We start from the raw sequence: 53,189 nt of genomic DNA, 5'->3' as shown, positions 1-53,189 counted from the left end.
GAATACGAGGGATTATCAGCCATTGAAGTTTACTCTTTACTCACAGGTAAAGACGTAAGCCATTGCCCGAAATGTAAAAAAGGCAGAATTTTATGCAGAGCTTTGCCAAAACCAGAAACCTGATCGATTGGGTGATCAAAAAGTTCTTTGAATTTTAAAAAGTAAATTTAATAGCATAAGCTAAAAGGGTAAACTATGCATTATTCAAAGCAAAAAATCCTTATGAAACACTCTGGTTTCCTAACTTACACATCAAACAGAAGGTCCGAAACCTCTTGCGAAAAAACAAAACAATTAAATACCCATAGCTCCGGCGGCATTGTCCAACTATGTTTTATCCTTTATTTGGAACTATTCTGAGAAGTAAAAATCAGTGTTCTAAATAATGTTTTGTTAATTTTAAAAAACGAAAGGATAAAACACTTTTACGTTGTGTTTCATGCAAAGAGAGACCGTGCAACTAAAGCCAACGCACATTTGGCACATTTGCAAGCCCAAACCCACATGCTGACGCTTCAGCTTGCAAAAGACCCAAATTGAAGCCGACGCACAAATTGAGAATGATATGCTAAAGACAATTAAATTAACAGGAGAACAAAAGAATGTTTTATTCTTACCAGTGACAAATCCGATACAGATAAAAGGAGTCGCTGGAAGTGGAAAAACAACAGTTGCATTATATAGGGCAAAACATTTGCTTGACACTCAATCAAATTTATTTAATGAAGCAAAAGTTGCAATATTTACTTACAATAAAACATTGTCTGCATATATCACACAAGTAAGCCATAAAATTGAAGGAGGTTATCAGCAGGATTCAGAAGAACTTAATCCAACAACAGAACCAGGAATAAATGTAACGATTACCAATTTCCATAAATGGGCATATCGCTTCCTTGAACAAAACGGAATATCACTATCAGTACAAACTATTGAAAACGGATACGTAAATCGTGATTGGAAAACAATTAGCGGGAAAGCTCAAACAGACCTAGTTGAAACCGTTAAATCCAGATTTAGTAATCATTCAATTGCAGGAAAAACGACAGAGTTTTTTAGAGAAGAGATATCTTGGATGAAAGGAAAATTGTTTCAATCGGAGCAAGAATATGTTGATGCTAAAAGGGTTGGTCGTGGTACTACAGACAGAGTTGTAAAAGAAGACAAACAAGTAATTTGGAAAATATATCAAACATATCAAGAAGAACTAAAGGTAAGAGGTAAATATGATTTCGATGATTATGCAATTTTATCGTTAAAAATAATTGATGAAAATGCATCTTTTGAACCTCCTTTTAGTCATTTGATTGTTGATGAAGCACAGGATTTAAACAAAGCTCAAATATTAGTTTTATCCAAACTTGTTTCTCCAGAAACAAATAGCATTTCAATTATTGCAGATGCGGCACAACGTATTTTTAAAAGTGGTTTTTCTTGGTCAGAAGTTGGATTAAATGTACGTGGTGGACGTACTATTGAATTTAAGAAAAACTATAGAAATACTGTCCACATTGCAAGAGCAGCTTTATCGTTGTTGGAAAAAGAAACTGACAAAAGCGAATTCACTCAAGTTGAAACAGCTCTAAAAGGAGAAAAGAAACCTGAAATTGGTTATTTTAAGGATTACGAAAGTCAATTTGCGTATGTAAAAAAGGAGTTAAATAATCTTATCACTAATAACAAGATTAATAGTACAGTAATTTTACATCGAAATACATCAGGTCTTGATTCAATAGCTCGCAGATTAGAAAATGATGGCTTTGAAATTGAATATGTGAAGAAAAGTAAAAATCAAGCTGTTGATTATGAAAGTAACTCAATAAAGGTATGTACTTTGTCTTCAATAAAAGGCTTAGAATTTACCAATGTCTTCATTGTTGACTTAAACGATGATATTATTCCATATCCTCCTGGTTTCAATGATGAAAATGACGAATTTCATGTATCAACAGAAAGGCGATTACTTTATACAGCAATGACAAGAGCTAGACTGAATCTATATATGTTCAGTAGTGGTAATCCATCAAGATATCTTTCTGAAATAAGTGAGGAGCTAGTTGATGTTTGTTCAAAGGAAATAAATGTTCAACTTGACGATACTGATGATTTACCATTTTAGAATCAATTATGCTAAACTTTAAACAAGATTCCGACAATTTCAAACAATTCATTTCCGAACGAGAAATTGAATTCTTAGTACACTTTACAGCTACGAAAAATCTGTATAGTATTCTAGAGAATGGTAAATTGATGAGTAGAGCCAAGCTCGAATCATTAGACATTGAGCAATTTGATATTCTCGATTATGCTCAATTTACCGATGCTGTTAGATATGATGACACGAATTATATTAACCTATCAATATCATCAACAAATTCATTTTTGTTTTCAAAATTTCAAGAAAGAACTAAAGAGGATTTTACAATTACATGGTGTGTTTTGAAAATAAACCCAATTTATCTTTATCAAGCAGATACACTTTTTTCTGTAACAAATGCCGCTTCAAGCTCAGCAAAAAGGCAATTTGGTATATCAGGAGATTTAGAGAAATTGAAACTATTATTTAAATCAGAATTAAGAATAAACACCTTTAATGGCGAACGTTCCCTATTAAGAAGGAATCTACCGTTGAAATACCCAACAGATGTTCAAGCTGAAGTTTTAGTGAAAGATGAAATTAATTCTGATTATATTACTGAAATATGTTTTAGAAATAATGATGAATTAGCACAAGCTAAAGCTGCAATGAATTCTTTCGATACATCAAAATTTGTTGTTGATTCATCTATTTTTGAAAGCTCAAGATTATGAAAGCAGAAACAAAATATAAAGGTGCACTCAAGCTGGCAGCAATTGGCGATGCATTGGGTTGGATGACGGAATTTGAGTATTCAAATGATAATCTACAAACCAAATTTGGTCAAAGTTCAATTGATAAATTTCACAATTGGGAAAAAACTGTTGGTGGACGCTTTAATGGGTATATTGATTATTTAAAAGCGGGCTCATATTCTGACGACACGCAATTGTTATTGAGTGTGGCACGTTCTATTAAGCCAAATGGTAATGTTGACCATGATTATTTCTCAAAAGCTGAATTACCTTCTTGGCTTTTATATTCAAGAGGTGCAGGAAGAACGATAAAAAATGCCGCACAAAAAATAGAACGAAAATCCGCTAAATGGAATCATAACTTTTTCACCTTTAAAGCAGGCAATAATACAATAGATTACAGGGAAAGTGGAGCTAATGGTGCAGCAATGAGAATTTTACCAATTGCCCTTGCGAATTTTAGAGATATAGAAACAATTAAGGAAGAAGTCTTTGCAAACAGCATTGTTACTCATGGTCATTCAAGAGCTATTTTAGGAGCAATTCTGTATGCATATGCGGTTGACTTAATTATTCCAATTAATCACAATGACTTTAATGCAGAATCATATATTGTTCAAATCGGACAAGATTTCCAACAGAAGTTTTCTCTGCCCTTTTTAAATAAAGTTGAATATTCCAGTTGGATTCATGAATGGAACAAGAAATCAAAAACCACTTTTATTGAGCAATACAATCAGACATTAAATGAAACTCAGGAGCAGTTAAGGTTAATTTATAAAGGACTGACAGGAAATTATTCTCCTGAAAAAATTCTTAACGAACTTGGCTGTGTTGCCAAAGAAACTAAAGGTTCAGGGATTGCAACAGTTCTTGCAGGTATTTATTTAACCTGTAAGTTTTATAACAAACCAATTGACGGGATTGTCTATGCTGTTAATTATCTTGGTTCAGACACTGACAGTATTGCAGCATTTACAGGCGGATTATTGGGAGCTTTACACGGACAGTCTGTTATTCCTGAAAAATGGAAAACTGTACAAGATTTTGATTACTTAGATATAACAGCAAAGAGATTGTTAGCAATTTCTGAGGATAATTATATTTCTGAAACTGATAAAGAAATAATTAAAAGCATACGTGATTTCAAATTAGATAAAGATGATTACAAATTAGATGATAAAGTTAATTATCATCCCTTAGGCTCTGGGAAAATTATCAAGATTGATAGACAACAGCCACTAACAAAAGGAAAATATAATCTGATAGTTGATATTGAATTTGAAATTGGTCAAACATGTAGATTTAGCAAACTACTCAATGGCGTAATTCCTAAATCTAATAACCAAAAGGATGTTATTGAATTAATTAAAGCAAAAGTAGATTCTTCAAAACAAGCCGATTTGATTGAAAATATAAATAGGATGAACAATGAAGAAGTAAATGATTTGATAATTAAAGTACTAAAATCGCTCGCATAGAGCCATGCACATTAAGCAAACGCACATATCAACCGCACGACCAAATTTGCTTAAAGAGCATGTCTCCCCAACACACAGGTTGACTGCGAGAATAAAGCACGAAAACACAACAATATGTATAGTGCATGCGGGTTTTAGCGGTTTTCGGGCGTTTGTGGCTCGTAAAAAAAGTTGGTGTAAACTGACAGGTAATCGCTTCGTAATCCCGCACGACACCATACACGTAACGTTAGCAACAAGGCAAAATACACATACATAACATACAATCACAAGAATGATAAGTGAAAATAATATCAAGGGAGCAGAATGGAGAAAATGGGATTTACATTTCCATACACAATCATCATACGACTATAAAGATAAGAGTATCTCGGATCAGACAATTATAGATACGTTAATACAAAATAATATTGAAGTAGTTGCAATTACTGACCACCATATTATTGATACAGTACGAATTAGGAATTTGCAAAAACTTGGTAAAGGAAAAGTTACAGTTTTACCAGGTATTGAATTTAGGGCTGAACTTGGAGGAAGTGAGTCAATTCATTTTATTGGTATCTTTTCAGAAAAGTCCAATATTGAAGATATTTGGATAAAATTACAATCAGGTTGTGGAATTACAGCGTCAGATATTGTTAATAAGGGTGGAGATAAGAATATCCATTGTGATTTAAAAGATACTTCTAAATTAATTCATCAATTAGGTGGATTTGTTACAGTTCATGCAGGGGACAAAACGAATACAATTGAAAATATTACAAATTCTGTTTCGTTTAAAATGGCATTGAAAACTGATTTAGTAATAAATCATATTGATATTCTTGAACTTGGAAAAGAAGAAGATCAAAACGATTATAATAAAAAAGTCTTTCCTGCTATTAAATCGGTTTTACCAATGATTATTTGTTCCGATAATCATAAAGTTACTAGTTATGAACTTAAAGCTAATTGTTGGATAAAAGCAGAACCAACTTTTGATGGCTTAAGGCAGATTTTAAATGAACCTAAAGGCAGAGTTTATATTGGAGAAAATCCTTGTGTTTTTGAAAGAGTACATACAAATAGAACTAAATACGTTAGAGAACTTAAAATTACAAGCGTAGATGGTTATGATGAAAGGTATGGTAAATGGTTTGACAATATAACCATTCCAATGAATCATGAACTTGTAGCTATTATTGGTAATAAAGGTAGTGGCAAGAGTGCAATAGCTGATATGATTGCTTTATGCTCTGACTATAATAATCAGGACGATTTTTCATTTCTGAAGAAGAGTAAATTTCGTGATGGTAAACATGCTAATAATTTTAATGCTACATTAACTTGGGAGAGTGATAAAGTTACAGAAAAGAATTTAGCTGATACTAATGTTATTGGATCTATTGAAGAAGTAAAATATCTTCCACAGGGTCAGTTTGAACGACTTACCAATGAAATTTCTAATACGAAGGAATTTCAAAATGAAATAGAGAAAGTTGTTTTCGCACATTTAGAAGAATCTGATAGGTATGGAAAATTAAATTTTAAAGAATTAATTGATTCCAAACAACAAAGTGTCGAAAAAGAAATAGACTATTTAATAAGCGAATTAAGTCAAATTAATCATAACATAATCAGTTTAGAAGAGAAAGAGAATCCCACTTTCAAAAAGGAACTTAAAAATAAAAAACAAAAAAAAGAAGATGAGCTAAAAGCGCTTGTAAAACCGCCTGTAATTACAGATCCCAATATTGATGCCGAAAAAAAGAAGGCTAACGAGGCACAAGTCGCAAAAATTGATCAACTTAAGATAGATATTGAATCGATAGAAACTCAGAAAACATCAAATGAGCTATTAAAATCGTCTTTGTTACTTAATCTTCAATTTTTAAAAGACACCAAGAGAGATATTGAACTTAAGGGTTCTGAAATTCAAAGCTATGTTGATTCAAAGAAAGAAGAATTGACAAACTTAGGAATAGACATTTTAGAAGTAATCAAATTCAAAACTGACTTTACAAAAATTGATTCGACTATTTCAGTAAAAGAAAATGAATTATCCTTAATCAAAACGAAACTTGGTGAACAAGAATCAAACACTACTACCAAAAGTATCCCTGTATTATTACAAGAAAAGAAACAATTATTAAAAGAAGAACAAGCTAAACTTGGCTCTGAACAAAGTAAATATCAACAGTATCTTTTGGACAAGAAAACATGGATTACAAAACAAAATGAAATTAAAGGTACAAGTACAATTCCAAATACTATTGAATTCTTTGCTTCTTCTATAAAGTATATCGAAAATGATCTACAAAAAGATCTTAAAGATAAATATGAACAAAGAATAAATAAAACTAAGGAAATATTTATTAAGAAATATGAAGTCGTAAATATATATAAGGCTGTAAAAGAAAAACTCGATACTGTAATTGATAAGAACAGAACTTTGTTGGATAAATATCCAATAAATATTAATGCATCAATGGTATTGAAATCGGATTTTGTAAAAAAATTCATGACTTTTATTAATAAGCAAAAAGCAGGTACGTTCAAGGGAATCATTGATGGAGAGTACCAATTAAATAATATTATATCGGAAACTGATTTTGACAATGCAGATTCTATTTTAACTTTCCTTACAGAAATTATCAATGCATTAAAAGAGGATAAGCGAGAAACTCAAGGTGGTTATAGATTTATAGGTGAACAAGTTTCAGAGATAAAGGATTTTTATAGTTACTTGTTTTCTTTAAAATTTCTAGATTATAATTATCAATTGAAACAAGGTGATAAGAATTTAGAACAACTATCTCCTGGCGAAAGGGGCGCTTTACTTTTAATCTTTTACTTACTTTTAGATAAAAATGATATTCCTCTAATTATTGATCAACCAGAAGATAATCTTGATAATTACAGTGTTGCAAATATTTTAGTTCCATTTATTAAAGAAGCTAAGAAAAAACGACAGATTATTATGGTAACCCACAATCCTAATCTAGCCGTAGTTGCAGATGCAGAGCAAATAATATATGTAGACCTTGCTAAAGAAAATGGACATGAATTCACTGTGACTTCAGGAAGTATTGAAAATTATAAAGTCAACAACTGTATTGTAAAGGTATTGGAAGGTGCAATGCCAGCATTTAATAAGAGAAAACAAAAGTATTATGGAAATTCATAAAAGAAGTACAAAGCCCAGTTGCTAACAAAATGTATATTTCATGCGGGTTTCGGTGTATGTTTGAAGCTCTATAGCTTTGTTTGAGCACCGCCAAATCTGTGATTTGAAGTTTAAAGGAAAAATGTAACTTACTAATTGCAGATTTGGCTCAGTGGAAACTTGAAACGGTAGTCCGTTGAAGTCCCGCACGAAAACATACATAGACCGTTGACAGCAAGTGAACCAAGACACATAAACATCAGGTTCATAGAGATTGGCTATTTTGCATGAAAAAATATCGATTGACTTTTAAAGTATAGAGTAAGTTAAATTTTAAAGATTGATAAATATGATAAAATATAATTCAAAAGTAGGAATTGGGATACTTCTTTTTCTTATTATCGTTTTAGGAGGAGTGTCTATTCCAATGATTTACAACAAGATTTGGATTGGACTCGCAGTTATTCTATCAGTGATTGGATTTATTGGATATATCTTCACAACGACTTATTATTTAATTACGGATAAGGATTTAATAGTAAAAAGTGGATTTATGGTTAATAAAACTATATCGATTGATTCAATTAGAGAAATATCAGAATCAAACAACCCATTAAGTTCACCAGCAAATTCGCTTGACAGATTAGAGATTAATTATAGCCGTAAAGGGACAATATTGATTTCACCAAAGAACAAAGCTGGATTTTTGAATCATTTAATTGAGATTAATCCAAAAATAGAATTGAAAATAAAAAATGAAGATTTATTGAAAAAATTAAAATAAATGACAATTGCTGAATGAAAAATCACCAGCTGCCAACACGCAATATAGCAAAAAGCGGTGAAGTGCTTAATTGGAGCGGGTTTTGCCCGTTTAAACTTCATCTCGGTTTGATAGTATATCACTCGCAATCCGCTTCATGCCATATTGCCAATCGTCAGACTGTCTAAAAAGCAAAGCTTGACAGTGATTTATATAAAGTAGTAGTCTGTAAAAATGAATAAATAGGAGAATCTAAGCAAGTTAGTTTAGGTTATTAGACAGACTGCCGTTGGCTGCCATAGTAACGACACCTACATTTTAACTAACCTTAAAAAGAATAAAATGAAACGAAGTTTTAATTTATGGAGATTCCTTATTGTTAGCATATTGGGAACGGTCGGAATTGTTTTTATCTTTCATTTTAATTCAATTGACAACATTCAATTGAACGACTTTATTCCTGTGTTCACTGTATTTATAATTTTTGGAATTAAGGACTTTCGAAAGTATCTTAAATATCAGAAATCCATTGACAATGGAATATCACTTGTACAGAATAGTTCTAATTGGCATTTTGACAACTTGATTATATCTTCCAAACCAGAGAACTCAAATCAATTAGTTGTTCGAAATGACTTATTATGGATTGAGAAATATGACAATGAAAACCAAGATAATCTTTTAAGTTCCTTAATATCTGACTTTGATGATTTAATCATGTCGCGAAATGTAAAAATGTACTTCAAAGACAAATCGGTTGAATTCAGATTGTACTCTTCTGATCTAAATGAAGAAAAAATATTGAAAACAAAAGTGAAAAACTACGGCAGCCAACACGTGGTATAAAAAAAGGCCGGTGATGTTCTACTTGCCAGCTTGTCACCCGTTTTTACGTTCTTGTATCCAGAAAGTAAATTCGCCTGCAGTCGGCAGCTTCTCATGCCACCGTTACCCACAATTAAACCTGAGATACAACTATGGGATTATTTGATAGATTAAAGAAGAAAAAAACTGATAATACTTTTCCTGAAAACGAACTTGAGAAATTATTAATGAGAGCTGCTTCAGATGCATCAATACGTAATGATTTTTACACAAAACTTCTATGGAGCGAATTGATTGTACTTACAAATGGACAGGAAGGAATTTCAGAAGGAACAAAGGTGCTGGAAAAGGATACGACAGTTCAGTTTGTAACTTTTGAAAACGGACAAATTCCATTATTCACATCGACCAACAGGATTTTTGATAAAGCGATTGTAAAGGAACAAGTCCCATTCATGGCGATTAAAGGACAAGATTTGTTTGATTTTACACGTGGTGCGACATTTATTCTTAATCCATACTCTGACTATGGTAAAGAATTGATTCCTCAGGAGATTGAGAGTTTACTTAATGGTTCAATTTTCGAGCAGAATAATGAAATGACAATTCAATCTGATACTGAAGTACAAATTGGACAGCCAGCAAATTATCCTGACAAATTAGTTAATGAATTGAAATCATTATTTAAAAATAGACCATTTGTTAAAGCTGCCTACCTCGCCGCAATCAAGATGGATAAAAACGAGAAACTTCCACATTTAGTCATTGCGATTGATTTAGATGGAGAATTGAGAGATATTTCAAAGGAAGCAGGACCATTAACAGAGAAATGTATGGATAAAAATGAGATAGTTGATTTTATGCAGATTGATAACAAGGGAGGAATCTCAGATTATTTTATCAAACAGACAAAACCATTTTATGAAAGACAATAATAACCGTGGGTAACACGCGGTATAAAATATTGGGGTTTAAGTGGTATGCCGAGTGCATCGCCCGCTGGCAAGGTTCTTATCGGTTGATAGGTTCCCTCTCCGCAATCCCCAACGTTTCATAGTGTGCCAAGAAGCTGCACATCGGCATAAAACCGTGCAGCATGCTTTATTTGAGATGGTGGAAAGCAGTTGTAAGCTTGACCCACCGATGTCGTTTTACAGGAAGTGGCAATATTCTGTCAAAAGTCGCAAAGTATGTTATGCGACGAAAGTAGAAACGTTACAAGAATAGTATTTGTCGCGCTTATGTGTGGATTAAGAGAAGAAAGAAACAGTTTCCCTATTTGTTTTATTCACTGGGAATTGAATTTTTCTATTTAACTTGTAACTCGATTTTAATGCGACAAGAGCTGTATGATGGGAGAGTATCACGTACGGTTCTGTGAGAGGCTTAGGGTGAATTGAAAATCGACGAAGTCAAACTCCCTTTGCCTACTCGACTACTCAACGTTACCATGCATTTTAATAGCGGCTCATTTTCAACTGATTTTAAGGACTTTAAATTAAATGATTACATTTTCGAACTAATGTATTTTAAAACTTTATGAGTGGGTTAGATTACAAAACTGTCCTACTCGACTGATTTTTGATTAAAAGTTCTGCAATTGTCAAAACGACTGATTTACAGATAAAAAAGCAGATAAAGCAGAGACAAAAAGAGATTATAAATAAATAATTTGGACAGATTTCTAGATAAAGCAAGTACGGAGAGAGTCAAATTTTGCGTGATGCGAGCTTGCTTGATACAGCGTTAAAATTTGACAGATTTTGCATTATTTTCATTGATTAGAAAACAATGAGTTCTAAAACAAACGATTGATAAATTGACGATTAGATTAAAATAAATTATAAATTTGTCGATATAAATCAATGACAAAATGGATAATATTTTAATACAATATCAAGAGTTAACTGAAAAGCTTAAAGAAAATCTTCCCTTAAAAACTTACCCAATTCGGGAGTTAGTGCAAATTTTCCGCAAAAATGGACATCCAATTACCTTAAAAACAGAATTGACAATCATAGATGTGATTAACAGTGGAGATATTTCTGGAATAATGTGTACGATTGAGGGACCAGATGAATATAAAATGGCATGTGGTTTGACTCATCTGATTTTTTCGAAATCATCAAAATTTTATGGTCAGATTGCTGATTATCAAAAAAAGCGAGCAAAAAGGATTAAACAATTAAATCAAACAGGACTAAACTAAAAAATGCATGGTAACTATTCCATAAGGGTTTCAGTGGTATGCCAGTGGCGGTTTTCCGCTCATTATCTCGTCCTTATGCGGACAGATAATCACACGCAAACCCTTACGTAACATACAATTTACCATTAGGTGTTATTGAAAGAAAAACCAAATACCATGAAAAATCTAATTGGAGTTTTAATTATTTTAAGCTTCATTGGCTGCAATACAAAAAATGATTGCTCCTATCAGAAACCAATTGACATAAACGATGGACTGAAGGTATCTACACTTGATTCATCTAAATTAGATACAGCCATATTCAATAAACTAAACCAAGACATTTGTAATGGTAAATATGGGAATATACATAGTTTACTGGTGATTGAAAATAACAACTTAGTGATAGAACAATATTATAATAATTGGGAAAATGGTAGACTTCATATTTTAGCATCGAATACGAAGAGTTTCAATTCTTTATTGATTGGTGTAGCAATAGAACAAGGGTGTATTAAAAGCGTTGATCAAAGAATGTTAGATTTCTTCCCTGAATATGAAAATCTTAAAAAAGACACTCTAAAAAACAAAATAACGATTAAAGATCTGTTGACTATGACATCAGGTTTTAAGTGGGATGAACATTCTTTACCCCTTACTGACCAGAACAATATGGGTAGACAAATGGATAAAACAGAAGACTGGTTGAAATCGTCATTAGAATTACCTATGGATACAATACCCGGAACAAAATATGTGTATAGTGGACCTAACAATATTATTTTGAGTGAAATTATAAAAAGATCAACGGGTAAAAATATTGCAGAATTTGCTCAAGAATACCTTTTTGAGCCACTTGGAATCAAAGAATATAACTGGATTTCTAAAAATGGCATTTATGATGGGGGTGGTGGACTATCTCTTAAATCAAGAGACATTGCGAAATATGGACTATTACATTTGAACAAGGGGAAATGGATTGATACAGAAATCGTATCTGAAAATTGGATAAAAGAGATTTTTACTCCATTTATTGAAATCAAACACCCTTTTTATAGTTGTTATCAGTGGCAAATGGTAAAAACCGAATTTGGTTTTAACGCTTGGTTTATTCCAGGAAATGGTGGACAAATTATAAATATTATTCCTGATTTGGATATGGTTATAGTAATTAATGCCGACAATAGAAATGTGCCACATAAAAAATTAGAGCCATTGGAATATATGGTTAAAGATATAGCACAACTACATCCAAAGATGAAAAATGAATAAACAACAACACCTAACATTGCATATGCTTTATGGTGGGTTACGTTATGAAAATGAATACTTTAGTTCCAAATATAAATCAGTGTGGGCAGAAAGATTTGTCTTTTGAAGTCCGCACTACTCATAGTGTGCCAAGAAGCTGCACATCGGCATAAAACCGTGCAGCATGCTTTATTTGAGATGGTGGATAGCAGTTGTAAGCTTGACCCACCGATGTTGTTTTACGGGAAGGGGCATCAATTGAAGCGAAGCGTAAATCATGAGTGCTTTTGAAATAAACAATTTACGAACTAAACCACCTAAAGGTGCTTTGGTAAAGAGCCATGGTGTATTGAGCGTTTAGGAATTGCGAAGCAATCACGAACACCCGTGATAATTTTCGGGAGTAAAATCTATACCAAGAGTATAGCAGGTTTTAATAGAAGAGATGAACCTTTCGTCAAGCTCAGGCTAAACATCCAGTGAACTACTGAAGAGGTGTCGGGAAGTGGCAATATTCTGTCAAAAGTCGCAAAGTATGTTATGCTGCGAAAGTACAAACGTTACAAGAATAGTATTTGTTGCGCTTATGCGTGGCTTAAGAGAATAAAGAAACAGTTTCTCTATTTGTTTTATCACTTGAAACTGAATTTTTCTATTTAACTTGTAACTCGATTTATATACGACAAGAGCCGTATGAAGGGAGACTTTCACGTACGGTTCTGTGAGAGGTGAGGGGAAATGTCGTTAAGTTAATCGGCAGAAATACAAACATTTGATTTTGTGTTGGAATTTATCCTCAAGTATGAAGTGACTTTGAACCTCATTTCTCATGAGCTTGGCTTATTTGTTTTTATGAAGTTATTTTTTGAATTCATAGTATCCTTAACACTCACGTGATTTTTTCATTAATCGACAATCGTGTCCGCAATTAGCTGATAATATGATCATTGCATTACACCGCACCCTTTTAGAAAGGAACATGGCTTTTCCTGTCGAAATAAAGTTAAATTTCGATAAAGCCTTTAAATTACTATGTTTTGTAATTTATTTGGGGGTTTTATATGCAGTTGGGTATATGCGCTTGCTTTTCCGGAATTTATGCGGATTTTTCCTTCCGTGCCTAACGATCTCGGTATTCGCACTAAACAATTTCCATAAGCTTGAAATATATTCACTTACCATATCTGCTGCCCGAACAAACAACAAGACTACAGAATCTTTCATTTTGCTTACTGCCTGTGTAAAATTGAGCTGGTACTCTGCTTTTCGTTTTTTAGTATTCTCTTTTATTTGTCGGTGAACAGGAAAAGCAAGGATTGCAGTTAAATTTCCCGTAAATATTTTAGCATAAAAATCCTGTCTTACCGCTAAAGGGCTTTTTCCCGTGAAGTTTTCAATCTGGATCCTGGATTTTAAATGTTTATAAGATTCTTCAACAAACCAACGCTGATGATACAAGTTTTCCAATTCTTCATATTCTATTTCATTGATAATGTCTGTCACAAGTACCTCTTTTTCACCCGTGCTAAGCTCGAAGCAAACAAAACGTAATTTTATTGGTTTATCACTCAGACCAAGTTCTTTACATTTCTTTTTACTTGCTTTGCTTGCATAAATTTCAGCCGTCATCTCTTTTTCTCCAGTCGCAGCTAGTTCCTTTGCCAGCTTCCATGAGCCAACTTTCAGGCGCGCACAAAAATGCATTCCTTTTGAAAGTAAAAGGGCAAACAACCAAAACGCAGCATAGTTCCTATCGAAAAGCAGTAAATCCCCTTTTTGTAAATAATCGATGTGCCGTTGGGCCAATTCGTGTTCTCCGACATGATAATTTGCCAAGCTTGCATCAATTATAATATGATTGAGCATGTCATAGGCCTGTGATAATTTGGACAAAATAATTGGGCTTTTTGTCTCAGATGTATCTGCGATTCCAAATTCTTCAACAATTTTTTTGCTGTATGGCAAACGGCATGTGGAACCATCGATGGCAACCAAACGGTAATTATGCCACTTCCGGTACTGGAATTTATCGTAAAAAAAATCTACCTGATCATGATTCAACTCAACAAAAACCTGATATTTAAGCTTTTGCCTTGCTTGACTAAAAGCACTTTTTGTAACTTTATTTACAGGTAGCTCTTTGTGTTGTAAAATTTTAAAAAAATTATCCAACTCGGTTTGTAATGAAGATTTCAACAAATTGGATAAAAACATAAAAACACTAACAAAGTCTAAACTTCGTTTTCTGACAAAGGATTTTACGCCAATTCTATATTTCTCTAAAAAATACTGAGAAAATAGTTTATTTTTCAGTGTTTCAATAAGTTTGGCATGGTTTTTAAGTTAAATCCGATGCCAATGCTGCTGATTCATGTTTGTTTTTTTTGACCATAATTTGATAAATATATTGGTTAATACATTGAATATAGGTGTTTTAAGAGTGAATTGCAAGCTTTGGAACCTTGTAAAATAACAAAAAACATGAGTTTAATTTCTTAACTTAACGACATTTGAGGTGAGGGGTGAGATTCCCTTCACCTACTCGACCACTAAACGTTGTAAGCAATACAGAATAAATTATGAAACTATTTGAAGATATAGAGCGAATTTCACTCGATCCAGCAAGACACAATGAAACAAATTTTGATTATTACAATAGAAGTGCAAGAAAGGATATTTCTATAATTAGGAATAAGCTAAACCAATGGTTTTTAGAGTATCCTGAGAATGAGAAAAAGGAATTCAAGGCTAGTTTTATAAAACATTTTGATGATTGTTTTTTTGAACTATTTCTTTATCAGTTATTTAATAATCTTGGATTTGAGGTTTTAATACATCCTGAATTACCTAATTCCCCAAAGAGACCTGATTTCCTTATTAAGAAAGGTAGCTTAGAAATTTATGTTGAAGCAAAAATTGTCAAAGACAAATCCCATGTTCAGGAAGCTGTTGAAAGAAAAATAAATAATTTCTATGATGACCTTAGTAAACTAAAATTGAAAGGTTTCTTGCTTAACCTTGATACTTTAAATTTTAAAACTACAAAACAACCAAGTGCTAAACCATTAATAAAATATATTTCGCAAGAAATAAATAAAATTGATCCCGATGGTTTGACACATGAGATTGAGAAATACGGTATTGATCGGATTCCAATTATCGAATTTGAAAATGAAGATGTTCACCTAATCGTTAAGCCAATACCCTTAGTTCCTTCAGCCAAAGTAAAAGAAAATACTAGACCAATTGGTATATATCCTTCTGAGATATTTTACGGTGGTTGTGAAGACGCCATAAGAGCTTCAGTTGACTTAAAAGCGAAACGTTACGGTGAGTTAGATAAACCATTTATCGTTTGCATTAATACTTTAGATTATAAATCTTCGGCTATAGATGATATCGAAAATGCAATTTGGGGTTCTGAAGCGATTTCATGGTCTGAGAATCCAAATAATAGAGATACAAAGCTGATAAGAAAAAGGAATGGAGTATTCCTACACGATAGCGGACCTAGGTTGAAAAATCTTAGTGGTGTATTTGTTACAAGGGTTTTTCCTCATATTATACCTGATGCTAACTATTGGTTATTTAATCACCCATTTGCGAAAAATGAAATTGATTTTAAGAATATTGGCTTATGTTATAGCTATGTTGAAAATGGAAATATTATAACTAATACAGGCAATGATTTCGATAAGATATTACAAATATCAAAGGATTGGTTGTCGGAATGAAGTACTGCTTACAACAACTAAGCATTCGTGTGGCAGGAACTGCCCAATAGGAACGGTAGGTTGATGGTTCCGGTCATTGAATTGCTACTATGGGTAATGGTATAATTTGAGGGACTTTTAGCAAAGGGGATATTGCAATAGGAAGCCCATTACAAGGAGTAATTTAAAAAATATTGTAAAGCTGTAGATTGATCTGCAGCTTTTTTTTGTTCATCTTAATGCAATTTTCCCCGTTATAAGTTCACGATAGCAGGAGATTGAAGGAGTAGGATGATGTTAAAGCAAAACTAGGAATTTTTAATTTCAGTTGGCTAAAGCCACACTGCAATGGGTAAAAAAGACAAAGCATTTACTGATGTAAGTAGAAAATTAGAGTGTTTATTGCTCTTGTTTAGGCAAAACAGATAATAGAAATGTAAATGATTGAAATAAAACGAATGCAAAACATCTATTGCAGTTTGGCTTTAGCCAACTGTCCCTGTCAAATTAATAAATAGGCTTTAGCCACATTTAATAATTTGCATCTCATATTTTAAAGGTGTTTTCAAGTATGCTTCTTCCCAATTAATATCCAGCAGCCTGCCCATCTTTTCTAGATTCCGAGGCGCCAAAATACACAGCTCTTTCAGCATCAAACAGAATAGCTTGGTAGCCGCCATATCCGCCCATGTCATATTTTATTTTGTGGCCTTTTTCCATCAACTCACGAATAGTTTGGTAAGGAATTTCCGATTCTAAATTTACCCATCCACCATCTGTCATTTTCCCTCCGGTTGGTTGTGACGAACCATCATGACGAATTCTTGCTGCGTCACCGGCTTCCTGCAGATTCATTTTAAAATCAATTAAATTGGCAACAATCTGTGCATGACCTTGTGGTTGCATGGCACCGCCCATTAAACCAAAACTGACGTATGGTTTGCCATTTTTGGTAATGAAAGCTGGGATAATTGTATGAAACGGACGTTTCCCGGGTTCGAACACATTGGCATGTCCTTCTTCCAGACTGAATAATTCTCCTCGATCCTGTAACACAAATCCCAAACTATCAGGAGTCATTCCTGATCCCATGCCCCGGTAGTTGCTTTGTATTAAGGATACCATATTTCCCTCTTTATCGGCCACAGTCAGGTAAATTGTATTGCCTTGTTCCAATTCGCCGGCAGGATAGCTTTTGGCTGATTTGTTGGGATCAATTAAAGCTTTTCTTTCAAGTGCATATTCTTTCGAAATCAATTTTTTTAGTGGAATTTTCGAAAAGTCAGGGTCGCAGTAGTACTTTGCTCTATCCTCAAAGGCCAGTTTTTTAGCTTCAATAAAAGTATGCAGGTAATCACTGCTTCCAAATCCCATTTGTGCGATGTCGTACTCTTCAAGAATATTTAGCATTTGAAGAGCTGCTGTGCCTTGTCCGTTGGGTGGTAGTTCCCAAACATCATAGCCCCGGTAATTTATAGATACCGGATCAACCCATTCCGATTTGTGCGAGGCCAAATCATCGTAAGAAAGAAAACCACCTTGCTCTTTCATATATTTTGCAATGGTTTTGGCAATATCACCTTTGTAGAACGCATCGCGGCCGTTTTTTGCTATTTTTTCCAATGTATTTGCTAAATATGGGTTCTTGAAGATGTCACCCTTTTTAGGCATTTTTCCATTTGGCATGTATGTTTCCGAAAATCCTTTGTATTTCATTAATCTATTGGCGCTGGTATTCATATAGTAAGCAATAAGTTCGCTTACCGGAAAGCCATTTCTGGCATATTGAATTGCTGGATTTAGAATTTGTTCCATATCCATTTTCCCAAACCTGTCATGCACGGTAAACCATCCATCGACACAACCGGGAACAGAAACGGGCAAGGCTCCAAATGATGGAATAGAAGTGTAATTGTTTTTCTTGAAATATTCAAGATTTAGCGATTTTGGGGAACGTCCACTTCCATTTAAACCATACAGTTTTTTAGTTTTTGCATCCCACAAAATGATGAAAATATCGCCTCCAATTCCATTTCCGGTAGGTTCCATTAGTCCTAAAGTGGCATTGGCAGCAATCGCAGCATCAATTGCATTTCCTCCGGCTTTTAATATGTCTAGTGCAACTTGAGTGGCTAGTGGTTGACTGGTGCAAGCCATCCCGTTTTGTGCGATAACTTCAGATCTTGTTGCAAAATTAAGTCCGGTAACCCGGTCTTGAGAAAATACTGCCAATGCGAAGAGTGATAGCAAGCAGAGGAGAAAAGATTTTTTCATTTTACAGGGATTTTTATGGATTAGTTATTGCTTGAGAATACACTTAAAGATAGGAAAGATTATCTTTGATTAAGAATTTTCGTTATGGTCAGATGGTTTACAACAGGCTTGATTATTTTATTTGCTTTTGCTGGTTCGGCATCAGCAAAGGAGTTGTGCAGTATTCGCTCATTTTCACAACAAGACACTGTCGTTTTCCTCGATACCAATTTGCATGTAAATCTCGACGAGGTTAAAATTTTACGCTACAAAAAAAAGAGAAGAAAGCACTATCAAAACACAAGGCAATACTGGCGGATGGTTCGAAATATTCGTATCGTTTATCCATATGCCGAGGCCGCCAATGAAACCATCGGGAAGCTTACCAAAGATTTAGAAGGAATTGAAAGCAAAAAAGAACGCCGTAAACTCATCCGAAAAGAATACAATGGCTTGATGAAAGATTACAAAAAACCTCTGATGAAACTCAGAATTTCGCAAGGCAAATTGTTGATGAAGTTAATTGATCGGGAAACCGGAAACACCGGCTACAATCATTTAAAAGAGTTGAAAGGATCATTTACAGCAATATTTTGGCAATCGGTGGCTGTGATGTTTGGTTCATCGCTAAAAGCAGAATACGATCCTTTGGGCAACGATTGGATGATTGAAGAAATACTCGACAGAATGAAACGAGGCGAACTGCTGCCTCCGGGAAAATTGCCTTTAAGGAGGATCAATTAAAATTAAAAACCTTCTGAAAGCCCCGGGAAGAGCGCTTACTTTTGCGAAGGGAGAATCACAGGGACGAAGGACGGTCCGCAGAACAGAAGGGTCAATAGAATGGGTATTTTTGTGTTGATTAACGTGTTTATTTCTTATAAATTGATAATCATGTTTTTGTTTATTAGAAGCAACCTTTAGTATGTTTCTGCATCAGATAGTTAAAACTTAATGTTATGAGAAAAAAAGTATTGAAGAAGTACAATAAATTAATTGCCGTTCTTTTATCCATTATGGGCATAGGTGGTACAATTTCCTTTACCGGATGCGATGGTGGTGGAAATGGTGCTGTTGAGTATGGAACACCTCATGCAACCTTCAAAATTTACGGTGCAGTAACTTCTGAGAATAAGGTGGCGATACCTAATATTAAAGTGAAAATGCAATACGATTCAACTTACACCGATGAAAAGGGAAAGTATGCTTTGCAGGTTGTTGAATTTCCTCAGGATCAAAATTTTACAGTTAGGTACGAAGATATTGATGGCAGTGATAATGGCAGTTACCTTTTAAAAGACAGTATTGTAGAGTTTAAGGATCCTCAGTTTGAAAATAGTACAGGGTCGTGGGATCGTGGCGAAACAGCAAAGGAAGTGAATGTTGAACTATCAGAGGACAAATAATGAATTCGAAACTCTCGTTGCGTAAAAAAATAGCTCTTGAACTTTTTAGAAAATACCGGGACAATGCAAAAAAGCTGCATCAGCTCAATTATATATTTTGGGAATGTACCTTGCGCTGCAATTTGAATTGTTTGCATTGTGGCAGCGATTGTAAAAAAGAAGCCTTGGTAAAGGACATGCCCATTTCCGATTTTATTGGAGCTATTGATGATGTATCCGGTATTGTAGAGCCAAATAAAACCATGATTGTTTTAACAGGAGGAGAACCATTGGTGCGAACTGATTTGGAAATTTGTGGAAAACAATTGTATGAGAGGGGATTTCCGTGGGGAATGGTTTCCAATGGATTTCATCTTACTTTCAAAAGATTGCAATCTCTTTTGCAAGCTGGTTTGCGTGCCGTTACCATTAGTTTGGATGGATTGGAGAATTCGCACAATTGGTTGAGAGGGAATCCAAAAAGTTTTGAAAATGCAGTAAATGCCATTGGGCTTTTGTCCGAAACGGAAGATCTTAAATTTGATGTGGTTACGTGTGTGAATCAAAAGAATTTTAATGAGTTAGGCCAGATCAAGGCGCTGCTTTTATCAAAAGGGGTTAAAGAGTGGCGGCTATTCACGGTTTTTCCGATAGGAAGGGCAAAGGAGCATAACGAATTGCAATTGAATCCGGTACAATTTAAATCTTTGTTCGATTTTATTGCCAGGGAAAGAAAAAAAGGCGACATCAAATTGAACTACGGTTGCGAAGGTTTTTTAGGAAATTACGAAGGTGAGGTGCGTGATAATCTGTTTTTTTGCCGGGCGGGTATTAATGTAGCCTCTGTTCTGATAGACGGTTCCATCTCGGCATGTCCAAATCTTCGGGATAACTTTTCGCAGGGAAATATCTATCACAATAGTTTTAAGACAACCTGGGAGAATCAATATTCCATTTATAGAGATAGAAGTTGGATGAAGACAGGTGAATGCTCCGATTGCAGTTCGTTTAAATATTGCGAAGGGAACGGTATGCACCTGCGTGATGAAAAAACCGGGAAATTGTTATTCTGTCATTTAAATAGAATAAAAGAAGGTGAAGAAGCCTGTAAAGTGTAGATTTCCCTAACGTTTAGTGCTTAAATATTCCTCCATTCTGCGATCAAACATCTGGTTTTTCTCTAAGTAATCAGCAAACTTATTGTGCCCCGATTCCTCAATAAATTTCTTTAAATCGTCAAAGGCTTGTTCTTTTTTTTCCTCGATATTCATTCTGTACAGGTTCATGTATTGTTCAGCCTTTCTTTCCCATTTATATTTTTTAATGATGATTGCTTTGAGTAGAAAAGAAATTAACAGGCTTGATATTAGTAGAATAAAGCGTGAGGTTTCAGGAAAAAGAAGTACAGGCAGCATCAGGAAAAAAACCGGTAAAAAGGAGGCAATGCAAAATATTCCTATAATTATGTTGTTGTAGTATTCGGAAAAATGAATCAATTTCTTTTTTTGCGAGGAATAAAAAATCAGCCAGTTGACAAATAGATTCAGAGCCATGCTATACAGAAGAATTGCCGCCTCATACGCAGAATTAAGGGAGAAGAAAACAGCGGCAAAAAGGATTAAATTGGAAAAGATGAAAGGATAGATGTGATTTTCGGCAGCATCTTTGGTGTTTCGGTTTTTCATAGAAGGAATTATGATGTTGGCTAATGGCAAGCAACCAAAAGCCAACAGCTAATGGTTTATTTATAATGCCATAATTGTTTTCACTACATTGTCTGCGCCATCACCAATTTGAGCAATTGTTGCATCAAGCATATAGCAAGGAGTTGTCACAATTTTATTCTCTTTATCAAATACAATTTCACCGTGAGTTGTTGTAACATGAGTTGCTCCCATTTTAGAAATTGCTTCAGCAGTTTCTTCATCTTGTCCGATGGTAACTTCAACATCTCCCAGAACTTTTGCAATAAGGGCAGGAGCGATGCATAAGGCACCGATTGGTTTTTTTGCTTTGTGCATCGCTTTTAAGGCGGCTTCAGCATCTGGATTTACCTGACAGCCTGCACCTTCAAAAGCAAATGTGCATAGATTTTTTGCAACACCAAATCCTCCGGGGAAAAGAATGGCATCAAACTCGTCGGCCGAGAACTCCTTTAAATCTTTGATATTTCCTCGTGCAATCCGGGCAGCCTCGACCAATACATTTCTTGTTTCGGGCATTTCTTCTCCTGTAATATGGTTAATTACATGGTATTGATTGACGTTTGGAGCAAAAACCTGATAGCTTCCTCCGTTTTTTGAAATGGAATATAAGGCTAAGGTTGCTTCATGAATTTCAGAACCATCATAGACACCTGATCCTGCTAGAACAACTGCAAATTTTTTCTTTGAATTCATTTTTAGATACTTTATTTTACGGTTTATGATGTTTGTTTTAAATAAACGAATATCTGTTCTTTATATTTCATTGTGGAATTAGCCTGAACTAATTCCATTTTTATAAATACAAATTATAAGAATGAAGACGAAACGTATATTTGTTGCAATAAAGATAGATAATACACATCAAATTAATGAGCTTTTTCGTCAAGTTGGATTTGATTTAGATGAAGAAAGAATAAAATGGGTGAATAAAAACGGATTTCATATTACGCTTCTTTTTCTGGGAGAGACAGGTATTGAGGAAATGGCTGCGATTATGGATAAATTGAAGACGATTGGAGCTGATTTTGATGTTTTTCGGTTGAATTTAAAATCGCTCGGCGCTTTTCCTTCAATCGAGCACCCAAGAATTTTATGGGCTGGCATTAATTCAACTTCAGGCTTATATAAACTGCAGGAGAAAATTCGAATTCACCTTGAAAGTAAAGTGTCTGAGGATTATAAATATACACCTCACCTTACTATTGGCAGGATTAAAGGAGGAGTTAAGAATCCTGAAAAGGTAAAGAAATGCCTGCTGAAATGGAAAGAATGGGAAGATAGTGAGCTTCTTATCGATAAGTTTGTACTCATGGAAAGTTTACTTACGAAAGATGGACCCGTTTATCATGTTTTGGAAGCTTTTAGCTTGAAAAATCAGAATGTGTGAGTTGTTTTTCATTCGTAAAGTGTTGAAATAAATAATTATAAACGGCTTTTAAATTTTCCTCTCATCAGGATTTTTTAAATTAATGATTAAATGTAAATTTGGGCTACTTAAAAATATTCGAATATGATTACGATAGAAACATTGGTGTTTAATCACTGGCAGGAAAACACATACATATTACATGATGAAACAGGGGAGGCAGTCTTGATTGACTGTGGTGTTTTCTTTAAAGACGAAGGCAGAAAGCTGATTGATTTGGTTGAAAAGAAAGGGCTGAAACTGGTAAAGCAGTTGAATACACATTTGCATATCGATCATGTTTTGGGCAATCAATTTATGAAAGATCAGTTTGGTCTGCTTACTGAAGCTCATAAAGATGATGAATTTTTGTTGGCTGAAGCTCCTAATTACGGGGTTCGATTAGGATTGGAAAATGTAGTGGAGCCACCTCCTATTGGGAAGCTGATTAAGGAAGGTGACATTATTAAATTTGGAAATTCGGAGTTGAAAGTGATTCATGTTCCCGGACATTCACCTGGTCATGTGGTGTTTTATAATGAGAAACAAAAATTTTTAATTGCAGGTGATGTTTTATTCCGCGAAAGTATTGGGCGAACCGATTTACCTTACGGAAATTACGAGCAATTAATTGAAGGAATCAAAACCAAACTTTTGGTTCTTGACGATGAAGTTTGTGTTTACCCAGGGCATGGGCCGGCAACTTCTATCGGACATGAAAGATCTAAGAATTTGTTTTTAAAAGGATTGAGTTAAATCAATTAAAATATTCCAGAGGGTGTCCAAAAAGTATTGTTCTATTTGTCATTCTGATCCCGATGAATCGGGACGAAGAATCTTTCATTTTGAAAAACAGATGTTTCGACTTTGCTCAACATGACAATTCAATACAAAATATTTCTTTTTGGACACCCTCTCTTTGTATCCCAAACTCACTTAAAAGAAAGCTGTAAATGTGATAAAAATCATATTTGTATCACTCTATAAAACAGTTTATTAAGAGGGATTGTTGTTGGGTATGAGGATATTGGATAACAGTGATTAAATTCAGGGTTCAACCTCCTCGTAAATTTAAATCTTTTACTACTTTTACGAACACAAATATTTTATAAACAACACCTAATTTAAACAACAATATGGCAACTGAAAAGTTTGTTTCCCGTCACATTGGACCTCGTAACGGCGATATTAAAACAATGTTGGAAACTGTTGGTGCTCCTTCTCTGGAAGCCCTGATTGATGAAACAATCCCTTCAGATATTCGTTTGGAAAAAGCATTAGACCTTCCAAAAGCATTATCAGAATACGAATATTTTTCGAAGATTAAAGGAATTGCTGCTAAAAACAAAGTATTCCGAACATTCATAGGACAAGGGTATTACGATACCATTACTCCGGCTGCTATTCAGCGAAATGTATTGGAAAATCCAGGATGGTATACCCCTTATACACCCTATCAGGCAGAAGTATCGCAGGGTAGATTGGAAGCTTTATTGAACTTCCAGACTATGATTTTGGATTTAACCAAAATGGAACTTGCTAATAGCTCTCTTTTAGATGAAGCAACTGCCGTAGGAGAGTCAATGTATATGATGCAGGCTCTGCGTTCCCGCGCCAAGAAAAAGGCTGATGCAAATCAGTTTTTTGTTGATAAGAATGTTTTTGCTCATACTCTTGACGTTTTAACTACTCGTGCAACTCCTCTGGGAATCGAGCTTGTTGTTGGTGATTTCAATACATTTGAATTTACTGATCAGGTTTTTGGAGCTATCGTTCAATATCCGGCTTCAAACGGTAGTATTCAAGATTATGCAGCTTTTGTTGAGCGTGCTCATCAGGCTGAAGCATTGGTTGCTGTATCGGCTGATTTAATGAGTTTAGTGCTGTTAACACCTCCAGGTGAGTGGGGTGCTGATATTGTTGTCGGTACATCTCAGCGTTTTGGTGTTCCAATGGGATATGGCGGACCTCATGCAGCATATATGGCTTGTCGCGAAGCTTACAAAAGAAGCATTCCCGGACGTATTATTGGCGTTACCAAGGATGCTCAGGGAAACAATGCTTTGCGTTTGGCTTTGCAAACCCGCGAACAGCATATTAAGCGCGAAAAAGCAACCTCTAATATCTGTACAGCGCAAGCCTTGTTAGCTACAATGGCTGGTTTCTATGGTGTTTATCACGGTCAGGAAGGTTTGAAGAGAATTGCAATGCACATTCATTCAGCTGCAGGTATCTTATCTGATGGATTAAAATCCTTGGGGTATCAACAAACTGTTGAAAACTTCTTTGATACTTTGCAGGTTGTAATTCCTGCCGGGGTTTCTGTTGAGGAAATTCGCAAAGCTGCATTGCAGGCTGAATTCAATTTCTATTACATTAACGATACTACAATTGGTATTTCAATTGACGAGAAAATTAGTGCAGAGGAATTAAGTGCTGTTCTTACCATTTTCTCAAAAGCAGCAGGTAAAAATGAAGTTGTTGTGGAGGGTATTGAAGATAAAATTTCATTCGATTCAAAATATGCAAGAACAAGTGAATTTTTAACTCTGGATGTATTTAAACGTTACCGTTCCGAAACGGCTTTGATGCGTTACATTAAAAGCTTGGAAAAGAAAGATATTGGATTGAATACATCTATGATTTCTTTGGGATCGTGTACAATGAAGCTGAATGCCGCAGTGGAAATGCTGCCAATCAGCTGGCCGGAGATTGGAGGAATTCATCCATTCGTTCCTGTTGATCAGGCTCTTGGTTACAAGGAAATTATTGAAGATCTTGAAAAATGGCTTTCGGTTATTACCGGATTTGCAGGTTGTACTTTACAACCAAATTCAGGTGCTGCCGGTGAGTATACCGGATTAATGGTGATTCGCGAATATCATATCTCAAGAGGTGAAGGCCATAGAAATGTGGTTTTAATTCCATCATCAGCACACGGAACAAATCCTGCCTCGGTTACAATGGCTGGAATGAAAGTTGTGATTGTCAACTGCGATGAAAACGGAAACGTAGAATTTGAGGACTTAAAAGCCAAAGCAGAAAAACACAAAGATGATTTGTGTGCATACATGATCACCTATCCATCTACACATGGTGTGTTCGAAACAGGTATTAAGGCAATGATGAATCTGATTCATGAAAACGGAGGACAGGTTTACATGGATGGAGCGAATATGAATGCTCAGGTTGGTTTAACAAATCCGGGTACAATTGGTGCTGATGTTTGTCATTTGAATCTTCATAAAACATTTGCAATTCCTCATGGTGGCGGCGGACCTGGTGTTGGTCCAATTGCAGTGGCTGAACATTTGGTGCAATTCTTACCTGCTCACAAATTTGTGAAAACTGGCGGCGAAAATGCAATTACGGCAGTGGCAGCAGCACCATTCGGGTCGGCAAGTGTATTGCCAATTACCTATGGTTACATTGCCATGTTAGGTGCTGATGGCTTGGAGCAAGTTACAAAAACGGCAATTTTGAATGCTAATTATTTGGCTTCATCTTTCGAGAAGCTGGGTTTCAAAATTTTATATAAAGGAGCAAAAGGGCGCGTTGGGCACGAGATGATTTTTGACTGCCGCGAGTTTAATAAATCAGTTGGAATTACCGATACCGATATCGCTAAGCGATTAATGGATTATGGATTCCACGCTCCAACATTATCTTTCCCTGTTCATGGTACATTAATGGTTGAACCAACCGAAAGTGAGCCATTGGAAGAGATGGATCGTTTCATTGAGGCATTGGCGAAAATCAATGAAGAAATGAAAGAGATTGAAGATGGTGTTGCTGATGTTTCTGACAATGTATTGAAAAATGCACCTCACACACATAGGGTATTAACTGCTGATGAGTGGAATCATACATACAATCGTCAAAAAGCAGCTTATCCGTTAAGTTGGGTTGCTGATAATAAATTTTGGCCTTCGGTTGCTCGTGTTGATGATGCTTTTGGTGATAGAAACCTGATGTGTACATGTGCACCATTAGAAGCTTATATGGAAGAACATATCGATGTTGACTAAGTAATATCAGATAAATATTTTAAAATCCGGTGAGTTAATTTTCATCGGATTTTTTTTATAAACAAGAGCGAAATTATGGGCACAAAAAAGGAGGCTGCCCCGGCCTCCTTTTTGTTCTATTACTAACCCTAAAATTTAACTATGAAAATAATGAATTGAATAAATTCATTAAATCTATGTGTGTTTACGTTAGGGTTCTGAAAAAGTTTTGGTTAGTAAGAGCTTAGAGTTTATATTTTGTCTGATTGATTTTCATAAAAATGACTCTTTCCCTTTTGCTGCAAGTCTTTCCTTGAGACGGAAAAAAATGAAAAAAAAATGAAAAAAAGACAGTTTTCTCTTCATTTAACTAAATATTGTAATTGTCAGTAATTCAGATGTTTAAATTAATTTAAAATTCATTTTCAATCACCATACTCAAAATATCTTTTAAATCTATATTCATAGCTGCAACTTGTTGGGGTATAAAACTCGTTGCTGTCATTCCAGGAATAGTATTCGCTTCTAAAATGAAAATTTCATCTTTTCGAAGCATGTAATCAACCCGAACAATCCCTTTACATTTTAAAGCGTCATAAATTTCCGAAGATAAATTCTGTATTTGAAGAGTTAGCTCTTCTGAAATTCTCGCTGGTGTAATTTCATCAGCCATTGTGGGATCGTATTTGGCTTCGTAATCGAAGAATTCCTTTTTAGGCAATACCTCTGTTACTGGAAATACAAGGGATTCTTTTTTTGTCTTCACTAAACCACAGGTGAATTCCAATCCGTCTATAAATTCTTCGATGATAACTTCTTTTCCTTCACCAAAAGCTTTGGCAATGGCTTCATCCAGTTCATCAACTTTTTTAACTTTCGAAATCCCAAAACTAGAACCATCTGCATTTGGTTTCACAAAACAAGGCATGCCCAGATTTTCATTTATTGCTTGGGTCGAATAGTTTTGGTCTATTTTAAGAAGAATCGACTTGGCAACCTTAAAGCCCAACGATTTTAAGTAGGAATTACAAGCATGCTTATTAAAACTAAGCGAACTGCTAAAAACATCGCAGGTTGAATGGGGAACAGCAAGTAATTTTAAATATCCCTGCAAAATTCCATTTTCTCCGGGAGTTCCATGAATTCCAATATACGCGAAATCAAACTTTACCTTACCTTCTTCAGTGCTAAAACTAAAATCATTTTTATCGATCGGATAATATCGATCGTCGATTTTTATATTCCAATCTGGTCCTTTTAGTATTACTAAGTAAGGAGTGTATTTCTCAGCATCCAGACATGAGAAAATATGATTTGAAGTTTGCAGGGAGATTTCAAATTCAGCAGAATCTCCACCTGCAATTACAGCGATTGTTCTTTTCATTGGGTATATTATAGTTTTATTGCTCTTCTTCTTCCTCTATAGGTCTGTTAGAGGTGTAATCTCTCCATTTCTGGATTAAAGTGGACATGTCATCAGGTATCTCCGAATCAAATGAGATATATTCTCCGGTTACCGGATGATTGAAGCCTAATGTTTTAGCATGTAAGGCTTGGCGCGGACAAATTTTAAAACAGTTCTGAACAAATTGTTTGTACTTGGTAAAGGTGGTTCCTTTTCTGATATCATCTCCTCCGTATTCAGCATCGTTGAATAGGGGATGACCAATACTTTTGAAGTGGGCACGGATTTGATGAGTTCTTCCGGTTTCTAAAACACATTCTACCAAATTTACATAGCCAAGTCTTTCCAAAACTCTGTAATGGGTTACAGCATGCTTTCCATGTTCACCATCAGGGAAAACATCCATAACTTTTCTGTTTTTAAGATTTCTTCCAACATGACCCGTTATTGTTCCTTCGTCGTTTTCAAGATTTCCCCAAACCAATGCTCTGTATTTACGGTCACTTGTTTTATTAAAAAACTGCAATCCCAGTTTGGTTTTAGCATCTTCGGTTTTGGCAATTACCAATATCCCGGATGTGTTTTTATCAATACGATGCACCAACCCCGGACGAGGATCTTTTGCATTAAATAAAGGGAGGTTTTGCAAATGAAAAGCCAAAGCATTAACCAATGTTCCCGAATAGTGCCCGTAGGAAGGATGTACAACCATTCCCGGCTCTTTATTAATGATTAAAAAAGCATCATCTTCATAAACAATATTTAAAGGAATATCCTGAGGAATAATTTCAATTTCTCTTGGCGGATAACTCAACACAACGGTGATTACATCCTTTGGTTTTACCTTGTAGTTACTCTTAACAGGTACACCGTTTACCAAAATGTTTCCATTGTCAGCAGCATCTTGAATTTTATTTCTCGATGAGTTTAACATTCGGTCAACTAAGAATTTGTCTATTCTAAGAGGATTTTGTCCAGGATCGGCCTCAAAACGAAAATGTTCGAATTGTTCCTGGTTTGCATCCAAATCTTCGTCAACATTGAAATTATCTAATGGTTCTTTTTCAGTCATTTTTTCAGTTGTTTTAGTAAAGCAAGTTGCTTAAACTTAGTTGCTGCAGAGAATCAGCGCGTTGTAGTTTTACCGAATCCCGTGTTAGCCAGATATCAATTTTAGAACCAGGTTGAATCCTTTGATCGTTATCAAAAGAAGGATATTGTTTCCAAACTTTGGATTGAATAGAATCAAAATGGCTGGTAATTGATTGATCGAATTGTATTTTTCCCAAATTCATATTGGATAGAATGATTTTTTCTTTTGCCTGAGATTTTGTTTTCCCAATTAAATTTGGAGCAATAGTTCCATTGTTATCCCCTTTTCCCAGAACTAAGTCTATGCTTGCGCCTTTATCAACCATACTGCCGGCAAATATTGTATCACCGTTGTATTTTGGAAATAGCACAAGGTTAAAAAATTGATTTTCGGCGTATTCTAATTTTCCAATCTGAAAACCATTGGTTATTAATAATTCATAGGCTTGCCGGAATGAATTATCGACCAAATTAGGGAAACGAACCTGTTCAGGTTTGTTGGCATTAATGGTTAAAAATAAACTTCTCTTTCTTTTAACAACCGCACCAGCTAAAGGTCTTTGGTCAAGAACCGTGCCCGGAGCAAATTTGGGATTGTATATAGAATCGTAGATAGAGAAAACCAATTGCTCAGTTTCCAGTTTATTTCCGGCTTCTTCAATACTCATACCATATAAATCCGGAACTTCAAGTTCTTCTCCGTGATGGGTGTACCATCTTAAACTAATTAGAGTGATCCAAATTAGAACTATTGTAATTAATAAAGCGATTCCAATCTGTATTAGAAATAGCTTACTCGTAAAGAAATTTACTGATTTCATCCTCATTAGGGGCTTTAGAATTCTTTATAAACAACTACCTGCAAAAGAAAATATTGCTTGAATTACTTTTCTTTTGCTTTCTACAAAAATAGCAGAGATTTTTTAGATTATAGAAAAAAATGGAGCAAACCGGAACTAATTATTTGATTTGAGATTAATCCATAAAAAAAGAGCTCCCTCGGAACTCCATCTTCATCAATAATAGAATATTGTCTATTCTATAAAATACAAAAAAGTAAAGAATATAGAATCCTTTACTTTCTGTATATCGTCAACTTAATTTAAAAATTAAGCCTTGTGTTTGTGTTCACTAGAAACAGATAGTTTTTTTCTGCCTTTGGCTCTTCTACGAGATAATACAGCTCTGCCGTTTGCTGAAGCCATTCTCTCTCTGAATCCGTGCTTGTTTCTTCTCTTTCTATTTGAAGGTTGAAATGTTCTTTTCATCGCGAAAAATTTTTATCGAATAAAGTTATTATATGCGTTGATTTCGGATTGCAAAAATAGGGTTTTTTTTAATCTAACAAAAAGATCAGCCCTTTTATTTTCACTAAATATCAAGATGTACTATTTTTTTTGTCTCAAAGAATTCCTCCGAGAAATAATTTGAGCATTCGTAAACACTGATTCTGCTTCCATATTCGGAGATTTCATCATCAAAATCACCACCCTTTAAATAAATTATTCCATTGGGTAAACTATTTTGATCTTTCACCCTACTATTTTTAAGAACCATGTTTACAAATTTTGGGAATGCCGTAACAGCTCTGCTTACAATAAAGTCAAATTTATCTTTAACCTGTTGTACGCGAATGTGTTCGGATTTTACATTTTCCAGATTTAGTGCATTCGCAACTTCGGTTACAACTTTTATTTTTTTCCCGATCGAGTCGATTAAATAAAAACTGCATTCTGGAAATAAAATAGCCAGTGGAATTCCTGGAAAACCACCACCCGTTCCAACATCCATTATCTTTGTGCCGGGAGTAAACTGAATCACCTTGGCTATTGCTAAAGAATGTAAAACGTGATGTTCATAGAGTGAATCCATATCTTTTCTGGAAATAACATTAATTTGCTCATTCCAAAAAGTGTATAATTCTTTTAATCTGAAGAATTTTTGTTCCTGTTCTTCAGTTAAATTGGGAAAGTATTTTTTGATGATTTCCATGCCAAATGTAAATTTAAACTTGGCAAATATAGGCTAAATTTTGAAGATGCGAATGAAAAAGAAGTGAGGATGCTGTTTAGTCTTTTTTCTTATCAATCTTTATCTCAGTATCTTTTAGAGTGTTAAAAAGTAATTCCCGTGCTCGAAATAATTGTGCTTTTACAGTGCCAATAGGCAGATTTAATTCTTTTGCAATTTCCTCATAGGAAAATTCTTCAAAATAGCGCAACTCTATTAGCCTTCGGTAGCGTTCTTTTAAACGACCTACCTCACTGCGCATTATTCGGGCTTTCTGATCCCTAATAAATTCTTGTTCAGGGTTTAGCGTGTTGGATTCCAAAGATATACTTCTCTCGTTTTCAGAGTCATCTTTCCCATCAATAGAAATAGTATTGCCTTTCTTTTTTCGGAGAAAATCAATACAGTTATTGGAAGCAATTTTGAACAGCCAGGTGCTAAATGCATATTTTGGAGAATACTGTTTGATGTTTCTGAATGCTTTCCCAAATGCTTCAAACGTTAAATCTTCTGCATCATTTTTGTTGTTCACCATTTTTAGCAACATGAAGAAGATCGCGTCTTTGTATCTTTTGAAAAGCTCCTCATATGCTTTTTGAGTACCATTAATAGCAGATAAAACAAGCCTGTAGTCGTATTGAGCTTTTTCCGAGAGGTTAGGATTTATTTCCATTGGTTGCTTTTACTGAGAATGAAATTTGTAGACAAAAAATATATTTTTGAAAATAACACAAAAATCTCATATAAGTACGAAGATAAAAATAAATTTTCTTCCTTCAAATGCCTGGTACTTATTTTAAATAAGCTCCTAATTAGTATTATTCTTGTTAAATATATAATTGCAGTGAAAAAGTATAAGTGTGTGAAGAGTAACGCGTAAATACTGATACTGTAAAAGATCATTTTGCTTATTGGTTCTAAGTCAATAAGTAAACGAATTTTGAAGGGAAGGTATTTTCTGCATTTGTAATAATGTCTGTTGATTCTGATCCATTGGTCAAAAGCACAAATTGAAGACAGGTTAATTTTGGCCTCGGGCTGAAGGCACACAGATGCTCCGGAAAGTTTAGCAAGTTGAAAAACCATTAGGTGATCATATCCAGCCTCAAAGTGGGAATGCTTCACAAAACCTTTGTTTGCAAAGAAATCGGATTTTTTATATCCCAAATTATCACCATTTCCGGAATGAGCGTTTCCTGAAGAAGCAAAACCAGCACTTTTGATATTTTTTGAGAGTAAATCGAATTTAAGAAAATTATAAAAAAAGCCTTTTTTGTTCTCAAAATTAGCATAGCCTATGTGTACTCCTTTGTCCCATGAGTCTACGAATTCCTGCAGCCATTTGCTGCTTGAGGGTTTACTATGGATATTGGTGAAAATTATTTTTTCATTCTTAGCTGCTTTAATCCCAATACTTAAGGCCAGCTTTTTGTTGTGTTGAAATTTATCATCCAAAGGTATTTTTGTAGAGCGAAGATGAGGGTATCTTTTCTGAAACTCTGTAATTATCGTCTCGGTTTCATCTTCACTACCATCATTAACCAAAATTAACTCAAAGTCGGGATACTCCTGTTCCAGGAATAGTGAAAGATTTTCTTGTAAATAACATTCCTCATTTTTCACGCATATAACAATAGAAACAGGTTCTGTTTTTATGTTGTGATTGGTTTTTTTCTCTTTTTTGAATAATTGGATGTACCGAAGTTGATATAACATCTGTATGCAAAAAGCAACCAAGAGAACAATGAGGATAGCCCATTGATTAAAAGAAGTCGGCAGAGTAATTATTGTTTCCAAATTCAGGCATGTTTATGTGCCTCAAAAATAAGAGATTCTTATCGATAAAAAAATTTTGATATGCAGATTGATTTATGTTAGCAAAGATGACTTGTCTATGTGTCTGATATTCTAGCTTTAGGGATTGTCAGTTTACCTTCGGACAAGGGAAGTGATTCAGAAATAAGATTAATTAGTATCTTTGCTGCCTGATTTTTTTACTAATTGGTTGAGATACCTGATTGTAAGTAAATATAAATAGGTCATATGGATTTTAAATTACTGAATACAGATACTAAGTCTTCGGCGAGGACAGGGGAGTTAACTACGGATCATGGGAAAATTCAAACGCCCATTTTTATGCCGGTAGGAACACTTGGTTCTGTAAAAGGTGTACATCAGAGAGAGTTAAGAGATGATATTAATGCCGAAATTATTTTAGGTAATACCTATCATTTGTATTTGCGTCCAGGTTTGGATGTGCTGGAGAAGGCGGGTGGTTTACATAAGTTTAATGGTTGGGATCGGCCTATTTTAACAGATAGTGGTGGATTTCAGGTGTTTTCTTTGGCTGAAAACAGGAAGTTATCAGAGGAAGGTGCAATGTTCCGTTCACACATTGACGGCTCGAAGCATTTCTTTACTCCGGAAAATGTAATGGATATCCAAAGAACCATTGGTGCTGATATTATTATGGCATTTGATGAATGTCCTCCCGGAACATCTACTTATGAGTATGCAAAAACTTCACTTGAGCTTACTCAAAGATGGTTAGAGCGTTGTGTGAAAAGATTTGATGAGACAGAATCAAAATATGGTTATTCGCAAACTTTATTTCCGATAATACAAGGTTGTGTTTACAACGATTTGCGGATTAAAGCAGCTGAACATGCAGCATCTCTAAATCGGGAAGGGTATGCAATTGGAGGTTTGGCAGTTGGTGAGCCGGTGGAAGATATGTATTCGATGATAGAGGTTGTAAATGAGGTTCTGCCTAAAGATAAACCGAGATATTTGATGGGAGTTGGAACTCCTGTTAATATATTGGAAGCCATTTCGAGAGGTGTTGATATGTTTGATTGTGTAATGCCTACCAGAAATGGAAGAAATGGTATGATTTTCACAAGTGAAGGAATTATCAATATTAAAAACAAGAAATGGCATGATGATTTTTCACCAATAGATCCTAATGGAACATCATATGTGGATCAGGCCTATTCAAAAGCTTACGTTCGGCATTTGATTCATTCGGGGGAGTTGCTGGGATCCCAGATCTGCAGTATTCACAATCTGGCTTTTTACCTGTGGCTGGTACGCGAAGCAAGAGAGCATATTAATGCAGGAACTTTTGCATCATGGAAAGAAATCATGGTTAAGAAATTAGCTGCCCGTTTATAACTGTTAAAAAAGCTTACAATAGATTCTGCTCGATTGGTAATTGAAGAATAAGTTATACTTTTATTCCGAAATTTGTTATTCTGCAATTTTCGGGAAATAAGGAATTTAAAATTCAGGTTTTGAGAAAATTAGATTTATACATTATCCGAAAGTTTTTGGGAACTTTCTTTTTCGCTATTGTTCTGATAATAAGTATTTCGGTTATTTTCGATTTTTCGGAACATATCGATGAATACATCGATAAGGAAGCTCCTCTAAGGGCAATCATCTTCGATTATTATTTAAATTTCATTCCCTATTTCGCCAATCTTTTTAGTGCGTTGTTTACTTTTATTGCCGTAATTTACTTTACCTCTAAAATGGCTTATGATACTGAAATAATTGCCATTTTAAGCAGTGGGGTAAGCTTTCGCAGATTGATGTATCCTTACTTTATTTCAGCACTAATTATTGGAATATTTTCGTTTCTTCTAAGTAATTATATAATTCCTCCAGCGAATCAAAAAAGGCTGAATTTTACAGCGACCTATATCAGTAAGCAATTCAGAAATAACGAACGTAATATTCACAGGCAAATAGAGCCGGGTGTCTTTATTTACATGATTAATTACGAAACAGCCAGTAATACAGGATATAAGTTCGCGTTGGAGAAATTCGAAGGAAAGGAGCTGGTCTCTAAGTTGACATCCAGATCGATTCGGTGGAGTAAGGAGAAAAATAAATGGACTATAAATGATTATTTTATTCGAAGAATAGATGGGGATAAAGAGTCATTTGAAAACGGAAGGACGAAGGATACAACTTTTAATTTTGGACCGGAAGAGTTTGGCTCTAAAAAAAATATTGTTGAGGCAATGAATTTGCCTCAATTGAACGCATACATTGAACAACAGTCCATGCGTGGTGACAGCAATATTGAAGCTTATAAGATTGAGAAATACAAGAGAATGGCGAATCCGTTTTCGACTTTTATTCTTACGCTTATTGGTGTATCACTTGCATCACGCAAAATTCGTGGAGGAATGGGTTTGCATTTAGGGATTGGACTGCTGTTAAGTTTTTCATTTATACTTTTTATGCAGATATCTATCGTATTTGCAACAAACGGAAGTATGAATCCAATACTTGCTGTTTGGTTGCCTAATATTGTTTTTTCATTCATAGCGGTATATTTGTATCGAATCGCGCCAAAATAGAAAAAATCTAAATAGTTTTTTGTGAATTGATTTGATTATCAAGCTAAAGAGCTTATTTTATATGTGGCTAAATATGGGGTGGAGTTGAGTAGAGTTTTTTTCTACCCTAAAATTTAGTAATGTTGTATCTTGGAATTTCATGAACTGATGAAATTCAACATATATATGAAAGTATATATTTTCTAACTAAATGTACAAATTATGTCATTGAAACGAAACATTCTTGATCTTAGAAAGAGAAAAGAAAAAGTGCTTCAAGGTGGCGGTGAAAAAGCCATTCAGAAGCAAGTTGCGATGGGGAAATTGACTGCCAGAGAAAGAGTAACATCTATTTTAGATGAAGATTCTTTTCATGAATACGATATGTTTGTTGAGCACGAAGCTCGCGACTTTGGTATGGAAAAGAAAGAACTTCACGGTGATGGTGTTATCATTGGTACCGGTACTATTTATGGTGAGCCGGTGTGTATTTTCGCACAGGATTTTACCGTAGCCGGAGGTTCTCTAGGTCTGATGCATGCACGTAAAATTACGAAAATCATGGATCATGCATTAAAAATGCGTGTGCCATTGATTGGTATTAATGATTCGGGGGGAGCCCGTATTCAGGAAGGTGTTAATTCACTGGCAGGATATGGTGAAATCTTTTTCCGAAACACTCTTGCATCCGGAGTAATTCCTCAATTGTCAATAATTCTTGGTCCTTGTGCCGGAGGAGCTGTTTATTCTCCTGCACTTACCGATTTTGTGTTTGTGGTAGAGAACATTTCTAAAATGTTCATTACTGGTCCTGAGGTAATAAAAACAGTTTTGGGTGAGGAAATCACGATGGAAGAACTGGGTGGTGCTAAAGTTCATAGCGAAATAACTGGTAATGCTCATTTTTATGCTCTTAGCGAATACGAATGCTTCGAACAAATTAAGAAGCTGTTAACTTTCATTCCATGGAATAATACTAAAAAAGCTAAGGCATTTCCTCCTAAGCCACCAAGACCAGAATACAAAATTGAAGAAATTGTTCCTTCTGATCCTACTCAGCCATATGATATCCGAAACGTAATCAAATCTGTTGTCGATGATTCTGATTTCTTCGAAAGTATGGAGAATTTTGCACGAAACATTGTAGTTGGTTTTGGTAGAATGAATGGTGAAACGGTTGGTTTTGTTGCTAATCAGCCATTAGTGCTGGCGGGTGTATTGGATTGTGATTCATCAGATAAGGCAGCACGTTTTATTCGTTACTGTAATGCTTTTAATATTCCAATTGTTACCCTTGAAGATATGCCGGGTTATTTACCAGGTGTAGATCAAGAGCATATGGGTGTTATTCGTCACGGAGCTAAGATTCTTTATGCGTACAGTGAAGCTACAGTACCTAAAATTACTGTAATCATCCGTAAAGCCTACGGTGGAGGTTATATTGCAATGAACTCCCGCCATATGAAGGCTGATTTCATGTTCGCATGGCCAAATGCCGAAATTGCTGTTATGGGACCTGATGGAGCCGCTAACATTATCTTTAAAAAGGAGATTATGGCAGCAGCCGATCCTGAAGCTATGAGAAAAGAAAAAGTAGCTGAATACAGAGAGAAGTTTGCTAATCCTTATGTTGCGGCAGCTAAAGGTTATATCGATACAGTTATTGAACCACAGGAAACACGTAACATGTTGTTGCATTCAATTGAGGTTTCAAGTAACAAAGTTGATAGCAGACCTGCGAAAAAACACGGTATTCCTCCATTCTAAAAAGTATTCGACATGGGAAATTTAAAAGAATTCAACGTTGATGGTACTGTTTATACAACAGAACTAACCAAAAAGTTTGAGAATAGAAAGCCTTGGGTTAGACCTAATCCGAAGCATATTAATTCATTCATTCCAGGTACAATTGTTGAGATTTTAGTTAAAGAAGGGCAGGAAGTTAAAGAAGGTGAAAACCTGATGATTCTTGAAGCTATGAAGATGAAGAATCAGATTAAAATGCCTTTTGATGGTAAAATTGCCAAGGTTTATGTAACTGAAGGAGAAAAGGTTCCCAACAGATTATTAATGGTGGAAATTGAGTAATCTTTCTGAACTGAAATAAAAATGAGCCTGTTCGTTATGAACAGGCTCATTCTGTTTTAAGGTTTTTACAGTCTGCTTTTCCAGCAGAAACATTCACTCCATATTTCAGGGCACTCGGGTTCATCTTTAAAAATTCCGAATAATGAAGAGCCACTGCCCGACATTGAAGCATAAACTGCGCCCATGTTGTATAAATCATTTTTAATGTTTCCTAATTTGGGATGATTTGGAAATATGCTGTTTTCAAAATCATTAAAAATTAAGTTTTTCCAGTTTTGGATGGGTTCAGTTATAAGTTCTTTTAATGATTTGTTGGGTTGCGAAGGTGCAACTCTCGAATAGGCTTCGGGTGTGCTGATGTGGATGTTTGGCTTTACCAGAAGTATGTAATACCCGGAAAGGTCAATATGTATCTCTGAGAAAATATCTCCTTTCCCTTCTGCAAAAACAGGTTTGTTGGCAATAAAAAAAGGACAGTCGCTGCCAAGTTGTCCTGCCAGATTTTTCATTTCATCAAATGAAAGTTCTAGCTTATATTTCTCATTTAGCATCTTAATCATGAAGGCGGCATCCGATGATCCTCCTCCTAATCCTGCACCAAATGGAATATTTTTGTGCAGATGAATATTGGTTGAAGGGATATTGCATTTCCTGTAAAGCAAGTCAAATGCTTTGCAGACAATGTTATCCTTATCGTCTATTTTTATAGGAATGCCTGATGAACTGAAGTTGTAGATTGTTTCTTTGTTCGAATCGGCAATTTCCAAACCATCTGTAAGAGGAATGGGGTAAAATATAGTTTCTATGTTGTGAAATCCGTCAGATCTTTTTTCAACGATATTTAAGCCGATATTGATTTTAGCATTTGGGAAGCGAAGCACAAGTAATAAGTTTTATGATTGAATGGTAAAAATACTTGATTTATAAGAGCAAAAAAAATCAATTTGTAGTATTTTTATTTTCTATCTTTGACACTGCATTCTATATTTTTTTTAGAACTTTTTTTGAGCTTGAAAAAGTGCTTAGTGTGCTGATTTTAAAGGAAAAGTAAACTGTTAGAATTTAATATTTTATGGCTGGGGCAAATAAATATAACAATCAACCGAAGAACAAAGTAGATCTTGATTATGGGAAAGTTCCTCCGCAGGCATTAGAGCTTGAGGAAGCTGTTCTGGGAGCATTGATGCTTGAAAAAGATGCAATGATTTCGGTTGGGGATATTTTAAATGCTGATTCCTTTTACAAGGATGCTCACCAAAAAATATACAAAGCTATACTATCACTTTCAATTAACGAGGAACCTGTTGATATCCTAACGGTTACTGAAGAGTTAAAACGACATGGCAATTTAGATGCTGTGGGTGGGCCTTTTTACATTACCCAACTTACAAATAGGGTTGCATCGGCAGCTCACATCGAATTTCATGCACGTATTATTGCTCAAAAGTTTATTCAGCGCGAATTAATTCGGGTTTCATCCGAAATTCAGACTCAGGCTTTTGATGAGAGTGTTGATGTTGCTGATTTGCTGGACAGGGCACAGCAAGATGTTTTTGAGATTGCAGAGGGAAATATCAAAAAAGAATCCTCGCATATTCGTCCACTGGCTGATGAGGTAATCAACCAAATTGTGGAAGCGGGGAAACGAACCGATGGTTTAAGTGGTGTCCCTTCCGGTTTTACTGCATTGGATAGAATTACATCGGGATGGCAAAAATCTGATTTGGTAATTATTGCGGCTCGTCCTTCTATGGGAAAAACAGCATTCGTGTTGTCGATGGCCCGGAATATGGCGGTTGACCACAAAGCACCAATAGCCATTTTCTCACTCGAGATGGGTGGTGATCAGTTGGTGAAACGTTTAATATCAAGCGAAACAGAATTAGGTTCTGAAAAGTTGAGAAGCGGGCGTTTGGAAGATTTTGAATGGGAACAATTACATGTTAAAATTAAAGATCTGGTTGAAGCCCCAATATATGTGGATGACACACCTGGTTTGTCAATTTATGAGCTGCGATCCAAATGTCGCCGTTTAAAGGCGAAACATGATATTAGTTGTATTGTGATTGACTATTTGCAGTTGATGACAGCTGGTTCTGATATGCGTGGCAATCGTGAGCAGGAGGTGAGTTTAATATCACGGCAATTAAAGATCATCGCAAAGGAATTAAACGTTCCGGTAATTGCTCTTTCTCAGTTGAATCGTGGTGTTGAACAAAGAACAGGGGATGCAAAAAAACCAATGCTTTCCGATTTGCGTGAATCGGGTGCAATTGAGCAGGATGCCGATATGGTGTTGTTTATTCACCGTCCGGAAAGATATGGAATAACTGAGGATGCTGAAGGAAATTCATTAATTGGTATTGCAGATATTATTATTGCGAAACACCGTAATGGTGCTGTCGGAGAAATACAGCTTCGTTTCCGTAACCAGTTGGCCCGATTTACCGATTTGGAAGGTGAATCATTAAACCCATTTGCTACGCCGGGTTTAGAGGATGTGAAAACATTCAGTTCCAGCATGAATCAGGAATCTTCCGGCTTTGATGATTTTAGTGCAGGATTTGGTGGGGGCAGCGATTTTGATGATGCTGCACCATTTTAATGACCTTATGAAACGTCTTCTCAAATAGAATGTGTTATTTTGTTTTTATGATAGAAGATAGATTGTTCCAGAAAATATTTTTTCGAAAAATAGTTATTTTACTGTTTTTCGCCTTATCTGCATATACATCCTTTTCTGCAAGTTTATTAATTCAGATGGATGATACTCAGAAGAATCATCTTAAAGCCTATGGTATTGCTTTTTGGACTCTGGAAAAGGATTATCAGATTCATTGGTTGCTAAATTATCGAGGAGGATCTTTTTTGCTTCCTTTCCAGAAAGAAATTCAGGATGAGTGTCAGATTCGAGGTGTCAGTTTTTCTGTTCTCAGCGATGTTTCTGCTCAGCAAATATTGACTGAGATTGCGAGCGATGAGTTGAATATGGATGCCGTTAAGTTGGAAAAACCGCCTTTGATTGCAGTTTATTCGCCAAAGGGGAAAAAACCTTGGGATGATGCAGTAACCCTGGCACTTAGCTACGCCGAAATTCCTTACGATATTATTTATGATGATGAGGTGATGACCGGGAAACTGTCGAAATATGATTGGCTGCATTTGCATCATGAAGATTTTACAGGGCAGTTTGGTAAATTTTATACCTCATACCGAAATATGAAATGGTATAAAGATGAGGTACAGTCCAATATGGAGATGGCTAACCGATATGGTTTCTCGAAAGTTTCCGATTTAAAAAAAGCAATATCTGTTAAAATAAGAAATTTCGTTGAGACTGGTGGATTTTTATTTGCAATGTGTTCTGCCACTGATACTTTTGATATAGCACTGGCCTCGGGAAAACATGATATTTGTGATGCTGTGTTCGATGGAGATCCTATTGAGCCGGATGTTCAGTCTCAACTGGATTTTTCAAAGACATTTGCCTTTCAGAATTTTACGCTTGAAAAAAATCCTAATGTATATGAGTTTTCGGATATTGACGTGACCTTAACCAGAAAACTAAAGCTGGATGAGGATTATTTTTCTTTGTTTGAGTTTTCTGCAAAATGGGATCCGGTACCAACCATGTTGTGTCAGAATCATAAGAATTTGATAAAAGGTTTTATGGGACAAACCACTGCTTTTAAGTTGGAGTTGATAAAACCAAGTGTACTTATAATGGGAGAGAATAAAGCTGCTGGTGAGGCGCGATACATTCATGGAAATTTTGGGAAAGGAACCTGGACTTTTTATGGGGGGCACGATCCTGAAGATTACCAGCATTTAGTTGGGGATCCGCCTACTGACCTTAATTTAAAAAAGAATTCGGCTGGTTACCGCCTAATACTGAATAATGTTTTGTTTCCCGCAGCAAAGAAGAAGAAGCGCAAAACGTAAAGAGAGTCGAAAAGTCTCGAAAGGTCAAATGGTCAAATAGTCGAAAGGTTCAAAAATCAAATGTTTTCGACTCATGTTCCTTGTCCTTTGGTTTGTTTTCTTTCTCTGTGTTCCTTTGTGTCCTCTGTGGTGGAAGGTATTTTGTGCTACTCGGTAGTCTGTTATTCTTGGTACTAGTACCTAGGTTTTACTTTTATTTTCTTTAAACTTTCTCAGAATTCGGCCGGTTACCGCTTAATACTAAATAATGTACTATTTCCTGCTGCTAAAAAGAAGAAACGTAAAACGTAAAGAGAGTCGAAAAGTTGAAAGGTCCAAAAATCAAATGTTTTCGACTCATATTCCTTGTCCTTTGGTTTGTTTTCTTTCTCTGTGTTCCTTTGTGTCCTCTGTGGTGGAAGGTATTTTGTGCTACTCGGTAGTCTGTTATTCTTGGTACTAGTACCTAGGTTTTACTTTTATTTTCTTTAAACTTTCTCAGAATTCGGCCGGTTACCGCTTAATACTAAATAATGTACTATTTCCTGCTGCTAAAAAGAAGAAACGTAAAACGTAAAGAGAGTCGAAAAGTCTCGAAAGGTCAAATAGTCGAAAAGTTGAAAGGTCCAAAAATCAAATGTTTTCGACTCATATTCCTTGTCCTTTGGTTTGTTTTCTTTCTCTGTGTTCCTTTGTGTCCTCTGTGGTGGAAGGTATTTTGTGCTACTCCGTAGTCCGTTATTCTTGGTACTAGTCCCTAGGTTTTACTTTTATTTTCTTTAAACTTTCTCCGTGGTACTTGTTTTCTCCTTGTCCCTTGACACTTTTTACAGAATTTAGGGCAAAAGAAAAGGCTGCGTCCCCTAAACGCAGCCTTCATATTCCAACATTGGTTATATACCAGTTTCAATATATTATTAACCATTTGTAATCTATTAACCTTAGTAACTTCACTAACCCTTTAGAAGTATTTATGAATGTCACAGTACAAACCGATGTTGGCAGCAAAACTTGTTTGTATATCAGGTTTTGCTGATTACCTCTGCAAATATAAATGATATTTGCTTACTATTGATCTGTTAATGGGTCTTTTTTATTGTGAATTGTTTAAGAACATTAAAATTTGATTGCAGATTGTAATGCAAATATGTTGGTTAGCATATTACAGTATCCTTTTGATTTCTGATAAATCATTGATCTCGAATGTTGGCTCGTCTTTGTGATTGATTTTGTGTGGGTTAAAATAAATTTGATCCATTTGGACTTTTTTTGCACCGGCAATGTCTGTAGAAAGATCATCCCCGATCATTATGCTGTTCTTTGCACAAGCGCCGGCCATCTTAAATGCATATTCAAATATTTGCTGAGTTGGTTTATTGGCACCAGCATCTTCCGAAGTTATTACTTCCATGAAATAGCTGTCTAGTTTTGAATTTTTTAGTTTCTTAGCCTGAACTTCAATAAAACCATTGGTGATAATATACAATTGGTATCCTTTGTTTTTTAAATATTCAAGAATCTGATGCGTATTTGGGAAGGTAGCCGTTTGTAAAGGACTAATTTCGATAAAATCATTTGCAATCTCTTTTGCCAAAACCAAATCATCAAGTCCTGCTTCTTTTAATGTAAGGTAAAATCTTCGGTACATCAAATCCTCTTTTTTTATTCTGTTTTGATAATAGGCATTCCACAATTTGCCGTTATGATATTCATATCGTGATTTGAAAAACAGGAAACTTCCAAATATTGATTGCAATTGGTAATCCCTAAAGAGCAGATTTAGGCTTGCCTCGGAATTTTTATTGAAATCCCAAAGGGTGCGGTCAAGGTCGAAAAAAATATGTTGGTACTTTAAATTTGTCATTGCAGTAGGTGGTTGATTCTGTATTTTACAGGATAAAAGTAAACAAAAGTGGTAGTTTTGCGTACTATGCTTAAGTTTTTAGTCCCAAAATGAGTTTACCATCTGTCTTTAACTGTAAAATATGTACTCTACAAAAATACTCTTTATTAAATTCTCAATACTTTTTATTATTTATTTATGTACAAGTGCAGGACTTAGTGCACAAGAAGTTACTTTGGCTGAATATCGGTTTACTGCAAATGGAGATTTGAGTGCGGAATCAGGTGCTATTGGTGCTCCAAATCTTAGTACGGATGGTAATCTATATTTTTCGGCTAATTATGGGAATTCTAAGTCTTCTCTTTATACTGATGTTGATGGACAAAGGCTTGAATTAAGTATTTCAACAGTTGGTTATAAGGATATTAAAGTGGAGTGGGATGGTGGTTATTGGTATGGGAATACCAATAAAACTCATCAATGGTTACTTTCAGCAGATAGTGGTGCTGGCTATGGTGGAACTTTGTATACTCAAAATTGTCAATATAATCAATGGGAACAAGTATCATATTCTTTGAGTAGTGGATTTGATAACAATTCCAGTGTGAAAATTAGGATTACGTCTAATGTTAGTAATAGTAGGTATGTGTATCTGGATAACTTAAAAATTAAGGGTGCGCTATTGACTCCGGACACAGAGGCTCCCGTTTTTCATAATCCTCAACCAAATATTACAGTTAATGCATCGGGAAGTGATTGTGGTGAGATTGTTAATTATGATATTCCTCAAGCTACTGATAATTTTCCTGCTTTTTCGGGAACTCTTCCTGGATTCACCTATTTGGGAGAACTGTATAATCATACTTATTACTATTCAAATGCTAGTGAAAATGCCACTACAGCAATACAAAATGCCATTAACAGCGGAGGGCATTTAGTTACAATTACCAGTCAAGCTGAGAATGATTTTATAGATAGTAAAGTTGGAGATATTTGGATTGGTTTGACTGATGCTGCAACTGAAGGAATATTTGTATGGGGAAACGGGGAGCCTGTAACTTACTTGAATTGGAGAGGGGGAGAACCAAATAATTCAGGAAATGAAGATTATACTCAAATGTATGATAATGGAGAATGGAATGACCTTCCTGATACTTACTGGAAGCGTTATGTTGTTGAATTTGAAGGTGCTTTAGTCACTCAGACGGGTGGTTTGCCATCTGGGGCATTGTTTCCGGTAGGGACTACAGTTAATACATTTACTGCGACAGATAATGCGGGCAATACAGCAACACATAGTTTTAATGTTACAGTTGTTGATGTTACTCCTCCAAAAATCTCACAATTGCAGGCAGATTATTATGATGGGAAAAATTTCGATACGTTCATGGAAACTTTGCCCGTTGATGAAATAAATTATTCATGGGGATCTGGTGCACCAGAATCTTCGTTGGTAGGAAATGATAATTTTTCGATTCGCTTTCAAGGTAATATTCAAGCTGTTCAGGCAGGAACTTATACATTTTATACTACTTCTGATGATGGTGTGCGACTTTGGGTTGCGGGTCAGCAGGTTATTAATAATTGGACAAACCATAGCCCTACTGTTAATACAGGAACTATATCTTTATCTGCAGGACAAATTGTTCCAATCGTGCTCGAGTTTTATGAACAAGGTGGAGGAGCAGTTATTAAATTGGAGTGGCAGGGGCCAGGTGTTTCCCGACAATTTGTAAAAAGTAATAGTACTGGAACTTGTCAGGATATTACATTGGATCTTAGTGCAGCCGGTGGCTTGTATAATTTAACCGCAGATGAGGTTGATCCTGGTTATTCAGATGAATGTGGTATAGCTTCCAGAAGTTTGAGTAAGAGTGTTTTTACTTGTGATGATGCTGGAAGTAATTCAGTAACTTTTACGGTGGTTGATGTTAATGGCAATTCCTCGGAATGTATAATAGACGTTATAGTGACTGGTGTACCGGATATTAGCTTACCTGTTGTTGGCGATACGAAGTGTATTGGTGATGGTGCGCAACTTACTATACAAGGAAGCGAAAGTGGTGTTGTGTATTCCGCCTATAAAGGAGGAGTTCAAATTGGGAGTTCTGTTACAGGTAATGGTGCTGATGTTAGTATGAATATACCTACATTAGGTTTTTCTGTTGGGGATAATTTGATCAACATTAAAGCAGTGAGTGCTGTGTGTGAAGCGAACTTAACAAATACGGCGATTGTTGTAATTTATCAAAGTCCAAATCCAGAAGGCATTTATCATGAGTAAGTTGATAGGGGGAATTTGGTTTTTACGAAAAATTAAACAAAATTTCTTTTTTTACGTAAGCCATAGCAATTAAGAATAATTAATTATTTTTGAGCTCGACTATTTATTTGCCAGATATTTCTGAAAATTAGCCTATGAAAGATTCTACTCTTAATTCTTCTTTTGCCTCATTGTTACTTCGGATACTGTATGCTATTTTTCTTTTTACAGGTATTTCTATAGAAGTTAATGCTCAAACAGATCGTGTAATGCCAACCTCAGGGACTACAACTGTGAATGTAGTGACTGGAGATCGCTTTGTTGATAGTGGAGGGGCTACTTCTAATTATGGAAGAAATGAATCTGGTGTTATTATTTTTAGTTCAGCACCAGGTACTGTTATTCGTGTAGTTTTCACAAATTTTGCAGTTGAACAAAGCTGGAATTGTAATAAGGATGCTTTAAGTGCTCATGATGGAAACAGTACTGGTTCCACTCAGATTGGTACTTATTGCGGATATAATCTGCCTTCAATAATTACCTCTAGTGGGAATTCAATTACATTTTCTTTTGTTTCTGATAATAAATGGTCGACTAATTCAGGTTGGGTGTCCGAAATTTTGGTTATCGATGAAAGTGAGGCATTTTGTATACCATCTGTGTCTAACTACCAATGGGGAAATAATGAATATATTAGTAACGTGCTTATTGGTGATATTAATAATAATAGTGGTTCTGATGGGTACAGCGATTATACAAACTCTCAGTCGACCGATGTTAAAATTGGGACTGATAATTTGTTGACGGTCACCAATGGTCGTTATGATAATGATACATATGGGGTTTGGGTGGATTGGAATCAAGATGGCGATTTTGAAGATGCAGGAGAGACCATTGCATCGGAAAGTGGTGATGATGTTTTTACCGTAATAGTTACTCCGCCTTTTGGTGCCGTGGTTGGAACTACAACAATGCGAATAAGAGTTAATTATTTGGATACAGCTACACCATGCGAGAATACAACTTGGGGAGAATTGGAAGACTACACCTTGAATGTAATTGCGAGCGGAGCCAGCCCGATTGCAATATGTAAAAATTACACAGTTCAGCTTGATGCCTCTGGAAATGCAAATATAACTCCAGCAAATATAAATAATGGAAGTAATGATGCTGAGACAGCCAGTGCCGATTTACTATTTAGCTTGGATAAAAGTACTTTTGATTGTTCGAACATAGGTGTTAATGCGGTGACCCTTACTGTTGAAGATGAAGATGGGAATCAATCAAATTGTACTGCGAATGTTACAATTGAAGATAATCTAGCTCCATCCTTATTGAATTTAATTGCAGAATATTATAATGGAGTAGCTTTTGATGAACTGAAGTACTCAGAATCTGTGACAGAGATTAATACCAATTGGGGTAATGGCTCGCCAAATACAGCTCTTCTTGGAAATGATAATTTTTCAATTCGCTATAGTGGAAGTTTTGTTGTTCCTGAAACTGGAGATTATACTTTTTATACAAATTCAGATGATGGAGTGCGTTTAGTTATTGATGGTTCGAATGTTATTAATAACTGGACAAATCATGGGCCAACCGTTAATAGTGGTACTAAGAATTTATCCAAAGGAGAACATACAATCACTCTGGAATATTTTGAAAATGGAGGGGGAGCAGTTATTGAACTAGAATGGGCGTCCACTGATGCTGAAATAGCCCGGCAGGTGTTCTCTAAATCATCTATTGCTGATCATACAACTGTCGAAATTACATTAATACTTAATGAATCGGGTGCAGCCACTCTAAATGCAATAGACGTAGATCCGGGTTTTATTGATGCCTGTGGGGTGACGTCTAGAAGTCTGAGTAAATCAAGTTTCTCAAGTGCAGATATTGGAGTTAATACTGTAGTGCTTACAGTTGAAGATGTTGGTGGAAATTCTACAGGCTTTAATGTAAAAGTGACTGTTCAGGCTTTTATACCTGAGGTTAGTCTGTCCGTTGATGTAAATTCAATCAATGAGAATGGTGGAAAGGCCTTTCTTACAGCCACATTAAATGGAGTTGCTTCTACTGATGTTTTGGTTGATCTCGCTATGTCTGGTGTTGCTTCAGCTTCAGATTATTCAATATCTAAACCTCAGATTAAAATACTGAAGGGGAATTTAACAGGCAGTGTAACCTTAAGTGCAGTTGATGATTCAGACGTTGAAGGGAATGAAAGTTTGAATGTTAGTATTTCTAATGTTACAGGAGGAACAGAAAATGGGACTCAGATGGTGATGATTACTATTGTTGATGATGATCTGCCTTCGACTGATCCCATACAGGTTGACCGACAAAGTCCTGAAAATGGCTATTCTCCTAATGAGTTAGTTCAGAATGTTTTAGTGAATGGTTGTTTGATTGCTGATAATGTAACATACGGAGGGGATGTTAATCGAGGAATAGGATATTTTAATGCAGGAACTTCAGATTTTCCTCTTTCATCCGGAATTATACTTTCAACAGGAAATGTTCAGTCTGCTGAAGGCCCAAATAATAGTACTGGTGTAAGTTCAAATATTGGAGGTGCAACCGTTGATGCAGATGTTACCAGATTGACTGGTAGCCCAAATGATGTTCAGATTTTGGAATTTGATTTTATTCCAGCTGGAGATAAGCTTGAGTTCAGGTATATATTTGCTTCTGAGGAATATCCGGAATATGCCTGCGGATCATACAATGACGTTTTTGGATTTATTATAAGTGGACCGGGAATTTCAGGGCCATTTTTAAATGGAGGAAAGAATATTGCCTTACTCCCAGGGAGTTCGAATTTTGTATCAATTAACAATGTTAATAATAGTGGTTGTGGTAGTTCAACTTATTACGTTGATGGAACAGGAGGATTTGCAACCCAGTTTGATGGACGGACTACTGTATTGACCGCTAATGCCGATGTTCTTCCTTGTCAAACCTATCATATCCGATTGATAATTGCAGATGTTGCGGATGATAAATATAATTCTGCAGTATTTCTTGAGGCTGAAAGTTTTAAATCTAACGAAGTTGTGATTCAAAATGGAATAGGCATTGAGAATGATGTTGATATTATGTATGAAGGTTGTAGTAATAGTTATATCAAATTTGTTCGGTTAGAGAATTTAGATGGAGAAATGAAATTTGATTTAAATATTTCAGGAACTGCCGAAAATGGTGTTGATTATATTTATGTAGATCAGTTGGGAAATCAGATTGGAGATGGTAAGTTGCCAAGTTCGGTTACTATACCTGCAGGAATTGCTGAGGTTGTTTATTACTACAAAGCATTATCTGATACGGGAATTGAAGGCGATGAAGAGTTGCGTCTCTCTTTTCTAAAAAGTTGTCCCTGTTCAGCACCGGATTACTATGAAAAGGTTGTGACTATTATTGATGTACCTGAAATAGAAGCTTCTCCAACAAGTTTGGTTTCTTGTATGGGAGCTACACCTGTTGCTACAATAACAGTTGATTTGAAGAATGGTTTAGATCCGTCAGATTATCAATATAGTATAGATGGAGGAGCTTTTCAGGATGACAATGTTTTTACACTAAATAATCCGACGGTAGGAACAGTTTATACCGTTACGGTTCAAGATAGATTTGCTTGCCGTTCTGAAGATTTTGATGTGACTATTCCATCGGTAACTCCTATAGCTGCGGAAGCAGGACCATCTAAACAAATTTGCGAAGGTGCAACTGTTCAGTTAAATGGGAGTGGAGGTATTTATTACGAATGGTCTTGTTCTCCTGCATCTGGATTAACGTATTTAAGTAATGTAAATTCTTCAAACCCTACTGTAGCAAATACTATTCCTTTTGGAACATATACATATACATTAACTGTTAAAGAGTCATCATCAGCTTCGGCTTCCTGTATTGATACCGATTTTATGGTTCTTACGGTGAATGAAAATTCACATTTTACGATCGCTTCAGATAAAACAGAATATTGTAGTGGAGAGGTGATTAATTTAGCTTCAACTATTTTAAATAGCAGTGGAGGTGATATCTATTCATGGACGCCTGTTGCAGGTATTGCCAGCCCAACTTCTGCGAATACAACTGCAATTTATAATACTGCGGTTCTAAGTGCTAAAGATTTTTCATTAACAGTTACAAAATCAAATGGTTGTAAAAATACTGAGTATATATCTGGGGTGTTAGTAAATCCACATCCGGTTGTGTCTCTTAACCCATCAAGCAATCTTTGTTCAGATGGAAGTAATGGTTTATTAAATGTAGATGTATCAGGAGGAACACCTTTTGGTTCCAGTCCCCTTTATAATTATTCGTGGAGTCATGATGGAAGCCTGAATTCACCCAATGCAACAGGACTTAATTCTGGTAGTTATTCTGTTACAGTAACCGATTCTAAATCATGTGCCGAAGTTGGAAGTTACATTATAGGGACTGAACCTGCCCCTAAGGGAATATATCACGAATAGATACTAATATTGCAATGTTATTTAAATTGCAAATAAATAGTGCGTGGTAGATATTGGATTAAGAATGGTGTAGGGCGTCTGTTTTTATAAAATTAGACTAGTGGCATTAAAACCTTGATTAATGAAAGATATTTTTAGGTTAAACAAAAATAAGTTACATAAAACAATGCTTAAATCTGTGTTTTGCAGCTTGTTGTTGAAAAATTAAACAAATAATAAGCTGTTTATTATAAAAAAAACACAACACTTTTTAACATTTGCCGTATCAGTGATTAGTTATAAGAAAAAAATGATTTATTTTGTTGCCTAATATATAATTTCCACTTCAAAACAGAACGCTTGACGAAACTTTTACACATAAAAATTTTCATACTGGTTATTCTGATTACTTTGGTAAAAGTCGATCTTTATGCTCAGACAGTATTATCTCCTGCGGAAGATGTGTGTACTGGTGAGTTAAAGCAATATAAGGTTGAAGGAAGTGCTGGATCTACAATTTATTGGTCTGTTGAAGGAGGTGCTGTTTACAATGGTGGTTCTCCTGTTATTGATCAGGATTTGGTGACACCTGGGTTTCAGTATAGTGAGCTTATTGTTTCTGGTGAAAGTTTAATTGGAATATTGTGGAATGTTACTGCGGGAGATTATTTGGTTCGAGCATTTGAAGAAACAGCTGGTTCGTGTGTTTCTGCTAATATGGATCTGACTGTTACCGTAAGTAATTTACCGGATCAAAGTCTTACACTTAATAATCCTGCTGTTTGTCCTGGAGGAACAGCATCAATAACTCTTACTAACAGTGAATCTGGAGTTAATTATCAATTACGTTTAGATAGTGATGATAGTGATGTTGGAACTGCGATCGCAGGAACCGGTGGGAACATCACATTTGATGTTAATCCGTTAGTAACTACTGTTTATAATGTATACGCAGAAAATTTAGTTTCTACATGTGGTGTTGAGCTTGATAACAAAAGTACAGTAACAGTTGAGGATGTAATTGATCCTGTGGCAGTTTGTAAAGATATAACGATTCAGTTAGATGCAAGTGGTAATGCTAGCATTACAGCAGCACAAATAGATAATGGATCAAGCGATAACTGTGGTATAGCGTCAATGTCACTATCAAAGACAGATTTTAATTGTGATGATGTTTCTACTAATCAGGTTGTAGCCTCAAGTAATGGTTATTCTGTTAATATAAAAGTATGGCCTATTTCTGTTAATCCTGTTGGCACTACTTGTGATTCTGGTTATGGGTATACCGTAACACTTGGGTATGATATAAGCTTCTCAGGTTCAGGTATTCCAGCAGGGTTGAATACCCTGCAAGGAACTTTGGATTGTGGTGGTTTTTTTAGTTTGCCTAACAGTGGTGGAAGTGGAACAGTCGAGACAGCAAATGCTTGGAGGGGTGCTTCTGATTGCGCAACAATTACACCAGAGATTTTAGGTTGTACTGATGCTACCATAGTAATTAATGGACCAGGTATTCCTAATCAAAATATATCTTTACCATTATCATCTCCTAATACTGTTGAACTGACAGTTGTAGATAATTCAGGGAATACCTCAATATGTAGTGCAAATGTTTTTGTTGAAGATAACGAAGCACCAACGATAGAAACCTTAAACGGAATAAGTGTAAATGCCGATGCGGGAGTTTGCACTTATGCAAGTTCACAATTAACTGCGCCAACCAGTAATGATAATTGTAGTGTTTCCAGTGTTGTGGTAAGTCCCGCTAGTTTAGTGTTGGGAGCCAATACGGTAACTTGGACTGTGACTGATGGCGCAGGAAATACAAATACATCAGCTCAGGTTGTAACAGTAATAGATAATGAAGATCCAACAATCACTGCACCAGCTAATGTAACAGCCAATTCAGATGGTGATTCATGTACAGCTAGTTCAGTTGCATTGGGAACTCCAACAACTGCTGATAACTGTGGCGTTGCAACAGTAACCAATGATGCACCGGCAACATTCCCATTAGGAGAAACAACAGTAATTTGGACAGTAACTGATAATGCAGGTTTAACAGCAACAACCACACAGGTTGTAACTGTGACTGATAATACACCACCGGAACTCCCTTCTTTGAGTGCCGATTATTACAAAGGAGACGATTTCCAAACATTTATACAAACCTTAATTGTTGATACTTTAAATTATAGTTGGGGTTCTGGCGCACCCGAATCCACACTTGTTGGAACAGATGATTTTTCAGTTCGGTTTTACGGAAGTGTTCGGGCAACTCAGGCGGGAGATTATACTTTTTATACAAACTCGGATGATTGTGTAAGATTATGGGTTGATGGGCAGCTAATTATTGATAATTGGCCTAAACATGCTCTTGTTGTTGATGAGGGAACCATTACTTTAACAGCGGGACAAGTGGTTCCAATAGTATTAGAGTATAGTGAGCATAGCGGTAACGCGATTATAAAACTGGAGTGGGAAGGGCCTGGTATTTCACGACAATTCATGACAGCAATTCAAGCGGTTACTGTTGATGTGACTGCTTCAGGTTCATACAATCTTACGGTAGATGAGGTTGATCCGGGCTATACTGATGCTTGTGGTATTGCTACAAGAACTTTAAGTAAAACCAATTTTACTTGTAGTGATTTAGGGGTAAATCCAGTAACACTTACAGTTACTGATGTGAACGGGAATTCTTCCAGTTGTGAAATTAATGTAATTGTGGAAGATACGACTCCACCAGTAATACCAACACTAGCAGATGTAACTGGTGAGTGTTCAGCAACCGCTGTGGCACCGACTAC

38 protein-coding genes and 1 pseudogene are annotated in these 53,189 nt (G+C 35.5%); 26 read left to right on the top strand and 13 right to left on the bottom strand.

Annotation, left to right across the window (positions count from 1 at the left end):
* From BZG01_RS22145 to BZG01_RS17485, 10 genes and pseudogenes are all read left to right on the top strand, one after another.
* Positions 1-123: pseudogene (locus tag BZG01_RS22145) on the top strand (IS91 family transposase); the annotation flags it as partial.
* Between the two features lie 442 nt (positions 124-565).
* Positions 566-2,119 (top strand): UvrD-helicase domain-containing protein, encoded by a 1,554-nt coding sequence (locus BZG01_RS17525; protein ID WP_101311144.1) that lies wholly within the window; start codon positions 566-568, stop codon positions 2,117-2,119.
* An 8-nt stretch (positions 2,120-2,127) separates the two neighbouring features.
* A complete protein-coding gene (locus BZG01_RS17520; protein ID WP_101311143.1) occupies positions 2,128-2,811 on the top strand; it encodes a DarT ssDNA thymidine ADP-ribosyltransferase family protein in 684 nt (227 codons plus the stop codon).
* Positions 2,808-4,313: an ADP-ribosylglycohydrolase family protein gene (locus BZG01_RS17515; protein ID WP_101311142.1), complete on the top strand. Its 1,506-nt coding sequence runs from the start codon at positions 2,808-2,810 to the stop codon at positions 4,311-4,313. The genes BZG01_RS17520 and BZG01_RS17515 overlap by 4 nt, the downstream gene beginning before the upstream one ends.
* 274 nt (positions 4,314-4,587) lie before the next feature.
* The gene (locus tag BZG01_RS17510; RefSeq protein WP_101311141.1) at positions 4,588-7,479 is read left to right on the top strand and encodes a TrlF family AAA-like ATPase; all 2,892 of its coding nucleotides are present in this window, start codon (positions 4,588-4,590) and stop codon (positions 7,477-7,479) included.
* Positions 7,480-7,807: 328 nt separating this feature from the next.
* The gene (locus BZG01_RS17505; RefSeq protein ID WP_101311140.1) at positions 7,808-8,242 is read left to right on the top strand and encodes a PH domain-containing protein; all 435 of its coding nucleotides are present in this window, start codon (positions 7,808-7,810) and stop codon (positions 8,240-8,242) included.
* 321 nt (positions 8,243-8,563) lie between these two features.
* Positions 8,564-9,067 (top strand): hypothetical protein, encoded by a 504-nt coding sequence (locus tag BZG01_RS17500; RefSeq protein ID WP_101311139.1) that lies wholly within the window; start codon positions 8,564-8,566, stop codon positions 9,065-9,067.
* Between the two features lie 131 nt (positions 9,068-9,198).
* The gene (locus BZG01_RS17495) at positions 9,199-9,981 is read left to right on the top strand and encodes an enhanced serine sensitivity protein SseB C-terminal domain-containing protein (protein WP_101311138.1); all 783 of its coding nucleotides are present in this window, start codon (positions 9,199-9,201) and stop codon (positions 9,979-9,981) included.
* Between the two features lie 938 nt (positions 9,982-10,919).
* The gene (locus tag BZG01_RS17490) at positions 10,920-11,255 is read left to right on the top strand and encodes a hypothetical protein (RefSeq protein WP_101311137.1); all 336 of its coding nucleotides are present in this window, start codon (positions 10,920-10,922) and stop codon (positions 11,253-11,255) included.
* Positions 11,256-11,411: 156 nt separating this feature from the next.
* On the top strand, positions 11,412-12,506 hold the full coding sequence (locus BZG01_RS17485) for a serine hydrolase domain-containing protein (protein ID WP_101311136.1): 1,095 nt from the start codon (positions 11,412-11,414) through the stop codon (positions 12,504-12,506).
* A gap of 1,023 nt (positions 12,507-13,529) precedes the next feature.
* Here the strand turns inward: BZG01_RS17485 and BZG01_RS17480 are convergent.
* The gene (locus tag BZG01_RS17480) at positions 13,530-14,798 is read right to left on the bottom strand and encodes an IS4 family transposase (RefSeq protein ID WP_281256453.1); all 1,269 of its coding nucleotides are present in this window, start codon (positions 14,796-14,798) and stop codon (positions 13,530-13,532) included.
* A 266-nt stretch (positions 14,799-15,064) separates the two neighbouring features.
* Between BZG01_RS17480 and BZG01_RS17475 the strand changes: the two genes are divergently transcribed.
* Entirely contained in the window at positions 15,065-16,219 is a 1,155-nt protein-coding gene (locus BZG01_RS17475; RefSeq protein WP_218973155.1) for a hypothetical protein, read from the top strand.
* A gap of 564 nt (positions 16,220-16,783) precedes the next feature.
* On the opposite strand, the gene ggt is transcribed toward BZG01_RS17475, so the two are convergent.
* Positions 16,784-18,472, bottom strand: coding sequence for a gamma-glutamyltransferase (ggt, locus tag BZG01_RS17470; protein WP_101311133.1), 1,689 nt, complete (start codon positions 18,470-18,472; stop codon positions 16,784-16,786).
* A gap of 84 nt (positions 18,473-18,556) precedes the next feature.
* Between ggt and BZG01_RS17465 the strand changes: the two genes are divergently transcribed.
* The 3 genes from BZG01_RS17465 (at position 18,557) to BZG01_RS17455 (ending at position 20,954) form a co-directional block, all read left to right on the top strand.
* Positions 18,557-19,195, top strand: a complete 639-nt coding sequence (locus BZG01_RS17465; RefSeq protein WP_101311132.1) for a DUF4294 domain-containing protein — start codon at positions 18,557-18,559, stop codon at positions 19,193-19,195.
* A gap of 215 nt (positions 19,196-19,410) precedes the next feature.
* Entirely contained in the window at positions 19,411-19,857 is a 447-nt protein-coding gene (locus BZG01_RS17460) for a radical SAM-associated putative lipoprotein (protein WP_101311131.1), read from the top strand.
* Positions 19,857-20,954: a TIGR04133 family radical SAM/SPASM protein gene (locus BZG01_RS17455; protein ID WP_101311130.1), complete on the top strand. Its 1,098-nt coding sequence runs from the start codon at positions 19,857-19,859 to the stop codon at positions 20,952-20,954. The genes BZG01_RS17460 and BZG01_RS17455 overlap by 1 nt, the downstream gene beginning before the upstream one ends.
* 6 nt (positions 20,955-20,960) lie before the next feature.
* Here BZG01_RS17455 and BZG01_RS17450 read toward each other — a convergent pair whose 3' ends face one another.
* Complete coding sequence (locus BZG01_RS17450; protein WP_101311129.1) at positions 20,961-21,521, bottom strand: hypothetical protein; 561 nt, start codon at positions 21,519-21,521, stop codon at positions 20,961-20,963.
* 60 nt (positions 21,522-21,581) lie between these two features.
* On the bottom strand, positions 21,582-22,235 hold the full coding sequence (elbB, locus tag BZG01_RS17445) for an isoprenoid biosynthesis glyoxalase ElbB (protein ID WP_101311128.1): 654 nt from the start codon (positions 22,233-22,235) through the stop codon (positions 21,582-21,584).
* 121 nt (positions 22,236-22,356) lie between these two features.
* On the opposite strand from elbB, the gene thpR reads away from it, so the two are divergent.
* The 3 genes from thpR to gcvP all read left to right on the top strand — a co-directional run bounded on the left by thpR (position 22,357) and on the right by gcvP (position 26,975).
* Positions 22,357-22,929, top strand: coding sequence for an RNA 2',3'-cyclic phosphodiesterase (thpR, locus tag BZG01_RS17440; RefSeq protein WP_101311127.1), 573 nt, complete (start codon positions 22,357-22,359; stop codon positions 22,927-22,929).
* Positions 22,930-23,052: 123 nt separating this feature from the next.
* A complete protein-coding gene (locus BZG01_RS17435) occupies positions 23,053-23,703 on the top strand; it encodes an MBL fold metallo-hydrolase (protein ID WP_101311126.1) in 651 nt (216 codons plus the stop codon).
* Positions 23,704-24,083: 380 nt separating this feature from the next.
* The gene (gcvP, locus tag BZG01_RS17430; RefSeq protein WP_101311125.1) at positions 24,084-26,975 is read left to right on the top strand and encodes an aminomethyl-transferring glycine dehydrogenase; all 2,892 of its coding nucleotides are present in this window, start codon (positions 24,084-24,086) and stop codon (positions 26,973-26,975) included.
* 391 nt (positions 26,976-27,366) lie between these two features.
* Here the strand turns inward: gcvP and BZG01_RS17425 are convergent, their stop codons facing one another.
* The 7 genes from BZG01_RS17425 to BZG01_RS17395 form a co-directional block, all read right to left on the bottom strand.
* The gene (locus BZG01_RS17425) at positions 27,367-28,338 is read right to left on the bottom strand and encodes a D-alanine--D-alanine ligase (RefSeq protein ID WP_101311124.1); all 972 of its coding nucleotides are present in this window, start codon (positions 28,336-28,338) and stop codon (positions 27,367-27,369) included.
* Positions 28,339-28,354: 16 nt separating this feature from the next.
* Complete coding sequence (locus BZG01_RS17420; protein ID WP_101311123.1) at positions 28,355-29,431, bottom strand: RluA family pseudouridine synthase; 1,077 nt, start codon at positions 29,429-29,431, stop codon at positions 28,355-28,357.
* A gap of 13 nt (positions 29,432-29,444) precedes the next feature.
* On the bottom strand, positions 29,445-30,272 hold the full coding sequence (locus tag BZG01_RS17415; RefSeq protein ID WP_180327375.1) for a PASTA domain-containing protein: 828 nt from the start codon (positions 30,270-30,272) through the stop codon (positions 29,445-29,447).
* Positions 30,273-30,560: 288 nt separating this feature from the next.
* A complete protein-coding gene (rpmH, locus tag BZG01_RS17410) occupies positions 30,561-30,719 on the bottom strand; it encodes a 50S ribosomal protein L34 (RefSeq protein WP_096429514.1) in 159 nt (52 codons plus the stop codon).
* 103 nt (positions 30,720-30,822) lie between these two features.
* Positions 30,823-31,443 carry a 16S rRNA (guanine(527)-N(7))-methyltransferase RsmG gene (gene rsmG / locus BZG01_RS17405; protein ID WP_101311121.1) on the bottom strand — a complete coding sequence of 207 codons (621 nt, stop codon included), beginning with the start codon at positions 31,441-31,443 and terminating at the stop codon, positions 30,823-30,825.
* Positions 31,444-31,519: 76 nt separating this feature from the next.
* Positions 31,520-32,134: an RNA polymerase sigma factor gene (locus tag BZG01_RS17400; protein ID WP_101311120.1), complete on the bottom strand. Its 615-nt coding sequence runs from the start codon at positions 32,132-32,134 to the stop codon at positions 31,520-31,522.
* Positions 32,125-33,258, bottom strand: coding sequence for a glycosyltransferase (locus tag BZG01_RS17395; RefSeq protein ID WP_143470934.1), 1,134 nt, complete (start codon positions 33,256-33,258; stop codon positions 32,125-32,127). Before BZG01_RS17395 ends, BZG01_RS17400 begins: the two co-directional genes overlap by 10 nt.
* A 246-nt stretch (positions 33,259-33,504) precedes the next feature.
* On the opposite strand from BZG01_RS17395, the gene tgt reads away from it, so the two are divergent.
* From tgt to BZG01_RS17375, 4 genes are all read left to right on the top strand, one after another.
* Entirely contained in the window at positions 33,505-34,635 is a 1,131-nt protein-coding gene (tgt, locus tag BZG01_RS17390) for a tRNA guanosine(34) transglycosylase Tgt (protein WP_101311118.1), read from the top strand.
* Between the two features lie 119 nt (positions 34,636-34,754).
* Entirely contained in the window at positions 34,755-35,831 is a 1,077-nt protein-coding gene (locus BZG01_RS17385) for an LptF/LptG family permease (RefSeq protein WP_101311117.1), read from the top strand.
* A gap of 201 nt (positions 35,832-36,032) precedes the next feature.
* Positions 36,033-37,577, top strand: coding sequence for an acyl-CoA carboxylase subunit beta (locus BZG01_RS17380; protein WP_101311116.1), 1,545 nt, complete (start codon positions 36,033-36,035; stop codon positions 37,575-37,577).
* 12 nt (positions 37,578-37,589) lie between these two features.
* A complete protein-coding gene (locus BZG01_RS17375; protein ID WP_101311115.1) occupies positions 37,590-37,898 on the top strand; it encodes a biotin/lipoyl-containing protein in 309 nt (102 codons plus the stop codon).
* A gap of 65 nt (positions 37,899-37,963) precedes the next feature.
* Here the strand turns inward: BZG01_RS17375 and ispE are convergent, their stop codons facing one another.
* Complete coding sequence (ispE, locus tag BZG01_RS17370; RefSeq protein ID WP_101311114.1) at positions 37,964-38,779, bottom strand: 4-(cytidine 5'-diphospho)-2-C-methyl-D-erythritol kinase; 816 nt, start codon at positions 38,777-38,779, stop codon at positions 37,964-37,966.
* 191 nt (positions 38,780-38,970) lie between these two features.
* Here ispE and dnaB point away from each other — a divergent pair, with 191 nt between their 5' ends.
* Positions 38,971-40,503: a replicative DNA helicase gene (gene dnaB / locus BZG01_RS17365; protein ID WP_101311113.1), complete on the top strand. Its 1,533-nt coding sequence runs from the start codon at positions 38,971-38,973 to the stop codon at positions 40,501-40,503.
* Between the two features lie 47 nt (positions 40,504-40,550).
* Complete coding sequence (locus BZG01_RS17360; protein WP_101311112.1) at positions 40,551-41,840, top strand: asparagine synthetase B; 1,290 nt, start codon at positions 40,551-40,553, stop codon at positions 41,838-41,840.
* 1,141 nt (positions 41,841-42,981) lie between these two features.
* Here BZG01_RS17360 and BZG01_RS17355 read toward each other — a convergent pair.
* Entirely contained in the window at positions 42,982-43,683 is a 702-nt protein-coding gene (locus BZG01_RS17355) for a YjjG family noncanonical pyrimidine nucleotidase (RefSeq protein ID WP_101311111.1), read from the bottom strand.
* A gap of 121 nt (positions 43,684-43,804) precedes the next feature.
* Between BZG01_RS17355 and BZG01_RS17350 the strand changes: the two genes are divergently transcribed.
* The 3 genes from BZG01_RS17350 to BZG01_RS17340 form a co-directional block, all read left to right on the top strand.
* Entirely contained in the window at positions 43,805-45,946 is a 2,142-nt protein-coding gene (locus BZG01_RS17350; protein WP_101311110.1) for a PA14 domain-containing protein, read from the top strand.
* A gap of 134 nt (positions 45,947-46,080) precedes the next feature.
* Positions 46,081-50,400: a choice-of-anchor L domain-containing protein gene (locus tag BZG01_RS17345; RefSeq protein ID WP_101311109.1), complete on the top strand. Its 4,320-nt coding sequence runs from the start codon at positions 46,081-46,083 to the stop codon at positions 50,398-50,400.
* A 339-nt stretch (positions 50,401-50,739) separates the two neighbouring features.
* Positions 50,740-53,189, top strand: a 2,450-nt coding sequence (locus BZG01_RS17340) for a PA14 domain-containing protein (RefSeq protein ID WP_143470933.1), incomplete at its 3' end; no start/stop codon positions are given.

Origin of the sequence: Labilibaculum manganireducens (assembly GCF_002843385.1) — a bacterium.
In the GTDB taxonomy this organism is placed as follows: Bacteria; Bacteroidota; Bacteroidia; order Bacteroidales; family Marinifilaceae; genus Labilibaculum; species Labilibaculum manganireducens.
Note: the sequence above shows the minus strand (reverse complement) of the source record. Positions and strands in the feature narration are given on the sequence as shown.

What these genes read in the sequence shown, in the direction of transcription:
- BZG01_RS17525 (WP_101311144.1), top strand. Translation starts at nt 566, where the DNA reads ATGCTAAAGACAATTAAATTAACAGGAGAACAAAAGAATGTTTTATTC.
- BZG01_RS17520 (WP_101311143.1), top strand. Translation starts at nt 2,128, where the DNA reads ATGCTAAACTTTAAACAAGATTCCGACAATTTCAAACAATTCATTTCC.
- BZG01_RS17515 (WP_101311142.1), top strand. Translation starts at nt 2,808, where the DNA reads ATGAAAGCAGAAACAAAATATAAAGGTGCACTCAAGCTGGCAGCAATT.
- BZG01_RS17510 (WP_101311141.1), top strand. Translation starts at nt 4,588, where the DNA reads ATGATAAGTGAAAATAATATCAAGGGAGCAGAATGGAGAAAATGGGAT.
- BZG01_RS17505 (WP_101311140.1), top strand. Translation starts at nt 7,808, where the DNA reads ATGATAAAATATAATTCAAAAGTAGGAATTGGGATACTTCTTTTTCTT.
- BZG01_RS17500 (WP_101311139.1), top strand. Translation starts at nt 8,564, where the DNA reads ATGAAACGAAGTTTTAATTTATGGAGATTCCTTATTGTTAGCATATTG.
- BZG01_RS17495 (WP_101311138.1), top strand. Translation starts at nt 9,199, where the DNA reads ATGGGATTATTTGATAGATTAAAGAAGAAAAAAACTGATAATACTTTT.
- BZG01_RS17490 (WP_101311137.1), top strand. Translation starts at nt 10,920, where the DNA reads ATGGATAATATTTTAATACAATATCAAGAGTTAACTGAAAAGCTTAAA.
- BZG01_RS17485 (WP_101311136.1), top strand. Translation starts at nt 11,412, where the DNA reads ATGAAAAATCTAATTGGAGTTTTAATTATTTTAAGCTTCATTGGCTGC.
- BZG01_RS17475 (WP_218973155.1), top strand. Translation starts at nt 15,065, where the DNA reads ATGAAACTATTTGAAGATATAGAGCGAATTTCACTCGATCCAGCAAGA.
- ggt (WP_101311133.1), bottom strand. Translation starts at nt 18,472, where the DNA reads ATGAAAAAATCTTTTCTCCTCTGCTTGCTATCACTCTTCGCATTGGCA.
- BZG01_RS17465 (WP_101311132.1), top strand. Translation starts at nt 18,557, where the DNA reads ATGGTCAGATGGTTTACAACAGGCTTGATTATTTTATTTGCTTTTGCT.
- BZG01_RS17460 (WP_101311131.1), top strand. Translation starts at nt 19,411, where the DNA reads ATGAGAAAAAAAGTATTGAAGAAGTACAATAAATTAATTGCCGTTCTT.
- BZG01_RS17455 (WP_101311130.1), top strand. Translation starts at nt 19,857, where the DNA reads ATGAATTCGAAACTCTCGTTGCGTAAAAAAATAGCTCTTGAACTTTTT.
- BZG01_RS17450 (WP_101311129.1), bottom strand. Translation starts at nt 21,521, where the DNA reads ATGAAAAACCGAAACACCAAAGATGCTGCCGAAAATCACATCTATCCT.
- elbB (WP_101311128.1), bottom strand. Translation starts at nt 22,235, where the DNA reads ATGAATTCAAAGAAAAAATTTGCAGTTGTTCTAGCAGGATCAGGTGTC.
- thpR (WP_101311127.1), top strand. Translation starts at nt 22,357, where the DNA reads ATGAAGACGAAACGTATATTTGTTGCAATAAAGATAGATAATACACAT.
- BZG01_RS17435 (WP_101311126.1), top strand. Translation starts at nt 23,053, where the DNA reads ATGATTACGATAGAAACATTGGTGTTTAATCACTGGCAGGAAAACACA.
- gcvP (WP_101311125.1), top strand. Translation starts at nt 24,084, where the DNA reads ATGGCAACTGAAAAGTTTGTTTCCCGTCACATTGGACCTCGTAACGGC.
- BZG01_RS17425 (WP_101311124.1), bottom strand. Translation starts at nt 28,338, where the DNA reads ATGAAAAGAACAATCGCTGTAATTGCAGGTGGAGATTCTGCTGAATTT.
- BZG01_RS17420 (WP_101311123.1), bottom strand. Translation starts at nt 29,431, where the DNA reads ATGACTGAAAAAGAACCATTAGATAATTTCAATGTTGACGAAGATTTG.
- BZG01_RS17415 (WP_180327375.1), bottom strand. Translation starts at nt 30,272, where the DNA reads ATGAAATCAGTAAATTTCTTTACGAGTAAGCTATTTCTAATACAGATT.
- rpmH (WP_096429514.1), bottom strand. Translation starts at nt 30,719, where the DNA reads ATGAAAAGAACATTTCAACCTTCAAATAGAAAGAGAAGAAACAAGCAC.
- rsmG (WP_101311121.1), bottom strand. Translation starts at nt 31,443, where the DNA reads ATGGAAATCATCAAAAAATACTTTCCCAATTTAACTGAAGAACAGGAA.
- BZG01_RS17400 (WP_101311120.1), bottom strand. Translation starts at nt 32,134, where the DNA reads ATGGAAATAAATCCTAACCTCTCGGAAAAAGCTCAATACGACTACAGG.
- tgt (WP_101311118.1), top strand. Translation starts at nt 33,505, where the DNA reads ATGGATTTTAAATTACTGAATACAGATACTAAGTCTTCGGCGAGGACA.
- BZG01_RS17380 (WP_101311116.1), top strand. Translation starts at nt 36,033, where the DNA reads ATGTCATTGAAACGAAACATTCTTGATCTTAGAAAGAGAAAAGAAAAA.
- BZG01_RS17375 (WP_101311115.1), top strand. Translation starts at nt 37,590, where the DNA reads ATGGGAAATTTAAAAGAATTCAACGTTGATGGTACTGTTTATACAACA.
- dnaB (WP_101311113.1), top strand. Translation starts at nt 38,971, where the DNA reads ATGGCTGGGGCAAATAAATATAACAATCAACCGAAGAACAAAGTAGAT.
- BZG01_RS17360 (WP_101311112.1), top strand. Translation starts at nt 40,551, where the DNA reads ATGATAGAAGATAGATTGTTCCAGAAAATATTTTTTCGAAAAATAGTT.
- BZG01_RS17355 (WP_101311111.1), bottom strand. Translation starts at nt 43,683, where the DNA reads ATGACAAATTTAAAGTACCAACATATTTTTTTCGACCTTGACCGCACC.
- BZG01_RS17350 (WP_101311110.1), top strand. Translation starts at nt 43,805, where the DNA reads ATGTACTCTACAAAAATACTCTTTATTAAATTCTCAATACTTTTTATT.
- BZG01_RS17345 (WP_101311109.1), top strand. Translation starts at nt 46,081, where the DNA reads ATGAAAGATTCTACTCTTAATTCTTCTTTTGCCTCATTGTTACTTCGG.